Source organism: Kitasatospora aureofaciens (genome assembly GCF_019192735.1).
Classification (GTDB): Bacteria; Actinomycetota; Actinomycetes; order Streptomycetales; family Streptomycetaceae; genus Kitasatospora; species Kitasatospora aureofaciens_A.
In genome coordinates, this window is record NZ_JAHTKP010000033.1 from 1 (window position 1) to 56104 (window position 56104).

The window sequence follows — 56104 nt, forward strand, 5'->3', positions numbered from 1 at the left end:
CCACGCCGACCTGGTCGCCCGGCACCTCCTCCCCGCACCCGCCCCGACCGGCACCTGAACCGTCGCACCGGCAGGCACCCGCGACGCCTGACCGGGCGCGGGCGCGGATATTGCCGCCCCCGGCCCCCCCCCCCCCCCCCCCCCCCCGCCGCCGTGTCGCCGTGTCCGCCAGGGGGCGCGCTCAGCGCCGCCCGGAGCGCCGATCGTCGCGCCCGCCGGACCCGCCGCCGGCCAGGCCCGCCCGGCGCAGCGCGTCCGCCATGGCGCTGTTGCCCAGCGGGGCGCCGCCGCCGGAACCACCACCGGAGCCGCCCTGGCCCCGGCGGTCCTGCCCGCGCCGGTCCTGGCCCCGACGGTCGTCACCGCGCCGGTCCTGGCGCGGCGGGCGGGCCTGCCGGTCGCCGCCCCGTTCCCCGCCGCGCTCCCCGCCGCGGTCGCCACGGTCGCCGCCCCGGTCGCGGCCGGGCTCGTCGTCCAGCCGCAGCGTCAGCCCGATCCGCTTGCGCGGCACGTCCACCGAGGTGACCCGGACCGTCACGATGTCGCCGGGCTTGACCACCTCGCGCGGGTCCTTGACGAAGTTCTTCGACAGCGCCGAGACGTGCACCAGCCCGTCCTGGTGGACGCCCACGTCGACGAAGGCGCCGAACGCGGCGACGTTGGTGACCACGCCCTCCAGCACCATGCCCACCTCCAGGTCGCCGATCTTGTCGACGCCCTCCTTGAAGGTCGCGGTGCGGAACGCCGGGCGCGGGTCGCGGCCCGGCTTGTCCAGCTCGCCGAGGATGTCGGTGACGGTCGGGATGCCGAAGGTGTCGTCGGCGAAGTCGCCCGGCCTCAACGCCCGCAGCGCGGCGCCGTTGCCGATCAGCTCGCGCAGTTCCCCGCCGGTCGCGGCGAGGATCCGGCGCACCACCGGGTACGCCTCGGGGTGCACGCTGGAGGCGTCCAGCGGGTCGTCGCCGCCGGGGATGCGCAGGAAGCCCGCGCACTGCTCGAAGGCCTTCGGGCCGAGCCGGGCGACGCCCTTGAGCTGCTTGCGGGTGCGGAACGGCCCGTTGGCGTCGCGGTGGGCGACGATGTTGTCGGCGAGCGTGCCGGTGATGCCGGAGACCCGGGTGAGCAGCGGCGCGGAGGCGGTGTTGACGTCCACGCCGACGGCGTTCACGCAGTCCTCGACGACGGCGTCCAGCGAGCGGGAGAGCTTCACCTCGCTGAGGTCGTGCTGGTACTGGCCGACGCCGATCGACTTGGGGTCGATCTTGACGAGTTCGGCCAGCGGGTCCTGGAGGCGGCGGGCGATGGAGACCGCGCCGCGGATGGACACGTCCAGGTCCGGGAGTTCCTGCGAGGCGAACGCGGAGGCCGAGTAGACGGAGGCGCCGGCCTCGCTGACCATCGCCTTGGTGAGCTTCAGCTCCGGGTGGCGCGTAAGCAGGTCCTCGGCGAGCTTGTCGGTCTCGCGGGAGGCGGTGCCGTTGCCGATCGCGACCAGGTCGACATGGTGCTTCTTCGCGAGCGTGGCCAGGGTGTTGACAGCCGCGTCCCACTTGTTGGCGGGCTGGTGCGGGTAGATCGTGTCGTACGCGACGACCTTGCCGGTGCTGTCCACGACGGCCACCTTCACGCCGGTCCGGAAGCCCGGGTCCAGGCCCATGGTGGCGCGGGTCCCGGCCGGGGCGGCGAGCAGCAGGTCGCGCAGGTTGGCGGCGAACACGCGCACCGCCTCGTCCTCGGCCTCGGCGCGCAGCCGGGCGCGCAGGTCGATGCCGAGCCGGACCAGGATGCGGGTGCGCCAGGCCCAGCGGACCGTGTCGCCGAGCCACTTGTCGGCCGGGCGGCCGTGGTCGGCGATGCCGAAGCGGGCGGCGATGCGCTGCTCGTAGTCGGTGGCGCCGGGCAGGTCGGTGTCCTCGTCGCCGTCCAGCGGGGACAGTTCGAGGTCCAGCACCTCCTCCTTCTCGCCGCGCAGCATCGCCAGGATGCGGTGCGAGGGGAGCCTGGTGTAGGGCTCGGCGAAGTCGAAGTAGTCGGCGAACTTGGCGCCGTCCTGCTCCTTGCCGTCCCGGACCTTCGCGACCATCCGGCCGCGCGTCCACATCCGCTCGCGCAACGAGCCGACCAGGTCGGCGTCCTCGCCGAAGCGCTCGACCAGGATCGCCCGGGCGCCCTCCAGGGCCGCGTTCCGGTCTGCGACGGCCTCGTTGAGGTACTGCTCGGCCAGCGCCGCCGGGTCCTGGGCCGGGTCGGCGAGCAGGGTGTCCGCCAGCGGCTCCAGCCCGGCCTCGCGGGCGATCTGCGCCTTGGTGCGCCGCTTCGGCTTGTACGGCAGGTAGATGTCCTCCAGGCGGGCCTTGGAGTCGGCCGCCAGGATCTGCGCGCGCAGCGCGTCGTCCAGCTTGCCCTGGGCCTCGATCGACTCCAGGACGGCGGTGCGGCGCTCCTCCAACTCGCGCAGGTAGCGCAGCCGCTCCTCCAGGGCGCGCAGCTGGGCGTCGTCGAGGGAGCCGGTGACCTCCTTGCGGTAGCGGGCCACGAACGGGACGGTCGCGCCGCCGTCGAGCAGGTCGACGGCCGCCTTCACCTGCCCCTCGCGGACGCCCAGTTCCTCGGCGATCTTGCGCTCGATCGCCTGTTGGGCCTGCTGGGCCACCTGATCGACTGGCGTGGTCACGAAGCCGGTCACCTTCTCCTTCAGTGCGTTCGCCGTACGTCCTGCATTCTGGCAGGTGCCGGGGACGGCGCCCGGCCGCACCCGTGGCGGCCGGGCGTGGCGGCTGTGTCAGCCGAGGTCCACCGGGCTCAGCGGCCGTCCGTCGGCGGCGAGGTCGACCGACTGGGCCCACCCGTCGGCGGTCACCTCAAGGCGGTTCGGGCCGGCCCAGGCGGCCTCGACCGAGGCAACCGGCCGGCCGACGTAGGCGATCTCCCAGCGGCGGGCGGTCAGGCCGGAGCCCTCGTCGACGTACACCCACTCCACCGATTGCATCGACCAGCCCTGCTCCTGGATCACGAGCCGACGGTCCGGCCGGTCGGGCGCCGCTACCGTGCGGGTCGTCCGGGGGCTGTCCACGACGATCCAGAGCGGTACCGTCGCCACCGCTGCCAGCATCACGCAGATCCCCAGCACCACCCGGAGCCAGACCCACCAGCGGATGCAGAACAGTACGGCCAACAGGAACGGCAGCGCCAGCGTGAAGAAGAGCAGCGGCCGGTCGAACCACTCCCGCAGCACCAGCAGTCCGCCGGAGCGCGCGTTGTACCGTCCGACGGCGGCCAGGAGCGTCAGGACGGCCAGCGCGCCCAGTGCTGCGCGGAGTGTCCAGCGCTCGGCGACGGTCCGCTCGGCGACGGTCCGCTCGTCCGGTCTCTGCTCCGCCTTGCCGTTCGATTTCCCCCGTGTGATCGTCATCTGCACAGCTTAGTAGTCCGGTTAATAGTCGCGGGAGTTCGAAAATCCGGCTGATGGCCGCCCGGCGCGCGCTGTACGCTGCCGGGCATGTGCGCTGCCGCCCGGATGCACCCCGACGAACCGGACATCGACGCGGCCCTGGTGCGGCGGTTGCTCTCCGCCCAGTTCCCGCAGTGGGTCGGCCTGCCGGTCCGGCCGGTCACGTCCACCGGGACGGACAACGCGATGTTCCGCCTCGGCCCGGACCTCGCCGTCCGCCTCCCCAAGGTCGGCTGGGCCGCCGAGGGCGTCGGGCGCGAGCAGTTCTGGCTGCCGCGGCTCGCCCCGCAGGTGCCGCAACCGATCCCCGCGCCCATCGCGCTCGGCCGGCCCGCCGCCGGCTACCCGTGGGGGTGGTCGGTGGTCCGCTGGCTCGACGGCGTCAATCCGGCCGTCGGCGCCCTCGCCGCGCCCACCCAACTCGCCCGCGACCTCGCCGGGTTCATCACCGCCCTGCGCGCCGTCGACCCCGCCGGCGGCCCGTCCGCCGCCCGCGGTGTCCCGCTCGCCTCCCGTGACGGCGCCACCCGCGCGGCCCTCGGCCGGCTCGCCGGGACGATCGACACCGAGGCCGCAACGGAGGTGTGGGACAAGGCACTTCGCCTCCCCGACTACGCCGGCCCGCCCACCTGGATGCACGGCGATCTCTCCCCCGGCAACCTCCTCGTCACCGGCACCGGCCGCCTCGGCGCGGTCATCGACTTCGGCCTGATGGGCGTCGGCGACCCCACCGTCGACCTGATCGCCGCCTGGACCCTCCTCCCGGCCTCCGCCCGCCCCGCCTTCCGCACCGCTCTCGGCGCCGACGACGCCATGTGGTCCCGCGCCCGCGCCTGGGCCCTGTCCATCGCGCTCATCGTCATCCCGTACTACCGCCACACCAACCCACCCCTCGCCGCCAACGCCCGCCACGTCGTCCGCGAGGTCCTGGCCGACCGCAGCGCCTGACGCCCGTCGACCCCGCCGGCCGCTGGGCCCGCGCCGAACCCGGCACCCGGTCTCCGACTGCGCCACCGCCGGGCGGGAGCTCGAAGACCCCCGCGCCCGGCCTGACCTCCCGAGGTCCTCAAGTCAGCCGGGCGGCGCCAGGTAGGCCCAGAGCCGGCGGGTCATGAGGTCCTGCCCCCAATCCGTGGAGAGCTTCCGCACGATGCCCAGTCCAGGACTGTCCGGCCGGCAGAGGCCGGACAGCCCTGTGTCGGTGACCTCGATGAAGAGACCGGTGGCCGCGGAGTGCTCGAACAGCACGTTGATGAGGAGGTGTTCGGGGGTTCGCGGAGCCAGTACGGCACTGGCCACGAGCTCCGTGACGATCAACTCACCGTCGGCCGCGTAGTGTTCGCCGTCCTTGAGGTCGGACAGGAACCCCCTGAGCACGACGCGGGCTGCGGTTGCCGAGGAGAGGTGGCGCGGCAGGGCGCAGAGCTGGTCGGTGGGGGTTCTGTCAAGCGATTCGGGCATGGCTGTGCCACCTTTTGATGCATGGGGATCTCCGCGCGCGGGCAGGCCGCTTCGTGCACTCACTAGTGCGATTGCGCGATCGGTTTCATGATTAAGCATCGGTGATTCCAAGGCTGGTGACGAGCGATCAGCCGGTTCCAAGGAACGTCCTGACACAGGGGGCCTGCGCCTTGACTCGCAAGAAGTCCACGAATCCGAACCTGCGATCGAGCGCAGCCGCCGTGTTCGGCGCCGTGTTGAGCAGCCTGCGGGAGTCGAAGGGCATCTCCCAAGGTCAGCTGGCGATCCTCATCCCGTGCAGCCGCCCCCACCTCTCCCGCATCGAGGGTGGCACGCGCAACCCACAGGAGGACTTCGTCCTCGCTGTGGACCGGCTGCTGGAGACGGGCGGCCAGCTGATGGATCTCTGGAAGGAGATCGACTGGTACGCGCGGGTGGAACATCCGGACTGGTTCCGCCGCTACGCCGGCTACGAGGACACGGCCTCGACGATCGGCGAATTCCAGGTCGCTCACATCTCGGGACTTCTCCAGACGGAGGCGTATGCGCGCGTCCTGCTGGGATCAGGCGATGCGGCGGGGAATCCCGCCCTGATCGAGGAACGCGTGGCATCCCGACTCGCACGCCAGCACCGGCTCACAGCGCCGGACTGCCCACTTCTCATGGCCGTGCACTCCGAGGCCGCCATCCGATCGCTCATCGGCGGCCCGGAGGTGATGCACGAGCAGCTCGGCCACTTGCTGGAAATGGGCCAACTGCCCAATGTCGTCATCCAGATCGCGCCGTTCAGCCTCGGCGAACGCGTCCCGTTCGCCACCATCGTTTCACTGATCACGTCTCCTGAGGGCCGGACCAGGGTTTACTCCGAAAGCCTGGACCGGGGGCATTTCATCGAAGATCCCAGGGAAGTCCAAGGCAAGCAGCGGGCCTATGATCTGCTCCAGGCGGAGGCGCTGTCTCCCCGAGAGAGCGCCGATCTGATCCGCAGCGTCAGGGAAGGACTTCTCAACATGATGCCCACCAAAGCCGACGCCCCGTGGCGCAAGTCCAGCTACAGCGGCAACAACGGCGGGAACTGCATCGAGGTCACCGATGGCAGCCCTGGGCAGCTCGTCCGCGACTCCAAAGACCCCGAAGGGCCCATCCTCTCCTTCACTCCCACTGCCTGGCAGTCGTTCGTCGAAGCGGTCCGCACCGACCGGTTTCCCACTGCCTGACCGGAGAGCCGCTACCGGGTCAGAAATCTGCCCGAGTCAACATCCCCTGCTAGCCTGGCCCCATGAGCGGACTGCGGGAACGGAAGAAGGAGCGGACGCGCCGGGCGATCTCCGAGGCGGCGATCGCGCTGTTCCTGGAGCACGGGTTCGACCAAGTGTCCGTCGCGGACGTCGCTGCGGCGGCCGAAGTATCCAAGCCGACGCTGTTCAGCTACTTCCCGTCCAAGGAGGACCTGGTCGTCCACCGGTTCGCCGATCACCAGGACCAGGCCGCCGACGTCGTCCGGGGCCGGAAGCCCGGCGAGTCGGTGCTCGCCGCGCTGCACCGGGACTTCCTGGACGGGCTGGGGCGGCGCGACCCGGTCACCGGGCTCAACGACCACCCGGCCGTCCTGGCGTTCGGCACTCTCGTCTACTCGACCCCGAGCCTGGTCGCCCGCGCCGCCCAGTACACGGCCCGCGCCGAGGCGTCCCTGGCCGAGGCCCTGCGCGAGGCCCCGGACCTCCCCCCTCCGCGCGCCCTCACCGCCCCGCTCCTCGCCGCCCAGATCACCGCCACGCTACGCGTCCTCGCCGAATACAACCGCCACCGCATCGCCGAGGACGGCCGGACCGCCGACGACCTCCACTTCGAGGCCACCAACCACGCCGACCGCGCCTTCGAACTCCTGGAACTCGGCTACCGCGCCGAGGCGGCTGGTCACTCCGCGAGGGATGCCTTCCGCAGCTGATGCCATGCGTGGCTTCAGCCGCGGGCGCAGTGGCGCTCCCGGCGGCGCGTGTCCGCGAGGGCGAAGACCTGGATCAGCAGCCGGAACGTCTTGACGTGCGTGCCAAGGGATTTGAATATCCGTCCGTACGTGTGTGACTCCAATCAGCTTCACATCCGCGGGGCCCTGCCGACGACCGGATTTACCCGAACTGCCGCGCGCCACCAGCGACAGACGGCATCCTGGTGCTCCACCAGGCAGAGAGGGAGAGCGTCATGCGGCTCAAGTTCCTCGGCAGCACCAGCGAACAGGGCGACTGTCCGACGTTGTACGAGACGGAAACCGGCGACATCGTCGTCCAGGGAGACCAGCTGACCGACCCCGAGGCGCTTGCCCAGCTGAGGCATGTCAAGCCTGGCGAGACGTTCGTGGTTATTCCGCGTGCGCTGCTCACCCGGTTCGCACCGAAGGAATAGTCCATGCCCGAGATCGTCCCCTTCGCCGAAGCTGGTTACCTCTTCGCCGACTTCAAGCACACTGCTTTCCGCCTGGAGACGCGACGCGGCTACGCCAGCGACCGGGCCGGAGCCCGGTATCAGGCGTTCCTCTCGGGCCAGCTTCCGCAGTACGAGCCCGACGTCGCCTGGAACGTGAATGTCCGGGCGGCCGTCGCGGCGGGCCGCCGGTTCGAGCGAGTCCGCATCGTCGACGACCCGCCCACCGACGGCCAGCGCTTCCTCCTCGCGACTGGCCTCGGCAACGTCGAGGCCGGCGAGGACATCCGCAACATCTGGCGCGCGGACGCCGTCAGGCTCGGCCTGCCAGAGTTCGACTTCTGGCTGTTCGACAGCAAGATCCTCGCCCGATTTCACTTCGACGCCGACGATCGGACGCTCGGTGTCGAGCTGATCACCGATCCAGCCGAGGTACTGGCAGCATGCCAGGCACGCGACGCTGCTTGGCACTTCGCCGCTCCGACCCGGGACTTCGCTGCGCGGGTACCCTCCGGCGTGTGAGCACCGACTTCCAACAGGCCCGGCTGTCCCTCGGTGCGCGTCTCCGTGAGTTGCGCACCGAGGCGGGCGTGAACGGCCGCGACCTGGCCGCCCGGCTGGGCTGGCCGGCGTCGAAGGTCTCGAAGCTGGAGAACGGCAAGCAGACGGCCACTCCCGCCGACCTTCAAGCGTGGGCCGAGGCCGTTGGCCGGCCCGAGTCGGCCGGCGAGTTGAAGGGGCGGCTCCAGGGCTTGGAGTCCCGGTACCGGGCGTGGAAGCGAATCCTTGCGGGTGGGCACCGGGCGCGTCAGGCGGTGGGGGTCTCCCACAGCCAGGAGACCACGGTGACCACCGGCTACGAACCGGGCATCGTCCCGGGGATCTTCCAGATCGCCGAGTACACCCGCCACGTCCTCGCCCATGCGACCGACCTGCATGACGGCCCCCGGGACATCGAGGAGGGCGTCCGAGCCCGAATGCGCCGTCAGGAATCGTTGTATCAGCCCGGCAAGCGGTTCCGGTTCATCATGGCCGAGGCCGCGCTCTATGTGCAGATCTGCCCGCCCGACATCCTTGCGGCGCAACTCGACCGACTCGGTGGACTGCTGGGGCTCGACAACGTCGAGCTTGGGATCGTCCCGCTCGGCGCCCAGGTCTCTGTAGTCCCGAAACATGGATTCTGGATCTACGATGACCGACTTGCGATCGTCGAGACGTGGAACATCGAGATGTGGCTCGACGACCACGCCGACATCCAGCTGTACAAGAAGGTCTGGGGGAAGCTGCACATAGCGGCGGTATACGGTCCGACAGCTCATCGGCTGATCGCCCGCGCTCGGTCCTCTCTGACAGCTATGTGAGCAACTATCGGAACATCGACGGAGCGTAGGAGAAATCCCGAGCAATCCGCGCCATGTCGGGCAATCTCAGCTTCTACCTTGCTGGTCATGGCAGATCAACCGGCCTCCGCGAGGCTGCCGGGCGGCTATCCGTCGGCGGCAGGCCTCAACTCCGAGCAGCTGCACGGACGCAGGTGCCGAAGGTGCGGCGCCGAGGGGACACAGGACGCCCCGCTCGTCGCGGCCGGCCACGTCTACACGGCCACCTGCCGTGGCTCGGCGCCGCTCGGCTGGCCCGTCACCGCGCACCCGGGCGTTTGCCCCACCCCACACGAGGAGGTCAAGTGACCACCCTGGAGCAGCAGCCCGAACACGATGGGACCACGCCGGACCTGGACACCGGGACTGGCGGGTACTGCCAGGACTGCGGCGACTACGGCTTCGGCCTGTACGCCGGGATGCGAACCGCTCTCACGGACTGGATCACCAAGCACGTCGGGTGCCCCAGTCCCAGCGCGGCGGATACCCGGTGACCGACGACCTGGACGACTGCCGCGACATCGCCGGTCGACACCGTCACGGCCTCCGCGATCCCCGACGGCTCGTCGCGGCCTACGCCGTATCGCTGACCGGTATCTGTGCCTTCGTTTCGGCACTGCTGACGATCTGCCGCACGGGTTCGTAGGCCACACAGACTCCCGCCCCGGCCGTCATCCCTGGCAGGCAGCCGACCGGAGCGGGTTCCGCACCACCGAACGGCCCCAAGGCGTCATCCGGCGCCTGGGAACCCCACAGCGTGAGGAGGCACCAGTATGACCACTCCCGAACCGGCCCCGTCGCCGGCTCCCCCTGGGCCCGGGCCGATGCATCCGGTGACCGCGAAGACCACCACCACGACCAAGTAGGAGGCATCCATGGGATGGGGCACCGGTAAGGGCGGATCCAGCGGCGGCAGCAGCGGATCCAACGAGGGCGGCCAGGGCAAGCACGCGGGCGACAAGGACCCGAACCCGGACAGGTCGTCCGGCACGACCACGGGCAAGCACGGCAAGGGCAAGGACAAGTAGTGACGGAACAGCAGGACAACCCGGAGCAGGCCGCCATGCGCGGCCTGCTCCGGGCCGTATCGCGCACCCGTGGCCACGACGTGGCCCCCGAGTGGCAACAGGCCACCCTGTCGGTCCCGCGTCACCGATTCCTCCCCGGCCTGATCTGGCTCATCGACGGCGACGGCTACCGGTCCTGCGACCGTGGGTTCGATCCTCTGGGTTGGGCCGATGCCGCCTACACGGACGAGGCCGTCGTCACCCAGGTCAACGACGGCATCGAGCCGGAGGACCCGGACGACGTCTGGCCGTCGTGCTCGGCGTCGGCCCCCTCCATCGTCTTCAAGATGCTCGAAGCGATGGAACTCAGCCCCGGCATGCGTGTGCTGGAGATCGGCGCAGGCACCGGCTATACCGCTGCACTGCTCGCTCACCGGCTCGGTGATGCCAACGTGACGACGATCGAGGTCGACCCGGGGTTGGCCGACCGGGCCCGCGCCACACTCAAAGCCAACGGCTACGCGCCCACCGTCGTCTGCGGGGACGGACGCCTCGGATGGGGCCCGGAGGCGCCGTACGACCGGGTGGTGGCCACCTGTGCGGTGCGGCGAATCCCGGCCGCGTGGATCCGCCAGGTCAGGCCCGGCAGCGGGGTCCTGGCCCCGTGGGACAACCCGTGGATCTGCGGCGGCCTCCTGGATCTGACCGTCGGAAACGATGGTGCGGCCGTCGGTCGGTACGAGCCGGACAGCGCATTCATGCTGATGCGTACCCAGCGCCAGGCTCTGAGCGTGTATCGGGACGTCGTCAAGGACGACCACCACCCGGACGAGTCCACGACGGCCTTCGATCCGTGGTCGGTGGCCGACTCCCCGTTCGAGACCCAGTTCGCCCTCGGCCACCGCCTCGGCGACCTCTGGTACGCCTGGCACCACGATCCCGACGTGGACGGCGTCGAAACCCGCCTCTGGGTCGCCACCACCGATGCCACGTCGTGGGCTGCGGTCGACTGGGACGGCACCAAGGACGCCGAGCGGTACACGGTGTGGCAGCACGGGCCCCGACGCGTCTGGAACGAGGTCGAGGCCGCGTACCAGTGGTGGCTGGACAACGGCCGGCCGGGGCCGACAAGGCTCGGCCTGACCATCACACCCGGGGGTGACCACCGGGCCTGGCTCGACGATCCGGCGAACAGCTGGCCTCTCCGGTAGGCGATACGCTCGACCCCTCCGGGCAGAGGAGCACCGGGTGGACGAGGACCGTCACCCGCGGACCGCCGCACCGCCCTGCACGCCCGTCAGGGGCCCCGGCAGCGGGCGGGTGTGCAGGACGTCGAGACGGGAGACCGCCCGGGTGAGCACCACGTAGAGGCGGTGCAGGCCGCGCGGTTCGGCCTCGACGATCGCAGCGGGTTCGAGGACGATCACGTGGTCGTACTCAAGTCCCTTGACCAGCGAGGCCGGTAGCACGGTGACCCGCGCCGCGCCGCCCACCTCGTCGACGCCCGCGGCCGGCACCCCGGCCGCCGCCAGCGCTGCCGCCGTCCGCGGCGCCTCCGCGTCCGCCGTGATCACGGCGATCGAGCCCTCGCGCTCCAGCGCTGCTCGGACGGCTTCCACCACTTCCCCTTCGCTGCTGGTGATATGACGAACCGTCACCTCACCATCCCGCCGCAGCGACACCGCCGCCGACACGTCCACGTCGAGCGCCTCCAGCACCCGGTTGGCGAGCGCCGTCACCGCCGCCGGCACCCGGAAGCCCGTCGTCAGCGGCACCACCGCCGCCTCCGGCTTGCCGAGGTGGGCCAGTTGCTCGGGCCAACTGCGGGCCGCCCAGGGCACGGTGGCCTGCGCGAGGTCGCCGAGGACGGTGAGCGAGCCGAAGCCGCTGCGGCGGGCGATCGCGCGGCACTGCATCGGCGAGAGGTCCTGCGCCTCGTCGACGACGACGTGCCCGAACCCGGCCGGGCGCTCGATCAGGCCCGCGACCTCGTCGAGCAGGATCAGGTCGTGCACCGACCAGGCCGCGCTCCGCTCCGAGCGCGGTGCACGCCGCCGGCGGATCGCCGCCTGTTCGGCCTCGTCCAGCAGACCGTCCCCGGCCGCCTCCAACACCGCTGGGTCACCCAGGAGTTCGGCCACCACCGTCTCCGCGCGGACGGCCGGCCAGGCGGCGTCCAGGAAGGCCTTCACCGGCCGGCTGCGCCCGATCCGCGCCTGCCACGTCCCGCTCCTGACGCCCGTCCGCCGCTCGGCCCGGTCCTGGAGGGCCGCCACCACCCGGGTCCGCAGGTGCTCCCGCCCGATCGCGTACGGCACGCCCTGGCCACGCACCTCGGCGGTCAGCCGGTCCAGCTCCTCGCCCGGGACCCGCCAGCGGTACGAGCCCTCCGGGACCACCAGCGGCTCCGCGCCCGCCACCCGGATCCGGGCGCGCAGGGCGCGACTCAGGACGGCCGCCATCCGCGCGTCCTGTTTGACGGCGGCGGCTCGTTCGTCGTCCTCGGCCCGGACGGGGTGGGCGGCGACCAGGTCCTCGACGGTGCACTGGGCGACGTCGATCTCGCCCAGCGCGGGCAGGACTTCGGCGATGTAGCGCAGGAACGTCCGGTTCGGGCCGATGACCAGCAGGCCACCGCGCCGGATCCGCTGCGGGTGGGTGTAGAGCAGGTACGCGGCGCGGTGCAGGCCGACGGCGGTCTTGCCGCTGCCCGGCGCGCCCTGCACGCACACCGACTCGCCCAACCCGCCCCGCACCAGCGCGTCCTGGTCGGGCTGGATGGTGGCGACGATGTCGCGCATCGGGCCGGTGCGGGGGCGCTCGATCTCGGCGGCCAGGAGGCCACCGCCGGGGGCGCCCGCAGCGGGCTCGCCGAGCCGCTCGTCCTCCAGCCCGGTCAGGTCCTCGGGCACGCCCGGGCTCGACGGCGCCCAGCCGAACCGGCGCCGCCGGGCCAGGCCGAGCGGGTCGTGGGCGCCCGCCTGGTAGAACACCCGGGACACCGGGGCCCGCCAGTCGATCACCAAGGGCTGCGCGGCCGGGTCCTCGGAGATGCGGCGGCGGCCCACGTAGTAGCGCTGGCGGCGGTGGTCCCCGGCCTGCGGGGCGTCGTCGAAGTCGAGCCGGCCGAAGAACGCCGGGCTGTCCGGCAGGTCCGCCATGTGCCGGGCCCGGGTGCGGAGGTAGCGGCCGAGCGCCTCCGCACTGGCGCCGTCGCCGGACACGTCCTCCCCCGCGATCACCTGGTACCCCGCATCGTCGACCTGCCGCGCGAGCGCCTCCCGGCACCGGGCCACATATGCCCGCTCCCGCACGAGCTCGCCGTCGATCCCCTCGATCCCGTCCACCACGCTGCGCCTCCGCGTCCGTCGCTGCCGACTGCCGACTGCCGGCCGTACGGCGGCCAGCATAGCTGAACTCGGTTAAGAGTTTTCACGAGTAAAGATCATTCCTGAGTAGCGTGCAGGCCTGTCGACCTGGCTACAGTGCGGGGATGACAACGCGTCACATCACCTTCGACCAGCTCCACAACTTCCGCGACCTCGGCGGCTACCCCGCCACCGGCGGACGGTCCGTGCGCTGGGGTCTGCTCTACCGCTCCGACTCCCTCGGCAAGCTCACCTCGCCCGCCGACCTCGCCCGCCTGCGCGACGAGCTCGGCGTCCGGACCGTCATCGACCTGCGCTACCCCTGGGAGATCGAGGCCAAGGGCCGGGTGCCCGACCTCGACGGCCTCGCCTACCACAACCTCTCCATCGAGCACCGGCCCTACGACCAGGCCGAGATCGACCCCGGGCTCGACCCCTGGCGCTACCTCGCCGACCGCTTCGCCGAGGTCGCCGAGGACGGGGTGAAGGAGATCCGCCAGGTCCTCGACGTGATCACGGAGGCCGACGAACCGCTCGTCTTCCACTGCGCCTCCGGCAAGGACCGCACCGGCCTCATCGCCGCCCTCGTCCTCACCCTCCTCGGCGTCCCCGAGGACGACATCGCCGCCGACTTCGCCCTCACCGAGCTCGCCACCCCGCACTTCATCGCCGACTGGCATGCCGCGAACCCCGGCCGCACCCTCCGCTGGCCCGGCTACGGCCGCGCCCCCGAAACCGTCATCCGCCTCACCCTCGCCGACCTCGCCGCCCGCTACGGCTCCGTCGAGGGCTACATCACCGGCACCCTCGGCGTCGACCGCGACGGGATCGACGCCCTCCGGGCGCGGCTACTCACGGCCTGATCACGCCCGCGGCCGGCCACCGACACTGACGGCACGTCAACGTACGGGACCAGGGCTGGAGTTCACCCGAATTGAGGTTGACCTAAACATGTCACACCTCGTTGCCGTGCCCCTTCCGCGCTGCCAGGATCGGGTCACTGTCCACACGAACCAATGGGAGAAACCCATGCGGATGCGTAACGTTCTGCCCGTCGCCCTGCTGATCGCGGCCGGCCTGCTTGCCGGCGCGAACACCGCCTCGGCGGCCGGGTACCCCGGCTTCCAGTGCTTCAAGACCACCGACCGCGTCGAGTACTGCAGCGACGCCAAGGTCAAGAACCACGCCGTGGGCGCTGCCTGGATCAAGACCTGCCCGGCCGACGTCGTCGCGCACATCAGCAAGCCCTACGTCCTGGCGAGCCGCCCCTCCGGCGCACACAGCTGTTAACACCCGACCCTGAGCCCGCCCGGCAGACACCTGCCGGGCGGGCTCGGCCGTCGCACCAACCGGCCCGGACCGGGCGACGGGGAGCTACCGCCGACGCAGCTTGCCCGGGGCCTTCGGCCGGGCCAGGGCGGTGGCCGTCGCGGGCCGATGGACGGGGCGGACCGGGCCGGCCAGGAGGCGGCTGTGACTCAGGCCCGCCGCCGGCGCGGCCCGCCCGAACGCCCGCCACCACCCTGCGGCTTACCGCCCCCGCGCGGCTTGCCGGGGACCGCCGAGGCCGTCTCGGGCCAGTGGGTGGGGCGAACCAAGCCGGCCGGGAGGCGGGTGGTGGCGTCACCCCGAGCGGCGTTGAGCTGGGACTGGGTCAGGAAGAGCGCCTCGGTGAGGTCGGCGCCCGCCACGTTCGCGTCGCGGAGGTCGGCGCCGATCAGGTCGGCGAGGCGTAGATCCGCACCGCTCAGGTCGGCGGCGACGAGCAGCGCCCCGCGCAGGTTGGCGCCCCGCAGGTCGGCGCCGCGGAGGCGCGCGCCGAAGAGGTCGGCGCCACGGTGTTCGCGGCGGCGGGGGACGGCGGCGCGGACGAGTTCGCCGGCACGCAGCAGCAGGTCGCTGACGTGCTGCCGGTGGGCGGGGACGTCGACGGCGAGGATCTCCTCGGGGGTGCCGCCGGCGAGGCGGTCGGTGTCCTCCAGGGCCTGCCGGAGTTCGGCGTGGACGGGCGCCGCCGGCGCGAAGGTGAGCGCCTCGGTGAGGTAGGACAGCAGCTCGTGCAGCTGCCGGACCACCGGGAACACGTCGAACATCTGCCGCGCGCTCGCGGGCTCCTCGCGCCAGCTGCGTCCGCCGTACGTGATCTGCGAGACGCGCTGGCCGGCGCCGAAGCAGTCGTAGACGGTGCAGCCCTGGAAGCCCGTGTCCCGCAGCCGCTCGTGGATGCCACAGGTGAAGTCGGTCTGCAGGTTGCGGCAGGGGGTGCCGGCGGCCTTGTCGACGGCGAAGTCGGCGGTGGCGGCGAAGGGGAGGGCGACGCAGCAGAGCCCGAAGCAGTTGGTGCAGTCGGATCGGAGTTCGGTCGGCAGCGGGCCGCTCACGTGCTGTGGTCCTTCCGGCAGGAGGGCACCGTGGTCGTCCCGGTGCGTCGAACCCGCCAAGCCTACTGCGCCTCTGGCCACACCCAACCCTCCGGCCGTAAGGTACTCAGAGCACCTACGACTATTACGGGGGTAACCGATGCAGGACACAGACACCAGAGAGCTCGTCCGGATGTGGATCTCCGGCTGGGTCGTCTCGCGCGGCGCCGCCGATCCCGCCCCCGAGCCCTGGGGCTGGAGCATCGACGTCGGCGTGGCCGGCCAGGTCGCCCGGCACGTGCTGCCCGAGCCCACCGAGGCGGACGTCCGCAAGATCACCGAGGCAACGAGCGCGCCCGGCACCTGGCTGAAGCTGTTCGCCGAGGACGACACCGTCCGCCCCTGGCTGGGCCCCGAGTGGCGGCTGGACGCCCCCGGGTTCCTGATGAGCCTCCCACTCACCGCCCCCGAGCGCCCCGAAATGCCGCCCGGCTACACCGTGACCACCTGGACCCGCGGCGGAATCGTCCGCGCACTGGTCCGCACCGAGGCCGGACACCTCGCCGCCCGGGGCCAGGCGGGCCTGGCGGGCGCGGTCGCCGTGCCCGACCAGATCGTGACGGCCCCCGAGCACCGCCGCCGCGGCCTCGGCAGCGTGGTGATGCGGATACTGCAGTACGAAGCCCACCAGACGGGGGCCGAAACGGCCGTCCTGGTCGGCACCCCGGCCGGCCGGGAGCTGTACACCGCGCTCGGCTGGACGCTCCACGCCCCGATGGCGAGCCTCGTTCTCGAAGACCTCGAAGACCTCGAAGACCTCGAAGACAACGGCAACTGACCTCAGCGGTACGGCAGTAGCTCCGCCCGCTTCGGCGGCCGCCCGTCGCCCGACGAGCGGCCGGTGAGGCGGCGGCCGATCCACGGGCCGAGGTGGGTGCCGAGCCAACGGGCGTCGGAGCGGAGCCGTTCGGCAGCGCCGCGCGGGGCGGCGGGCGGCAGCGGGGCCCGCCAGTCGAAGGAAGCGGGGCGGCCGAGCGACTCCAGGACGGCGGCGGCGACCCGGCGGTGGCCCTCGGGCGAGAGGTGCAGGCGGTCCTCGGCCCAGAGCCGGCGGTCATCGAAGCAGGGGGCGGAGAAGAGGTCGACGACGGCCACGCCGTCGTCCTGGCCGAGCTCGTGCACGAAGGCCTTCATCCGCAGGATGGCGGGCAGCAGCCGGCTGCTGCCGCCGAGCCGGCGGGTGGGGTCGGTGCTGGTGAACAGGACGACGGTGGCACCGGCGGCGCGCAGTTCGCCGGCGCAGCGGCCGAGCAGCCGCTCGACCTGGGCGATGTCGCAGCCGGGGCGCAGCACGTCGTTGAGGCCGCCGGCGAGGGTGACGAGGTCGGCGCCCATGGCGCTGGCGGCGGCGAGCTGTTCATCGTGGATCTGGCCGATGAGCTTGCCGCGGACGGCGAGGTTGGCGTACCGGAACTCCTCGGCCGCGAGCTCCTCCGCGAGGGCGGAGGCGACCCGGTCGGCCCAGCCGCGGTACTGGCCGTCGGGCAGCAGGTCGTCGCACATGCCCTCGGTGAAGGAGTCCCCGACGGCGACGTAACTGCGGTACGTGGTGGGCACGGGCTCTCTCCGCTCTCCTCCGACTGCTCCGTGGCCCGATGATCGTACGCGCGCCCGTTCCGCGCCCGAGCCCGGGGACCCTAGCCCGCGACGACCACCGCGTCCTCCGGTCCCGCGACCACCGCGTTCTCCGGTTGCGAGGACGTGACGGGCGCGACGGGCGTGACGGGCGCGACGGGCGTGACGGGCATGACGGACGTGACCCAGTGCTCCCGCACGGCGTCCGTCGGCCGCTGCTCGCCGAGCGCGGGCAGCCCCCATTCCCCCAACGCCTCGATCACGCGGCGCAGTTCGCGCCCGCGCTCGGTGAGCTCGTAGACGGTGGCGTTGGCGGGCCGTTCGAGGCGCCGACGCAGGACGAGCCCCTCGCCCTCCAGCTGCTTGAGCCGGGCGGCGAGGATGTCGGTGGAGACGCCGGGCAGGTCGGCGTGCAGGTCGGTGTAGCGGCGTGGACCGCCGAGGAGTTCACGGACGATCAGGAGGCTCCAGCGCTCCCCCACCGCGTCCAGGGCGCGGGCGACGGCGCAGTACTGGTCGTAGCTTCGGCGTGACATGTGGATCAGCATAGCCAAAAGGTTGGACTTTCCAAGTGCCAACTTGGTAGAACAAAGCAACAGCAGTGATGCGGGTGGTGACGGTCGGGAGGCCACAGATGGAGTTTCGGCAGTCCAGCAAGCTGAATGACGTGTGCTACGAGATCCGCGGCCCGGTGGTCGACCAGGCCAACGCCCTGGAGGAGGCCGGGCACAGCGTGCTGCGGCTGAACACCGGCAACCCGGCGCCGTTCGGCTTCGAGGCGCCGGAGGAGATCATCCAGGACATCATCCGCAACCTGCCCAAGGCGCACGGCTACAGCGACTCGCGCGGCATCCTGCCCGCCCGCCGCGCCGTCGTGCAGTACTACCAGCAGCGCGGGGTCGAGGGTGTGGGCGTCAACGACGTGTTCCTCGGCAACGGCGCCTCCGAGCTGATCCAGATGGCCGTCACCGCGCTCGTCGACGACGGCGACGAGGTGCTCGTCCCGATGCCGGACTACCCGCTCTGGACGGCCGTGGTCCGGCTGGCCGGCGGCAAGGCCGTCCACTACCTCTGCGACGAGCAGGCGGACTGGTACCCGGACCTCGACGACATCGCCGCCAAGATCACCGCCCGCACCAAGGCGATCGTCGTCATCAACCCCAACAACCCAACCGGCGCGGTCTATCCGAAGGAACTGCTGGAGGGCATCCTCGACCTCGCCCGCCGGCACCACCTGATGGTCCTGGCCGACGAGATCTACGACAAGATCCTCTACGACGACACCGAGCACCACTGCCTGGCCGCGCTCGCCGACGACGTGCTCACCCTCACCTTCAACGGCCTCTCCAAGGCCTACCGGGTGGCCGGCTTCCGCAGCGGCTGGCTGGTCGTCTCCGGGCCCAAGCAGCACGCCACCGACTACCTGGAGGGGCTGACCATGCTCTCGGGCATGCGGCTGTGCCCCAACGTGCCCGCGCAGTACGCCGTCCAGGCCGCGCTCGGCGGCCACCAGTCCATCAACGACCTCGTACTGCCCGGCGGCCGGCTCACCGAGCAGCGGGACGTCGCGTTCAAGGCGCTCAACGAGATCCCCGGCGTCAGCTGCGTCAAGCCCAAGGGTGCCCTGTACGCCTTCGCCCGGCTCGACCCGACGGTGCACAAGATCGTCGACGACGAGCAGTTCGTGCTGGACCTGCTGCTCCGCGAGAAGATCCACGTCGTCCAGGGCACCGGCTTCAACTGGCCGCGCCCGGACCACTTCCGCTTCGTCACCCTCCCCCGGGCCGACGACCTGGAGACGGCGATCAACCGCATCGGGCGGTTCCTCGCGACTTACCGGCAGGTCTGAGCACTTAGGCTCACCAGCCATGACCGTCCTCCGCTCCATCGCCCTGTTCGCCGTCGCCGCGCTCGCCGAGATCGGCGGCTGCTGGCTGATCTGGCAGAGCGTGCGCGAGCAGCGGCCGTGGTGGCTGGCCGGGGTGGGTGTGGTCGTGCTCGGCGGGTACGGGTTCGTCGCCGCGCTCCAGCCGGAAAGCCACTTCGGCCGGGTGCTGGCCGCGTACGGCGGGGTGTTCGTGGCCGGCTCGCTGCTGTGGGGCATGGCCGTGGACGGCTTCCGGCCGACCCGCTACGACGTGGTGGGCGCGCTGATCTGCCTGGCCGGGGTCGCCGTGATCATGTACGGGCCCCGACGCTGAGCATGCACGAGCCCCGGCGCTGAGTAACGCCTCCCCCAAGGGAACGTTTCCTCAACGCCGGAGCCCGTCAGACCGTCCAGGACCTATCAGGCCATCCGGGACGGCACGCACCTACCAGCCCCAGCCGCCGCCCTGGCCGTCGTCGTCGACGTTGGAGTCCCAACCCTCGCCGACCGCCCGGACGATGGTGAAGTTGTCGACCTGCGCGCCGGTCTCGGACAGCGCGGTGACCTTCATGGACGACTTCTGGCCCAGGCGGGCCGGGGTCACGTCGACCTTGATGAAGGAGTAGTTCGTGTAGCGCACCCGGGACCACTCGACGGTCTCGGTGACCTTCGCGCCACCCTTGCCGTAGTAGTACGTCTTCACCTCGTCGAGGTGGTTCTCGTGCCCCTCGTAGGTGTCCGGCACGTCGAACTTGTACAGGCTGCGGCCCGCCGCACCCGCGGTCACGTACACGACGCCGTCCTTGGCCGGCTCGACGGTGGCGCCGCTCGGCACCTGCTTCGAGACCTTGTTGCCGAGGATCGCGTCGGTGCGCTCGTACACGTGGTTGTGGCCGTTGATGACCAGGTCCACCCGGTACTTCTCGAACAGCGGCACCCAGGCCTCGCGGACGCCGCCCTCGGAGGCGTGCGCGACGGTGGTGGAGAAGGCGCAGTGATGGAAGAAGACCACGATGAAGTCGACGGTCTCGTCGCTGCGCAGGTCCTTGAGGGTGCGGGCGAGCCACTTGGTCTGCTTGCCGGCCGAGATGCCCAGGTTGACCGGGATCTCGTAGGAGACGTCGTTGGCGTCCAGCGAGATCACGCCGACGTTCTTGTAGCGGAAGCTGTAGACGCCCGGGACGGTACGCGGGTCCGGGCCGTTGTCCGGCAGGAAGAAGCGGGTGTTCTCACCGCCGTAGCCGTTGGCCGAGTACCAGGCCTCCATGTCGTGGTTGCCGTACGAGACCATCCACGGCACCTTGGCGGCGACCGTCTCGGTCTGGGCCAGGAAGGCGTCCCACGTCTTGGCGTTGTACGCGTCCTTGTCCGAGTCCTGGCCGGAGCCCTTCGGGTCGGCGTAGCAGATGTCGCCCGCGTGCAGGTGGAACGACGGGTTCTGGGCCAGGATGACGTGGTCGTTGCCCTCGGCGTGCTTGCTGACACCCTGGTCGCCGAAGGCGGTGAAGGTGAACGGCTCGTACACCTTGCCCCAGCGGTGGTCGCGCGAGGGCGCGGTGCGGAAGGTGTTCAGCGTGGATATCTGCTGCTGCGAGGCCGGGTCGAAGCCCTGGTGGCCGACACCGTAGTAGTACGTGGTGTCGGGCTCCAGGTCCTCCAGCGCCACGTGCAGGTAGTACTGGTCCACCGGCTGGCTGCCCGGGATCAGGGCGGGGGTGTGGAGGGCCCGCACCTCGGCCTCTGTCCTGTGGCCCAGGTCCCACGGGTGCTTGCCGAAGCGCAGGAACGGCTTCTTGACCGGGACCGGCACCTGCCAGGAGATGCGGAACTGGGTGTCCGGCTCGGGGCCGAACTGGAGGTGACGCCCGGTCGGCGCGACCAGCGCACCGTCGATGCCGTCCGTCGTGGCGCCGGTCAGCAGTTGCGGGGTGGCCGGCGCCGCGAACGCGGTGCCGCTGCCCAGCGCACCGCCCACCGCGATCGCGCCGACCGTGACGGCACCGGCGCGCAGCATCCGGCGACGGGAGAAGCGGGCCCGAAGGTACTCGTGCTGCTCGGCCATGCTCATGCGCTCGGCGAGCTTGGCCGGTACGCCCATGTGTGGGATGTCCATGGGCGGGACTCTTCCAGCGCAGCGTTGACCGGGCACGGCCGTCAGGTGAACGACCTGCAGCGCGCCACCCATTCGAACATCAACGTTCGGTCAAGAGCGAGCAAAGAACATGTTCACGACCATCCCGACACCGGATCATGACTTCCTCCACAGAGGAAGCCTGACCATTCGTCGGCTATCAGCCTGACGGTTCGTCCCACGGGGTGGTCGCGCGGTTGCCGGTGCCGTCGCACGTGCGGCAGATCTCGTCGCGGTAGGCGTGCTTGGCGCCGGTCGCGTCCACGCGGTAGCGGACGTAGACGCCGGTGCCGTCACAGAGGAAGCAGTTGCCGCCGCCCCCGCCGACCTCGGTGGTGCCGGTGCCCTGGCAGGTGCGGCAGTTGAGGCCGGCGGTGCGGCCGGTGCCCGCGCAGATGCGACAGACCGTGGTCATCGTCTTCCTCCCTGGGCGGATCCGCTCGGAGCCACCGGTCATGGTAGTCGGGCCGGTTGACCCCTGGTGAGCCCCGCCGGCGAACGCACCGCCACCGGCGATGTCAGCCCGGCAGGCCCTCGCGGACGCGACGCGAGACGGAGATCTCCTGGAGGTCGAGCAGGCCCGGCGGGTCGGCGAGGCCGGGGCCGCCGGCGTGCACCCAGGCGGCGATCTCGTCGATCATGTCGTCGGCCAGCACCCAGCCCAGCCAGACCGGACGGCCCCCGGCCGCCCGGCCCTCGCCGGAGGGGCCGACCACGACAACGTTCGAATGCGTGCAGGCGTCCAGGCACTTGACCGCCCGCACCCGGCCCACCGTGCCGACCGCCGCGCGCAGCCGCTCGTACTGCCCGGCGTGGTCCACTCCCGGGTGCTTCTCCTCGGTGCCGCAGCAGCAGCCGCGGCAGACGGTGACGGTCACCGGGGAGGAGGCGGCGGCCTGCCGGCGGTCGCGGTCTTGGCGGCTCATGGGTTCGGCTTCTCCTCCTGGTCAGGGGCATGCTCGGCACCGGCAGCGTACCCGCCGGGTTCCGGGGCGAGTCCGGGCGGGTTCCAGGGCCACCGGCGGGTGCCGCCAGCCGGCAGGGGGGGTGGCGAACTGCTGGCGGTTGAGTGTCACCGAGTGCCCATAAGGTCTGTTTAGTGGGATTGTCGGATGTGCCGAAAATGCAGCTATTTGCCTGATTTTGTGGCGTTCTGATGGTGTGTGTAGGGTGCTCGTGTCTTGGTCCGGATCGGTCGTCGGGGAGGTGGTTGCCGTTGTCCGAGAAGAAGACGTTGCGGCAGATCGCCCGGCCGTTCGTGGCCGATCCTGTCAGCGGTGTGTGCATACGGGACCGGCTGAAGGGCCTCACGCCGGAGGATGAGAATGTCCTGCGGATGGTCGGCGGGCACATGGGCTCGCTGGCCTCCCGTGACCTCAAGGCGCGTTGCGCCGACGGTCTGGATCACTCCACGGATACGTGGGCGGCGCGCAAGCGGGAGCTGACGGCCGAGTCGTCGTCCCGGTGGGCGGGATCGGTGACCGGGGCGACGCATGCGCAGTGGGGGCTGTCCCGCCGGGCGCAGTTCGCCCACCTGCAGGGCCTGGAAGCCGGTGTCCGCACTGTCCGGCATCAGCTGTCCCTGCCGGTCGGCGAGAAGGGCGCCAGGAAGGCCCCGGGCGGCTACCGTTCGGCGCACGAGTGGTTCGTCAAGTCGCGTCGGTTGGCGGTGCTGGAGGACCGGGCCGCTCAGGTGCGGGCCGACCGGGAAGCCGGACGGGTACATGTGGTGCGGGGCGGAAGGAAGTTGGCCAACACCCGGCACAACCTCACCGCCGCCCAACTGACCGAGACCCAGTGGCGTGATCGCTGGGAAGCATCCCGCTGGTTCCTGTCCGCTGACGGGGAGTCCGGCAAGCGCTACGGCAACGAGACGATCCGGGTCACCCCCGACGGGGAAGTGTCGGTCAAGCTGCCCGCTCCGCTGGCGGAGTTGGCCAACAGCAGGCACGGCCGGTACACGCTGGCCGCCCGTGTGAGCTTCCCTCATCGTGGGGACGAATGGGCCGACCGCATCGAAGCGAACCGGGCCGTGGCCTACCGCATCCACCTGGACGTGGAACGCGACCGCTGGTACCTCGACGCGTCGTGGACCCGCAAAGACCTCCCCCTCGTTCCCCTGGACAGCCTGCGGACCGGCGGCGTCGTCGGCGTCGACACGAACGCCGACCACCTGGCGGCCTGGCACCTCGACGTACACGGCAACCCGGTCGGCGAACCCCGCCGATTCGACTACGACCTGACCGGCAGCACGAACCACCGCGACGCGCAGCTGCGCCACGCCCTCACCCGCCTGTTGCACTGGGCCGCCGGCACCGGCGCGCGCGCAATCGCGGTCGAAGACCTCGACTTCACCGACTCCAAGACCCGCGAGAAGCACGGCCGAAGGAAACGCTTGCGGCAGCTGATCTCCGGCATCCCCACCGGCCGCCTCCGCTCCCGCCTCCTCGCCATGTGTGCCGAGTACGGCCTCTCGGTGATCGCCGTCGATCCCGCCTACACCAGCTTGTGGGGGGACCGGCACTGGAGGAAGCCCCTCACCACGAAGACCCGTGCCACCAGCCGCCACCAGGCGGCAGCGGTGGCGATCGGACGACGCGCCCTCGGACACCCGATCCGGCGACGGACGGCACCGCCCCGCGCACACCAGAGCGATGTGCACGGGCATCGGACCGCCCAGGCCGGACCAGGTGACCGGGGGCGTGAGGAAACCCGCCGCCCCGTCACGGACCGCAGCCAAGAGCCGCACGCCCGGACAGGGAAGCAGAGAACGCGGGCGACCAGCGCATCCAAAACCGTTCGGGATGTGCGCAGTGACAGAGTCGATCTTCACGGTCACTCCTGATCACTGTTCAGGAACGGTCCGTAAAATGCCCCCCATGGGACATGCGACCGCCGACAGCGCCGTACCGCGGATGCGCCTGGACGCCTCCAACGCGGCCAAGGTGGCGACCACCCTGCAGGCGCTGGCCACGCCCTCCCGGCTGCTGATCCTCGCCCAGCTGCGCGAGGGCCCGCGGGCCGCCACCGAACTCGCCGACGCCGTCGGCCTGGAGCAGTCCGCCTGCTCGCACCAGCTCCGGCTGCTGCGCAACCTCGGCCTGGTCGTCGGCGAACGCCGTGGCCGGTCGGTCGTCTACTCGCTGCACGACGACCACGTCGCCGCGCTCCTCGACCAGGCGGTCTACCACGTCGACCACCTGCGGCTGGGGCTCACCGGCTGAGGAAACGATCCGCGGAAACGATCCTCCCGGGATTCTCTTGGGACGCGGAGTCCCTTGGGACGCGGAGTCATGACGCAACTCCGCCGCCGGACGGGACGCCCAACTCACCACCGGCCGGCCCCGGTTACGCCGTCGCCTCCGCCGCCGCCCGGCCGGCCGTACGTCCGGAGAAGAGGCAGCCGCCCAGGAACGTCCCCTCCAGCGAGCGGTACCCGTGCACCCCGCCGCCGCCGAAGCCGGACGCCTCGCCCGCCGCGTAGACGCCCGGCAGCACCTCGCCGTCCGGTCGCAGCACCCGCGCCGCAAGGTCCGTCTCCAGCCCGCCCAGCGACTTGCGGGTGAGGATGTTGAGCCGGACGGCGATCAGCGGGGCGGCGCCGGGGTCGAGGATGCGGTGCGGGGTGGCGGTGCGGATCAGCTTGTCGCCGAGGTAGCGGCGGGCGCCGTGGATGGCGGTGACCTGGAGGTCCTTGGCGAAGGGGTTGGCCATCTGCCGGTCCCTGGCCTCGACGGTGCGGCGCAGCTCGTCCGGGTCGATGAGCGCCTCGCGGGTCTTGGCGTTCATGCCGCGGGCGAGGTCGGCGAGGTTGCTCGCGACGACGAAGTCGGGCCCGTGCCGCAGGTGGCCCTTGACCGGGCCGGGGGCGCCGGGGAGCGCCCGGCCGAGGACTCCGCGGACGGACTTGCCGGTGAGGTCGGGGTTCTGTTCGGAGCCGGAGAGGGTGAACTCCTTCTCGATGATGCGCTGGTTGAGGACGAACCAGGTGTGGCCGTGCCCGGTGGCCATGATGTGGTCGAGTGTGCCGAGGGTGTCGAAGCCGGGGAACAGCGGGACGGGCAGCCGGCGGCCGGTCGCGTCCAGCCAGAGCGAGGACGGGCCGGGCAGGATGCGGATGCCGTGCCGGGCCCAGATCGGGTCCCAGTTCTCGATGCCCTCGGTGTAGTGCCACATCCGGTCGCCGTTGATGAGGCTGGCGCCGGCCGCGCCGGCGACGTCCAGCATCAGGCCGTCGACGTGCGCGGGCACGCCGGAGAGCAGTTTGGCGGGCGGGGTGCCGAGCCGGGCGGGCCAGGCCTTGCGCACGAGGTCGTGGTTGCCTCCGATGCCGCCGGAGGTCACGATCACGGCCTGGGCGCGCAGTTCGAAGCGGCCGGCGACCTCGCGCGAGCTGGCCTCGCCGCGGGCCGCCGCGCTGGGCACCAGCACCTCGCCGATGACGGTGTCGGTGACGCCCGCGGTGGCGGCCAGTCCGGTGACCCGGTGCCGGAACCGCAGGTCGACGAGCCCACGCGCGGCGGCGGCCCGGACCCGGCGGACGAAGGGTTCGAGCAGCCCGGGCCCGGTGCCCCAGGTGATGTGGAAGCGCGGCACCGAGTTGCCGGGCCCGTCGGCGAGCAGGCCACCGCGCTCGGCCCAGCCGACGACGGGGAAGAAGCGCACGCCCATCCCGCGCAGCCAGGACCGCTTCTCGCCGGCCGCGAAGTCGACGTACGCCTCGGCCCAGCGACGCGGCCAGGCGTCCTCGGGCCGGTCGAAGCCGGCGGTGCCGAGCCAGTCCTGCCGGGCGAGGGCGTGCGAGTCGCGGATCCGCATCCGGCGCTGCTCGGGCGAGTCGACGAGGAAGAGGCCGCCGAAGGACCAGTGCGCCTGGCCGCCGAGCGAGGCCGCCGGCTCCTGGTCGAGCAGGATCACCTTCCGTCCGGCGTCGGCGAGTTCGGCGGTGGCGGTGAGGCCGGCGAGCCCCGCTCCGATGACGATGACGTCGGCGTCCAGGGCCATGCGCAGTCCTCCGTCGCGGCGGGCGGGCGGCGCACGGGTGGGCGCCGTCGCTGTGCGCCCGATACTGCGGCCTGCGGTGACGTCCGGTCAACCGGCGAGTAACAAGCAGTCGCGCCAATTCCGCTCCACGACGTTGCGGAAATACCTTCGATACGGCGTGGAGCGTAATTCGAAATATCGTCAGCCGGCACCTGACGGAATTTCGGGAATTTCCGCGCAAAGGATGGACGGGCACGAAACCTGGCAGTAACTTACCTGCGAGTAGCTGTGGCCCGGCTAGGCACGACCCCCACCCGTCGTTTCTCTCCCCCAGGAGGAACCGTGCTCCGCCCTGCCCGGAAAGCCAGCCCTGCCCGAAAATCCCGGCACCTCCGGAATTCCACCGCGCTCGCCGCCGTCGCCCTGGGCGCCGCCCTCGCGCTCACCTCCACCACCGCCCAGGCCGCCACTGCCGCCCCGCGGCACTACGTGGCGCTCGGCGACTCGTACGCCGCCGGCGCCGGCGTCCTCGTCCCGTCGGCCGGCCTCTGCCTGCGCTCCGACCACAACTACGGCCACCTGGTCGCCGCCGCCCTCAAGGCCGGCGCGTACACCGACGTGACCTGCGCCGCCGCCAAGGTCAAGGCGATGACGCAGCCCCAGTACGACGCCTTCATCCGGGTCAACGACCCGCAGCTGGACGCGGTGAGCACCGACACCGACCTGGTCACGCTCGGGATCGGCGGCAACGACCTCGCGGCCAGCGACCTCGGCCTCGGCGAACTGGTCGCCACCTGCATCGCCGGGGCGCTGGTCAACCCGACCGGAACGCCCTGCAAGGACGTCTACCACCACGGCTACTGGGACTGGAGCACGTGGTCCTGGCAGTACGGCAACGACGACCTGGCCGAACGGATCACCACCACCATCGCGCCGCAGATCGCCGACACCCTCCAGCGCATCCACGCGAAGGCGCCCAAGGCCAAGGTGCTGCTGGTCGGTTACCCGTCCGTGCTGCCGGCCGACGGATCCAGCTGCGTCCTGCGCCAGCCCGTGACCCCGGGCGACGTCGAGTACATGCACGGCGTCCTCGGCAAGCTGAACGCCATGCTGAAGTCGACCGCGGCCGCCGGCGGCGCGACGTACGTCGACACCGCGACCCCGACCCTCGGGCACGACGTCTGCTCGGACGACCGCTGGATCGAGGGCGCGCTGCCCGGCTCGCCCGCCGTGCCGTTCCACCCGAACGCGACCGGCGAGAAGGTGATGGCGGACGCGGTGCTCGCCGCGATGCGCTGAGCGTCCCATGAACCCCGAGGGGGCGGTGACCAGACCCCGGTCACCGCCCCTTCGGCTCTGCGTCGCTGCTCCGACTTGGTTCCGCGTCGCTACTCGGACTTGGCGGCGGAGGCAGTGGCCAGCCCCGCCGACCACTTCTCCTCGACCTTGCCGAACTTCCAGAACGCGATCGCCGCCGCCCAGGTGAGCACGAACAGGCCGACGATCGCATAGCCGACGAAGTTCAGGTCCAGCCCGCCGATCCAGGCGATCGGGCCGCTGGTGATGTCCAGCTTCTCGCCGAGCAGCCCGATCAGCTCGATCAGGCCGATCACCAGCGCGACCAGCACCGACAGGCCGGTGACGGTCAGGTTGTAGTAGATCTTGCGGACCGGCCGGGAGAACGCCCACTCGTAGGCGAAGTTCATGAACGAGCCGTCGATCGTGTCCAGCAGGCTCATCCCCGCCGCGAACAGGATCGGCAGCGTGAGCAGCGCGTACCAGGGCAGCGAGAAGGCCGCCGCGCCGCCCGCCAGCACCAGCAGCGACACCTCGGTGGCGGTGTCGAAGCCCAGCCCGAACAGCAGGCCCACCGGGTACATGTGCCAGGGCTTGGTGACCGCCCTGGTCACCCGGCCGAGGATGCGGTTCATCAGCCCGCGCTTCTCCAGCTGGCGCTCCAGCTCCGCCTCGTCGTACTCGCCCTCGCGCATCCGGCGGAACACCTTGAGGATGCCGTTGAAGGCGCCCAGGTTGATCAGGCCGAGCAGGAGCAGGAACGTCCCGGAGACGGTGGTGCCGATCAGGCCCGTCATCCTGTGCAGCGTCGAGTCGTCGGCCTGGACCTGCCCGGCCAGCGACTTGATCCCGAAGGCCAGCAGGGCGCAGAGGCCGAAGACGATCGACGAGTGGCCGAGCGAGAACCAGAACCCGACCGACAGCGGCCGCTTGCCCTGGCCCATCAGCTTGCGGGTGGTGTTGTCGATCGCCGCGATGTGGTCCGCGTCGAAGGCGTGCCGCATGCCGAGGGTGTAGGCGGTCAGGCCCATGCCCGCGCCGAACACCTGGCCGCCCACGTCGTAGTGCTCGGGGGCGACGAGCGCGAGCAGGGTGAACCAGCCGACCACGTGCAGCGCGAGGATGAAGCCGCCCATGCCGGCCAGGCGGATCCACTCCTCACGGGTGAGCCGGTCGCGCCATCTGACGGGTGAGGCACCTGCGGCGGGGCTGGCCATCTCTGGTCCTTTCGGGTGGTCGAAGCGAAGCCGGGCCATCTTTCCCCCTGGCGGCGAGTACTTGCAAGTCATGCGCAAATGCTGGATGGCGGCGACGTGGCCGCTTGTCGCGTCACCGCCCCGTCCGCTCCATCAGGGCGTCCGCTTCATCGGGTCCATCAGGTTCATCAGCAAGTCCGCTTCATCAGGAAATCGGACGACTCCTCCCCTAGGGTCGGAATGTCGACCCCAGGGGTCGGCATGTCGACCGACGCCCGCGCCGCGGACCCCGTCGGCACTCACCGGCCCGGGACCCGATGGGAGCGGCCATGCCGTCGTACCCCTTCCACACCACCCGCGAGGACGTCCGCATCCCGCTGCCCGACGGCACCGAGCTGGCCGCCCGGCTGTGGCGCCCGGTCAGCGACGAACCCGTCCCCGCCCTGCTGGAGTACTCGGCCGGGCGGCACACCGACTGGACCGCCGCCGACGACGCCCGCCGCCACCCCTGGTACGCGGGCCACGGCTACGCCGCCGTCCGGATCGACACCCGCGGCCACGGCAACTCCGGCGGCCTGCCCGCCGAACCCGGCAGCGAGCAGGAACTCGCCGACGGCACCGCCGTCCTCGCCTGGCTCGCCGCGCGCCCGTGGTGCAGCGGCCGGATCGGCCTGCTCGGCGCCGGCGCGGCCGGCACCACCGCCCTGCTACTGGCCGCCCGCGCCCCCGAGACCGTCCGCGCCGTCGTCACCGCCTGCCCCGAAGGCGGCCACCGCCTCGGCGGCGCCGTCCTCGCCGCCGACCTGCACGTCCGGCTCACCGCCCTCGTCGCGGGCGCCGCCCGGCCGCCCGACCCGCGCTACGTCGGCGACGCCTGGCGTACGCAGTGGTTCGCCCGCCTCGAATCCCTCGAACCCCCCGTCGACACCTGGCTCGCCGCCGGCGAGCCGACCGTCCCCGTCTCCGTCCCCACCCTCGCGATCGCCGGCTGGGGCGACCCGTCCTGCTCCTTCGTCCTGCGCCTGCTCGCCACCTCCGAACCCGCCCGCGCCCTGCTCGGCCCCTGGCCGCACGGTCTGCCCGAGGACGCCCTCCCCGAGACCCTCCGCTGGTGGGACCACTGGCTTCGCGACATCGACACCGGCGTCCTCAAGGAACCCGCCCTGCGCAGCCGGCTCGGCACCCGCTGGGCCGGCGACACGGTCTGGCCCTCCCCCGACGTCCGCGACATCCACTACGGCCTCGACGGGCCGCTGCGCACCGCCGGCACCGCCTCCGACGACCGCTACGTCCACGTCCGCTCGCCCCAGCACACCGGCCTCAACGCGGGCGCCTACGTCCTGCTCGGCCGCCCCGCCGACCGGGCGCCCGACCAGCGCGAGGAGGACGGGCGCTCGGTCTGCTTCGACTCCCAGCCGCTGCCCGAACCCGTCGAACTGCTCGGCATCCCGTCCGTCCGGCTCCGGCTGCGCGAGGAGGGGCGGCCCGCCCTGGTCGTCGCCCGGCTCTGCGCCGTCGGGGCGGACGGGACGTCGGAGCTGGTCACGCGCGGGGTCCTGGTCGCCTCCGACGCGGATGCGACCGTCGAGCTGGCCGCGTGCGCCGCGTCCGTCCCCGCCGGACACCGGCTGCGGCTCGCGCTCTCGTCCGTCTACTGGCCGTGGGTGTGGCCCGCCGCCGACGCCGCCGGGTACGCCGTCGACCCCTCCCGCAGCACCCTCACCCTGCCCGTCCGCCACCTCGCTGCCGACCTGGGCGCCGATGCCGTGGTGTTCGAGTCCCCGGTCCTGCCCGACCCGCTCGCCGTCCACCTCACCGAGCCGCTCACCGCCCGGCCCGAACGCGTCACCGTCCACGACATCGGCCGCCACGAGTGGCGCACCGAACTCTCGCTCGCCTCCGACGGCACCCGCACCCAGCCCGACGGCCTCGTCCGCGACGAACACACCGTCACCGCCTACCGCGTCCTCACCGACACCCCACTCAGCGCCCAGGCCCGCACCGACCACACCGCCCGCCTGGAACGCCCCGACATCGGGTGGGACGTCACCCTCCAGACCCGCGCCCAACTCCGCTGCGACGCCACGCACTTCATCAGCATCATCCAACTCCGCGCCCTGGAGGCGGGGTCGGTGGTCTTCACGAGGGAATGGCAGCACCGCGTGCCGCGCTAGTTTCCCCATCTCAAAGCCACCCTAATATATTTGCATCGACCACTCAGATCGACTTATAACTGGCTCCATGAAGACCACACAGACCATGCGGACCATTGGCCTGATCGGCGGCATGAGCTGGGAATCCACCGCCGAGTACTACCGCCTCCTCAACGAGCTCACCCGGGACCGTCTCGGCGGCCTCCACTCGGCCCAACTCGTCCTCTACTCAGTCGACTTCGCCACCATCGAACGCCTCCAGTCCGAAGGCCGCTGGACCGAGGCCGGCGACATCCTGGCCGCTGCGGCACGCTCCCTGGAGGCCGCCGGCGCCGAGCTGCTGCTGATCTGCACCAACACCATGCACAAGGTCGCCGACCAGGTCGCGGCCGCCGTGTCCGTCCCCCTCCTGCACCTCGCCGACGCCACCGCGAGCGCCGTCCGCGCGGCGGGCCTGCGCCGGGTCGGGCTCCTCGGGACGGCGTTCACGATGGAACAGGACTTCTACCGCGGCCGGTTGGCGTCGGGCGGCCTGGACGTCCTCGTCCCCGGAGCGGAGAGCCGCGCGCTGGTGCACCGGGTGATCTACGAGGAACTGTGTGTCGGCGTGGTCCGCGAGGAGTCCCGGGCGGCGTACCGCCGGGTGATCGAGGAACTGGTGGCCGCGGGTGCGGAGGGCATCGTCCTCGGCTGCACGGAGATCGAGCTGCTCGTCCGCCCCGAGGACAGCCCCGTCCCCGTCTTCCCCACCGCCCGCCTCCACGCCGAAGCCACCCTCGACGCCGCCCTCCACGCCGAAGCCGCCCTCGACGCCGCCCTCGACGCCGGGGTCACGCGGCGAGAGGCGTGAGGAAGATCCAGACGTGGCCGAACGGGTCCCGGAGGGTGGACTGACGGTAGCCGTAGGACATGTCGGCGGGCGGGGTGAGGAGTTCGGCGCCGGCGGTGACGGCCTGGGCGGTAACGGCGTCCACGTCGGGGACGTAGACGTGCAGGGCCACCGAGGCCGCGCCCGCGGTGGGCGGTGCGAAGGGAGCCAGGTGGGCGTCGCCGAGCATCAGAGTGGCCCCGTGGACGACGATCTCGGCGTGGTGGATCCGGCCGTCGTCGCCCTCCAGCCGGAACAGCTCGGTCGCGCCGAACGCGGCCCCATAGAAGCGGATCGCCTCGGCGGCTCCGTCGACGATGATGTGCGGGATGACAGTGCGCTGGTGGTGCTCGGGAATCTCCATGCGCATCACGGTAGGCCGAGATGATCACCCGGACATCGGACAAGAGGCCCGTCCCGCCTAGGTCCAGGGATGCAGGACCCGCCCGCCGGACGTGACAATGGCGCGATGGGACAACCCGACCCGAAGCCGTACTGGAACACCAATGTCGCCCGCCACCCGGGCATCCTCCGCGCCGTCCCCGCCGCGTGCCGCAAGGCGCTGGACGTCGGTTGCGGGGACGGACTGCTGGCGTGGAAGCTCGCCGGGCGGGCGCAGCACGTCCTCGGAGTCGACAAATCGCCTCAGATGATCGCCGCCGCGCGGGAGCGCGCCGCCGGACGCTCCGACCTCGCCTTCGCCACCGGGGACTTCCTCGCCCTCGATCTCCCCGCCGCCGACTACGACTTCATCTGCTCGGTGAGCGCGATCCACCACATGGACTTCGAGTCGGCGCTCGTCCGCATGCGCGAACTACTGCGCCCCGGTGGCGTCCTGGTGGTGGTCGGCCTGGCGCGCGAGGAGAGCGCGGCGGACTGGGCGACGCTCGTCGCGGCGGCACCACTCGTCCGGACGGTCAAGGTGCTGCGCCGGGCGAGCGAGCCGGAGGGCATGCCGATGGCCGACCCGCCGCTGAGCTACGCCGAAGTCCGGTCGGCCGCGCGACGGCTCCTGCCCGGCGTGCGCTACCGCCGGCACGTCCTCCGCCGCTACTCGCTGACCTGGACCAAGCCCGCCGGGTCACGGTAGGCGCCGACGGCGGTGGTAGGCCACGGTGACCGCAGCAAGCAGCGGACCCCACGCGACGAGCGGCGCGTAGCACACGATGAGCGCGAGCAGGGGCAGGCCGTGCGGCAGGGCCACGGTGTCCTGACCACCGACGGTCGGGCCGAAGTGGGTATGGAGGACAAGGGCGTTGAGCGGGTAATACACACAGAACGCCATCACCAGGGCGGCGCCCACCCCCGCCGTCACGACCGCGAAGCGCGCCGGGACGCGCCGGCCACCCAGGACCGGCACCCAGCGCGGCAACACCTCCCCCCAGGGACGGACCAGTCCGAGGGTGAGAAACGCGAGCCCTTCCGCGACGGCGCTGATCCCCAGGATGTAGAGCTTCTCCGCCACCCCCATGGCCTCGACCTCCCCCCACCCGGCCAGCCCGGCCACCAGCGCGACCCGCCACAGCCCGGACGGCAACGTCACCAGCGGAACCACATGCGCCGCCCGAACCGCCCACCGCGGCGTCCCCGCCACAACCATCGACGCCATCACACCGCCCCCTCGTTCACCGTCCCGCAGTTGCCACACCCATCCTGGCGAGCAGACGAACCAACCCCATCGTCACCGCCGACGACCCCCCTCCCCCACACGGGGGATCTCCGCACCTGCACACGCAAGGACACCCACGGACGTTCCCGCAGGAAATCGACCCGGCCGACTTCCTGCGCAAACGAAAGCCGCACCAGTCCCCTCGCGCCGCCCACGGGAGAAAATCTATAGACCGGTCTAGAGAGCGCCCCCCTCCCCGAGCTATGCACCAGAAGTCGGCCATGCCGACTTCCTCAGCGGCACACCAACGACAAGCGGCCGGCGCCGGGGAAGAATCAGTAGACTGGTCTTCATAATCTCTGGGCGGGCACACCAGAAGTCGAGGAGCGGTCGGCGGACGTGAGGGCGGCGGTGTCACCGCCGAAGACGGCCTGATCGTAGTGCCGTCCGGCTTGGTCGATGCGTGCGTCCGCGTGTCGCGTTCAGTGGATGCCCTGGACGCTACGCGAACAGCGTCGCCCATTGGTCGACCGTTCGGTAAAACCTGCGTGGCCCGGCCTCCCGTAGCCTCTGGGCATGACACACGGGGTGGGCGCGCGGGCGCTGTACGAGGCGCTGATGGACTACGAGGGGGCGGCGCTGTACGAGGCGGTCGTCGCGCCGTGGCTAGACCGGGCCGTACGGGAGGGGTACGGCGAGCAGTTGGCCACGGCCGCTCGGTACCGCTCCTGGTGGGACGAGCCCGGCGGGACCGAACTCCACTGGGAGCTCTACGCGTTGAGCCGGGTCAGCGACTACCTCCTGCCCGACGGTTCCCCGCCACACGAGTACCTCCGCCTCTTCACGGCGCTCGGCATGACCCCCGTCGCATACGACGATGCCTTCGACCCGTTCCACCACGAGATCGCCGAAGTCGAGCAGGCCGAGGACCCGCACACGCCGATCGAGCTGGCCGAGGTCCGCTGGCCCGGCCTGATGCTCGGCGAGTTGCTCTTCAGCCGGGCGGGCGTGCGGGTCCGTGCCGGCGCCGCGCACGCCGAGCGCGGGGTCGCGGACTGCTCGCCGCTGTTCTGGACGTTCCGCCGCCGGCACCGCCCGACCGTCGACCTCTCGCACGGCTGGGGCTCCAACTCCCAGTGGCGCACCGAACTCCGTCTCGACTACCGCACCCCGACCGGCGACCACCTCAACGTCGCCGACACCGGCGCGATCGACGGCCGCCCCGACCTCAGCCCGGAGCACCCGGAGAACCTCGGCTCCGACGAACGCCTGCTCACCCCCGCCGAGCGCCGCGAACTCCTGTGCCACCGCTGCCTGTTGCGCACCCCCGAGGCCGCCGATGCACTGGCCGGGTCCCCGGGATGGGAGCGGAACCTGTTCCCCTTCGAGTGGCGGCTCCCCACTGCCGAACATTGAGCCCGTGCACGCGCCCAAAACCGGGCATCCCGTCTACGCGCCCCGAGCCTGGTCGGCCAGGACCTCGCTGATCACGTGCCGGGCGATGGCCGCCATGACCGGGTTGGTGTCCCGGTAGTAGTCCAGCTCCATCAGTGCCACCGACAGCGCCCAGCCGCGCCCGCGCGCCCAGGCCGCGTCGTCGGCGCCGACAGCGGAGTGGAACACGCCCCGCACATCGGCGGGCAGGACGTACCAGGCGGCGATCAGGTCGACGGCCGGATCCCCCAGCCCCACGCAGCCGAAGTCGATGACCGCGCTGAGCCGCCCCTCGGACACCAGGAGGTTCCCGGGCTGGAGGTCCGAGTGGATCCAGACCGCCGGTCCGGGGCGGCCGGGAGCGCGCAGGGCCGTGTCCCAGGCCGCGGTGACGTGCCCGGCATCGATGACGCCCCGGAGTGCGGCGATCGCCGCCCGCGTGGCACCGTCCCGCGCTGCCAGGGGTTCGCTGCGGTAAGCCGCCGGTCCGCCCGCCGGGTCGACACGGTTCAGAGCGTTCACGAAGGACGCCAAGTCGCAGGCGAGCAGCACCGGTTCGTCGATCCGCCCGACGGCCGGGTTCGCGCCGTCGAGCCACTCGAAGACCGACCAGGGCCACGGGTAGCCCTCAACCGGCTTCCCCAGGCCCAACGGTGTGGGGACGGCGACAGGGAGCGACGGCGCAAGGCGCGGCAGCCACACATGCTCCTTCGTGATGTCCTCGGCCGCCGCCGCCATGCGCGGAAGACGGACCACCATGTCGCCACCCAGCCGGTACATGGCGTTACTGGTGCCCGCAGAGTCGACCAACTCAACGGACAGCCCCGCCCATTGGGGGAACTGTGCCGCGATCAGCCGACGGACGAGCCCACCGTCGATGTCCACCTCACCGACGTGCATCTTGGCCACACCCATCAAATCCCCCCGCTCAGGAACGCCCCGACCACCGCCACGAACCGCTCGGCATCGTCGAGCCACGGAAAGTGCCCGGCCCCCGCCTGGACCGCGAACTCGGCCCGCGGGAACAGCTCGGCCAGTTCCGCCATCGCCGGCACCGGCGAGTTCAGGTCGAACTCGCCTGCCAGGACCAGCACTTCACCGTCCAGCCGCGCCAGCCCCGCCCGCGTCGCCGCCGGGTCGTACGCACCCTCCGCGCCGTACGCCGCCGCGGCCTCACCGTTGCGCTGCGTGCTCTCCGCCGCCTTGTGGGAGCGCGCCGCATCGCCCCAACGGCCGTACACGAACGGTGTGATGGCCGACCAGTCCGCCGCGGTCGCACGGCCGGCGACGATCGACTCCAGCGCCGCGAACGCCTCCGCGAACCACGGCTCGTCCTTGCGCAGCAGCGCCGCCTCACGCCGCACCTCCCCGGGCACGGCAATGCCGACGCCCAGCGGGCTCGGCGTGATCAGCACGAGCCGGCCAATCCGGTCCGAGTACCGCTCGGCGTACCGGAGGGCGAGGTTGGCACCGGCGCAGTGCGCGAGGAGGTCGAGCCGCTCCAGGCCCAGCACCAGCCGCAGCGCCTCGACGTCGTCCACCTGCCGGTCGCAGCGGTACGAACCGGGGTCGGCCGGGACGGCCGAGCTGCCGGTGCCGCGCAGGTCCAGCCGCACGACCTGCCGATATTGAGCAAGGCCCCCGAGATCACCCAGGTAGGCGGAATCCTGCATCGGGCCGCCGGCCAGGCACACCAGAGGAGCGCCGTCGCCGGAGAGGTGGTAGGTCAGTCGGGTGCTGTCGTGCGCGGGGAACGTAGGCATGGGGGACGACCCTGCCAGCGCGCCCCGGCCCCCGCAACCGAAAAACACAGGCCCACAGCCGAAGACACGGGCCCTCAGCCGAAGAGCCGACCGCGTCACTCCCGGACGGCCAGGTCCTGACTCCCCACCACCTTCAGCAGCCGCAGCGCCGAGTGCGAGGGCGTGCCGGGCGCCGCCGTGTACAGGATGATCCACTGATCGCGCTGCGGGTCGTGCAGCGCCTCGCAGTCGAGGTCGAGCGGGCCCACCACCGGGTGGAGGATGCGCTTGTGGTTCGAGCGGCGCACCGCGACGTCCTGCTGCGCCCAGAGCTCGCGGAACTCGGCGCTGGCCGCCAGCAGGCGGTCGACCAAGCCGCGCACGCCGCTGTCGGCGGGGTACCGGGCCGCCGCCGCCCGCAGGTCCGCGACCGCCCCGCGGGCGAAGCGCCGGAGGCCGGCGGGGTCGTGCCGCGCTCGGGCGTCCGGGTCGGTGAAGAACCGCTCCACCCGGAGGGCGGCACCTACCCCTGGTGACCGCCCCCCTGGTATCCGACGATGAGCTCGGGCAGCCGCCGCATGTCGTCGAAGACGACGGTGCCCGGCCCCGCCAGCCGCTCCGCCGGGGTGAGCCCGCCCGCGTAGCCGAGCGCGCGCATCCCGGCGGCGCGGGCAGCCTGAACTCCGGGCAGGCTGTCCTCGACGACGACGCACGCGGACGGGTCGACGCCCATCGTGCGGGCGGCGTGCAGGAAGAGGTCGGGCGCGGGCTTGCCGCGCCCGACCTCGGTGGCGCTGAAGATCCGGCCGGCGAAGTGGTCGTAGAGGCCGGTACGGCCGAGCGTGTGGCGCATCTTCTCGTGCGAGCCGCTGGACGCGACGCAGGTAGGCAGGGTGATCGCGGCAAGCGCCTCGGGCAGCCCATCGACCGGCGTCAACTCGGCGTCAACGGCCTCGGCATGGAGCTCGACGAAGCGCTTGCCCCACAGGTCGGCGGTCGCGGCGCCCAGCCGCTCGGCGACCGCGGCGTGGTTGGACGCCTCGGAGCGGCCGATGAACCGCTCGACCACCTCGGCCTCCGTCAGCGGCCAGCCCAGCTCCGCGCCCAGCCGCACCTGGATGCGGGCGGCGATGACCTCGCTGTCCACGAGGACGCCGTCGCAGTCGAATATCACCAGCTCAATCGGCTTGATCATCCGGGCAGCTTAGCCGAATCCGCTTCCGGTACAGGCCGCAACAGGATCCGGCGCCGTTCGAGGTCCAACTCCTCCAGGAAGACCGCGAGTTCGTCGCCCACGACGACCGGAAGCCCGGGCAGCTCCGCGAGGTCGTCGGCGTGGACGAGACCGCTCAGCTCCGCCCCGACGCTGTTCGGGAGGTCCACGAACACGCCGAACGGCACCACCATCGACACAACTCCCGTGAATGTCCGCCCGATTGGCCCGGTGGCGGCGAAGAGCCGCCACGGGTCGGGGTGCAGGGCCTTCATCGACAGGTTGACCTGCTCCCAGCCGAATTCGACGCTCAGCACCTCCGCCTCGATCTCCCGGCCGACCGGCGCGACGTCGTCCGCCGAATCGGAGCGACTCCAGGACATCTCGGGAAGACGCAGGAAGCCGACGTGCCGCCCGATGTCGCCGTCCAGCCCCGGGCCCAGGCGCACGTCCACGTCCAGATCCACGTACACGCCGACGTCGTGCAGGCCCGTCGCGACCACGCCGCGCACCCGGTCGCCGTCCCGCAACGAGCCCAGCAGCGTGCGCAGTTGCTCGGCCCGGGTCGGCTGGACCCGCCAGCGGGTGCGCAACACTCCGTCACCGTCCGGGACTTCGGCGGCGAGCAGCGGTCGACGGTCGGCAGGCTCCACCGGGATCAGGGCAGCCCGCCCCTTCCGTACCTCCGTGCGGCGTTCGACGATCTTCGCCGGGAAGGCGTCGGCGAGCTGCGGCTCCTCGACCAGCAGCGCGACCCGCTCCCGCCGCTCGATCGCGGCCCGGACGGCGTCGGTGTCCGCCGAGAGGTCCGGCCACACGGCGAGCCGCGCCCGAGGCGTCAGCTTCGCGCGCACGGCGGGAACGTCCCCGGCGGAGGCCAGGGCGTACCAGCGGTAGCCGTTGCGGACGTACTGCTCCTCCAGCAGCACCCCGCCCCGCTCCGCCGCCCCCTCGCCGACCTCCGCCCAGAACGCGTCATCGGCGGGACGGGCGACGGCCGTCTCGTCCAACTCCGGTGCGTACGGGGAGGATTCGACGTCCGCGACGACGAGCCCCAGGGCCCGCGCCCGCTCGGCGGCGACGGCGGTGTCCACAGGAGCCCCACCGACGTAGATCTCCCCTTCGTCGCCGACGTGCAGGAAGAACCCGCCGCCGCCGCTCAGCCGACACCACGCCCCGTGCCGCAGCACCATCGCCCGCAGCAGCCCAAGCCCGGTGCCCAGTGACACCTCGGCGCCGTCGTGGAAGCCGCGGTGACGGTGGTCGAACAGGCCGTGCAGGCCGTTCCCGGTCACGCAGACCCGGTGAGAGAAGGAGAAGAAGCCGTTCAGCGCAGGATTGTCGATCATCAGCCGCTCGACCCCGGCGTCGAGCGCGAAACCCGCGACGGCCGCCACGCAGGCTTCCGCATGGCTCTCGCGGGAGTTGTGGTCGAACGACCCGCTCAGCCGGTAGACGGGACGGCGGCGCGCCATGTCAGCGCCCGGCGCGGCTCGAAGGCGCCCCAAGGGCCGGTCGCGGGTGGACAGATGATGTCAGCATGCCGCGCAGTCTAGCCCCCGGACTCAACAGGGCCAGACTGCGCGGCAAGCAGCAGCAAGCAGCCGAAGGTCAGCCGGTCTGGATCGAGGTGTCGTCGATCACGAAGCTCGTCTGCAGCGAGGCGTCCTCGGTGCCGGTGAACTTCAGCGTGACGCTCTGGCCCGCGTAGGCCGAGAGATCGAAGGTCCGCTGCTGGTAACCGGCCGCGGCGTCCACGTTGGAGTACGTCTTCAGCGTGGTCCCGTTCACCGACACGGTCAGCTTGTCGTACGGCGTCGTGCCCGTCTCGGCCGTGTCGACGTGCAGCCAGAAGCTCAGCGTCGCCTTGCAGCCCGCCGGGATCGTCACCGTCTGCGACAGCGTGTCCGTGTGCGCCGACCCGTACCCGTCCAGCCACGCCTTCCAGCTACCGCTGTGCGCCGCCTGCGACGCACTGTTGTCGATCACACCCGACGACGCCGTCCACGGCGCCGCCGAACCCGTCTCGAAACCCGGGTTGCCCAGCAGCTGCGCCGGCGTGCACGAGCCACCCGCGCCCTGCACCGCCCAGTTGAAGCTGACAGTGGCCGTCCTGCCCGCCGCGTCGGTGACCGTCACCGTCACGGGGTACGTCCCGACGGCGCTCGCCGAGCCCGAGATCAGGCCGGTCGAGGAGTTGATCGACAGCCCGGCCGGCAGGCCGGTGGCGGCGTACGACAGCGGCGCGGTGCCGCCCGACGCCTGGATCTGCAGGTTCACCGAGCCGCCCGCCGGGGTGGACTGGTCACCCGGGCTGCTCACCGACACGGCGCCGCTGCCGGCCGGCTTGGTGAGCAGGCAGCCACTGACGTTGAGGTCGATGACCCGCCCGTTGCCGAGGCAGGTGGTGAACCAGTAGGTCTCCTCACCGTAACTCTGGCCCTTGGTGGCCGTGGTGGTGCCGTCGGCGGCGACCTCGCACGGGTTGTTGAGGGTGCACATCTGGCCGTCGTCGTTGCCGGTGTTGTTGATGCCGACGATCCGCCCGCTCGCGGAGTCGACGATCGGCGAGCCGGAGGTCCCGTGCGTGGTGTTGCAGCCGGCGCTGTAGCGCAACGAGTCGTGCCAGGTCCACTGGTCCTCGCGCAGGGTGGGCACGAAGCCGTTGACCGAGCAGTTCCAGACCTGCTTCCAGTACGACGAGGGTATGTACATCGCCGCGCCGTCGGTCGGATGTCCGTCGTTGATCGTCAGCGCGGTGACGCCGTAACGGCTGCTGATCGAGCCGTAGGTGTCGGTGAGTCGGTAGAGCGCGACGTCGGTGCCGGTCATCGTCGCGTAGAGCACCTGGTCGGCCTGGACGGTGCCGAGGCTGTTCCCGGCGCCGTCGAGCAGGGTGCCGCTGCGGCCGGCGGCGACGTTCTGGATGACCTCGCCGGCGTTCGGCATGGTGGGCAGGCAGTGGCCGTTGGTGAGCATGAGGGCCCGGTCGCCGTCCACGGAGGTGGGGTAACGGACCAGCGAGGCCGAGCAGTTGCTGAGGGCGATGGTGGCCGTGAGGTCACTGGCCTGGACCGCGTGCGCGGGGGCCGCGGCGAGGGTCAGCCCGCCTGCGACGACCGCGCCCGCACCTGCCACCGCGACAAGTCTCCTGAACATGGCTCTCCTTGTGGGGGATCGCGGGCTCCCCGACCGGTCGCCGAGACCCGCGCCGCACGAAAGTGCCATGGCCACTTCAAGCGGTCAACCGTCCTGACCGAAACCGGTACTGAAACCGGCCAAACGATCGATCAATGATCGACCAAAAGACCGGTCGAAAGATTCGGACGAGAGATCGGTCGAAAGATCGGCCAATGATCGATCAAAACCGCTACGGCTGCGGGAAGTTCTTCGCGTCCACGTCGTCCGTCTTCGCATTGCCGCCGACGGTGGGCTGCAGGGTGATCGACCACGAGGTGTAGGTGCGGCCGGTCTCGAACGCGAGCGTGTCCTGGAACTTGCTGAACCGGCAGCTCTGGGTGAACGCCTTCGCGCCCCCGTCCCAGTCCACCCCGCCGGAGAAGAACACGTCGTACGTGCCGTCCTCGACGCCCTCGATGCTGGCCTTCTGCCCCTTGGCGACGAACACCGAGTGCACGGACTTGCCGTCCATCGCGAGCGAGACCACCGCGTCGGAACTGCCTCCGTTGTCGACCTTGAACACGCCGTGCCCGTGCAGCCGGCCCTCGCGGACCATGGTGCCGTTCTCCAGCGAGCGGGTCTGCAGCGGCGGGATCTGCGGGACGGCGAAGGTGGTCGGGTAGCCGGCCGCCGTCAGCTTCGACAGGGCGGCGGAGGCCGCCTTGAGGCCCTGGGTCTGGCCGAACTCCGAGAGGGCGGAGCTCAGCGCGCAAACGTTCTTCCGCTTGATGTCGCTGCGGACCTTCGTCATATCGGTGGAGACCTGGCCGAGCGCCGTCACCAGCTCGGTCTGCGCGGCCGTGACCTCGGCCGGCTGGTCGGCCCGGCGCAGGCCGGTGCCGGCGCTGGTCGCGCTGGTGCCGATCTCGCCGAGCACGGTGTCGAAGTCGGTCAGGTTGTTGACCACGGTGACCTTCGCGAGCGCGGTGTTGACCGGGCCCACGTACCGGGTGAGCACCGGGCCGTACGGCGACGGGGTCGGCGTCGGGGTGGCCGTGCGGGCCGGCGCGGGCAGCGCGGTGAGCGTGCCGGCCGGCTCCGACGAAGCGGTGCCGCCCCCGCCGCCGCTGGAACAGGCCGCGAGAAGCAGCGCGGTGCCGACGGCCAGACCGGCCTTGGTGATGAACCTCATGAACCCCGCCCCCGTGACTTCCCCGGCACACAGCGTGCCCCTGCCCCGCCTGACATGGTCCCGAGCACGCGCCCCATGGTCAACAGGGCGCACAGCAGGCGCACGGAATCACAGAAGGGGCGCGTAGGTAGCGCGGAAGGGGCGCACGGAGAGCCCGCGCCGGTCACCTAAGATCGGGCTCGTGCTCAGTCTCACCGGCCTCCCCCTCCAGATCGTCACGTCGGTCGTCGCGATCGCCGTCTTCGCCGCCACCATGTGGCTCTGGCCGCGATTCGGCGGTAAGGGCTGGAAGTCCTGGCTCGGCCGGGTCGGCGCCTTCCTCGCCACCCAGATCGCCGTGCTGGTCGCCATGGGCCTGATCGCCAACGGCTACTTCGGCTTCTACAGCTCCTGGAGCGACCTGCTCGGCACCAACGGCAAGCCCGGCACGGTCGTCGACCGCATGCCGAACGCCGCCGTCGCCGTCACCGGCGAGCAGAAGATGTACTCCGCCCAGGGCTCCGAGCCGGAGCGCTCCGGGCTGATCCAGCAGGTCGCCGTCAAAGGAGCCGCCAGCGGCCTGACCAGCGACGCCTACGTCTACCTGCCCCCGCAGTACTTCCAGCCGGACTACGCCAAGCAGCAGTTTCCGATGGCCCTGGTGCTGGCCGGCTACCCGGGCTCGTCCGAGAAGCTGATCTCGCTCATGCAGTACCCGGCCTCCACCCTCGCCGCGATCGAGCAGAAGAAGCTGCCGCCGACCGTCCTGGTCCTGATGCGCCCGACGCTGTCCGGTAACCGCGACACCGAGTGCATGGACATCCCGAACGGCCCGCAGGTCGAGACCTTCTTCACCAGCGACCTGCCCAAGGCCCTCGCCACCACCTACCGGATCGGCTCCGACCCGGCCAGCCGCGCCGTGATCGGCAACTCCACCGGCGGCTACTGCGCGCTCAAGTTCGCCCTGCGCAAGCCCGACGCCTACCGCGCCGCGGTCTCCCTCTCCGGCTACTACACCGCGCCGATCGACGAGACCACCGGCGACCTCTTCAGCAGCAACGCCCAGCTCAAGCAGGAGAACGACCTGGTCTGGCGGCTGAAGAACAAGCCGGCCGCACCCGTCTCCCTCCTGCTCGCCACCAGCTACGACGAGAACAACTACGACGGCACCCAGGCCATGGTGGGCGCGTTCAAGGCCCCGACCAAGCTCTCCACCATCACCCTCGACACCGGCGGCCACAACTTCCACACCTGGACCCGGGAGATCCCCCCGGCCCTGGAGTGGCTGGGCAAGCACCTGGTCATGCCGCCGTCCGCCTGAACCCGTCCCAGAAGACCAGATCACACCCACCTCACAGCCCCGTCTCACGGTTCTCTCAGGCGCGCCACGCAGCGTATGGCGCATGACCACGACCAGCTACTCCCCTCCGGCCGGCGAACCGTGGCCGGAGGCCGCGAACTTCCCGCCGCCGGAGGTGCCGCAGCCGGCCCCCGCCCCGGACCCGGCGCCGCTCTTCCCCGAGCAGCCCCTGCCGCCGGCCGGACCCAAAGGCTTGGCCTCCTGGTCCGGCCGGCTGCGCACCCTCCCGGCCCGCGCCTGGCGCGGCCGGGCCGATGACCCTCGCTGGGTGCGCCCGGCCCTGCTCGGCCTGCTGGCCGCCACGGCCGTCCTCTACCTCTGGGGCCTCAGCGCCTCCGGCTGGGCCAACGCCTTCTACTCGGCGGCCGTCCAGGCGGGCACCCAGAGCTGGAAGGCCTTCTTCTTCGGCTCCTCGGACGCCGGGAACTTCATCACGGTCGACAAGCCCCCGATGTCGCTGTGGCCGATGGCCCTCTCGGCGCGGATCTTCGGCCTCTCGTCGTGGTCCCTCCTCGCCCCGCAGGCCCTCATGGGCGCCGCCACCGTCGGCGTCCTGTACGCGACGGTGCGCCGCCGGTTCTCCCCGCTCGGCGGACTGCTGGCCGGCGCCGCGCTGGCGCTCACCCCGGTGGCGGCGCTGATGTTCCGCTTCAACAACCCGGACGCGCTGCTGGTGCTGCTGCTCACCCTGACCGTGTACGGGCTGGTGCGCGCGATCGAGACGGCGAGCACCCGGTGGCTGCTGTTCACCGGCGCGATGTTCGGGTTCGCCTTTCTCACCAAGACCCTGGCGGCCTTCCTGATCCTGCCCGCCTTCGCCGTGGTCTACCTCGTCGTGGCGCCCACCGGCTTCTGGCGGCGGGTGCGGCAGGTGCTGCTCGCGGGCGTGGCCGTGGTGGTCGCGGGCGGCTGGTGGGTGGCGGTCGTCGAACTGCTGCCCGCCTCGGCCCGCCCGTACGTCGGCGGCTCGCAGGACGACAGCTTCCTCTCGCTCACCTTCGGCTACAACGGCCTCGGCCGGGTCAACGGCAACGAGCGCGGCAGCGTGGGCGGCGGCGGCCGGCTCCCGGCCGGGCTCGACCTGCCGGCCGGCGCGATGCACAACCGGGGCTGGGGCCAGACCGGCATCACCCGGCTGTTCGGCAGCGACATCGGCGGGCAGATCGCCTGGCTGATGCCGGCCGCGCTGATCCTGCTGCTGGTCGGCCTCTGGGCGACCCGCCGCTACGCCCGCACCGACACCGCCCGCGCGGCGTTCCTGGTCTGGGGCGGGTGGCTGATCTCCACCGCGCTGATCTTCAGCTTCATGTCCGGGATCTTCCACCAGTACTACACGGTGGCGCTCGCGCCGGCCGTCGCGGCGCTGGTCGGCATGGGCGTGGACGGGCTGTGGCGGGCGCGGCACCGGCTGCCGTACGCGCTGGTGCTGGCGGGCACGCTCGCGGTGACGGCGGTGTGGGCGTTCGTCCTGCTCGGGCGCAGCTCGGACTTCCTGCCGTGGCTGCGCTGGGCGGTGCTGGCCGGCGGACTGGCGGCGGCGGCCGCGCTGGTGGCCGGGCAGTTCGCGGGGAAGGTCTCCGGACGGGTCGGCGCGCGGATCGCCTCGGTGGCGGGCCTGCTGGGACTCGCGGCGGCGTTCGGCGGTCCGGCGGCGTACGCGGTGGACACCGTGAACACCGCGCACAACGGCTCGATCATCACGGCCGGGCCGTCGGTCAAGGGCGCGTTCGGCCCGGGCGGCGGACGGCACGGCGCGCAGGGGTTCGCGGACAACGGCCGGGTCTTCACGCCGGGGGGCAAGGGCGGCCAGGGCTTCCCCGGCGGCTTCCCCGGCGGCCAGGCCCCGCACGGGCAGAACGGCGGCCAGGGCCGGCCCGGCGGCTTCAACGGCGGTTTCCCGGGTGGGTTCCCGGGCGGCGGCTCCGACGGGACGAACGGGCGCCACGAGCGCGGCACCACCGCCGGCCCCGGCGCGATGGACCCCGAGGGCATGGGCCCCGGTGGCATGGGCGGCCTGCTCGGCGGCACCAAGGTGAGCGACGAGGCCGCGGCCCTGCTCAAGGAGAACGCCGACCACTACACCTGGGCCGCCGCGACCACCGGCTCGCAGAACGCCGCGAGCTACCAACTCGCCACCGGCAAGCCGGTGATGGCCCTCGGCGGCTTCAACGGCACCGACCCATCGCTGAGCCTGAGCGGCTTCCAGCAGGACGTGCAGGAGGGCAAGGTGCACTGGTACATCGCCGGCGGCGCCCACCGCGCCTTCGGCGGCGGCGCGGGCGGCGCGGGCAGCGCGGGCGGCAACAGCGCCGACGACAAGCAGCAGTCCGAGACCGCCCAGATCGAGGCGTGGGTGACCAGCCACTTCACCGCGAAGACGGTCGGCTCGGCCACGTTCTACGACCTGACGGCCCCGACGTCCTGACCCCGACGCCGAGGGGGCGTACCGCGATCGCGCGGTACGCCCCCTCGGCGTTGCCGGTACGCCCGCTCAGTCGGACGGGCAGTGCGTCCCGGCCCCGGGCAGCTTGCCGTCCACAAGAAACGCCGTGACCGCAGACCGCACGCAGCCGCTCTTGTCGTACGCCGTGTGCCCGTCCCCCTCCCGGGTGAGCAGCACGCCGTGCTCCAGGCCGGCAGCCATCCGCTGCGCCCACGGGTACGGCGTGACCGGGTCGCCGGTCGAGCCGACGACCAGGATCGGGGCGCTGCCCGGGGCCTTCACCGTGTGCGGCTGCTCGGGCGAACGGAACGGCCAGGGGCGGCAGTCCGGGTCGAGCAGGGTGGCCCGGGTGTCGTGCCTGCCGACCAGCGGGGCCCGGACCGCGAGGTCGGCGAGAGCCGCGCGCAGGTCCGCGTCGGTGGGCGCCAGCGGGGCGTCCGCGCAGTGGATGGCGGCGTACGCGTCGGCGGGCGTCTCGAAGTGGCCTTCCTCGTCGCGGCCGTTGGCGGCGTCGGCGAGCTTGAGCAGTTCGTCGGCGTCGCCGCGCGTCATCGCCGGTTCGAGCGCCGTCCGCAGCCGCTCCCACGAACGGTGGCCGTCGTAGAGGACGTTGAGCGCGCCGTTCCAGCCGAGGGTCGCGGTGAGCAGCCGTCCGCCGGAGGCCCGCAGGGGGTGGTCCTTGAGCCCGTCGAGGAAGTCGGCGAGCCGCTGCGGGGCAGCGGCCGGGTCGGTGCCGAGCGGGCAGCCGTCCTCGGCGCCGGCGCAGTCGGCGGCGAACGCCCGGAACTCGGTCTCGGTGGCGGCGGCCTGTTCGCCGTTGAGGTGGAGCAGGTCGGTGCTGCGCTCGACGGCGCCGTCGAGGACGAGCCGCCCGGTGCGGTCGGGAAACTCCTCGGCGTAGAGGGCGCCGAGGTAGGTGCCGTAGGAGAGGCCGAGGAAGGCGAGTTTGCGGTCGCCGAGGGCGCCGCGCAGCACGTCGAGGTCGCGCGCGGTGTTGCGGGTGCCGACGTACGGCAGCAGCCGGGCGGCCTTGGCCCGGCAGGCGTCGGCGAGGATCCGGCCGTGGTCGTAGGCCGGGTCGTCGGTGCTGGTCCACTCGTCGCGGGTGCGGTCGTCGAGGCAGCTGACGGGCGTGGTGCGGCCGGCGCCGCGCGGGTCGAAGCCGACCAGGTCGTAGCGGTCGTGCAGCGGGCCCTCGTAGTTCTTCCAGCCCCACTGGACCATGCCGACACCGGAGTTGCCGGGCCCGCCGGGGTTGAGCAGGAGGGAGCCGATCCGGCGCCCGGGGTCGGCGGCGGGCATCCGGGCGAGGGCGACGTCGACGGTCTCGCCGCCGGGGTCGGCGTAGTCCAGCGGGACCTTGAGGGTGGCGCACCGGACGGCCGGTTCGTCCGGGTCGGCGTTGCCGTCGTCCGCGCAGGGCGTCCAGTTGATCCGCTGGTCGTAGAGGGCGCGCAAGGCCGGGGAGGCGGTGGCGGAGACCCGGTCCGCGATCGGCGGGCGCGAGGCGTCGCCGTCGGCCCCGGCCGCGCCGCCCGCGCCGCTCGGGCCGGTGCAGCCGGCCGGCAGCGCGACGGCGAGGGCAGCGGCGAGGACGGGCAGGGCACGCCGCGGGAACCGGGGGATCATGGAGTCCACCGCCCACGAATACCACCCGCGACCGGTCCTGGTCACACCAGGAGAAGGCCGGCCAAGGGAGCGGGTGGAACGATTCGTCAGCCGCCGCACTGCTGGAGCACGGCCTTCTCGCCAAGACCATGTCGAAGCTCACACCCGCTCACACCGTGAGAACCCGCTACCCCCCGATCGCCGACATCGGACGGTCGGGCCGGACGAAATCCGCGGAGTCGATGGCGTGCCCGGGGCCCTTGCGCGCGATCGTCGCCCGCCACGCGGCCTCGATCCGGTCGTCGTCGGCCTCGCCGCGCAGCAGGGCGCGCAGGTCGGACTCCTCCGTGGCGAACAGGCAGTTGCGCAACTGACCGTCGGCGGTGAGGCGGACCCGGTCGCAGCCACCGCAGAACGGGCGGGTGACGGAGGCGATCACGCCGATCACGGTGTCGGTGCCGGCGATCCGCCACTCCTCGGCCGGGGCGTTGCCGTGCCGCCCCACCGGGACGAGGGCGAAACGCTCGCCGAGCACGGCGAGGATCTCGGCCGCGGTGACCATCGTCGAGCGGTCCCAGGCGCCCTGCGCGTCCAGCGGCATGGACTCGATGTACCGCATCCGGTACCCGTGCGCGGCGGCGAACTCGGCCAGCTCGACGATCTCGTCGTCGTTGACCCCGCGCACCGGGACGGCGTTGACCTTCACCGGCGCGAGCCCGGCGGCCTGCGCGGCGGCGAGGCCCGCGAACACGTCGGCGATCCGGTCCCGGCGGGTGAGTGCGGCGTACCGCTCCGGCCGCAGGGTGTCCAGGCTGACGTTCACCCGGTGCAGGCCCGCCTCGCGCAGCGCGACGGCGGTGCGGGCCAGCCCGATGCCGTTGGTGGTGAGCGAGACCTCCGGGCCGAGCGCGGTGATCCGTCCGACCAGGTCCGTCAGCCCGCGGCGCAGCAGCGGCTCGCCGCCGGTCAGCCGGACCGAGGCGATGCCCAGCCGCTCGACGGCGATCCGCACCAGCCGGACCACCTCGTCGTCGCCCAGCACCTCGGCCTTGGGCAGCCAGTTGAGGCCCTCGGCCGGCATGCAGTAGGTGCAGCGCAGGTTGCAGCGGTCGGTGAGCGAGACCCGCAGGTCGGTGTGGACCCTGCCGAAGCGGTCCGACAGCGGGCGCGGTGCGGTGTTCATCTGCCAAGTACAGGGGCAAGCGGGCCGGACCACCAGCGGCCGAACCGCCGGGGAGCTGCTGCCACCTGCATGTTCGCCTTGTGCATTCGTACAACTGTTGGTTCCCACGGTGCGCGCCGGCGCGGTGGGCGGGCAGGCTGGGCCCATGCAGAACACCTCGCATCCGGCCGCAGGCCCGCCTGTCGCCGCCCTGGTGCTCGCCGCCGGGGGCGGCCGGCGGCTCGGCGGGCGGCCCAAGGCGCTGATCCGGTACGAGGGCCGGCCGCTGGTCGAGCACGCGGTGGCCGTCGTCCGGGCCGGCGGCTGCCCGGACGTGACGGTGGTGCTGGGCGCCGAGGCCGAGCGGGTCCGGTCCACCGCGCACCTGCCGGGCTGCCGGCTGGTCACCAACCCGGACTGGGCGGGCGGCATGGGCTCCTCGCTGCAGGCCGGGCTGGCCGCGCTGCCGTCGGGGGTGTCCGCGGTGCTGGTGATGCTCGTGGACACCCCGGGCGTCACCCCGGCCGCGGTGGCCCGGCTGGTGGCCGCGCACCGGGCGGGCGCCGAGCTCGCCGCGGCCGCGTACGGCGGGCGGCGCGGGCACCCGGTGCTGATCGGCGCCCGGCACTTCGCGGAGGCCGCGGCGGGCGCGACGGGCGACGCGGGCGCGCGCGCCCTGCTGACGGCGCACGCCGACGAGATCGCGCTGGTCGAGTGCGCCGATGTCGCCATCCCGGACGACCTCGACACCCCCGCCGACCTGGCCCGCTGGTCGGCGAATTGACCCACCGCCGACCGCCCGGACGTTCGTGCGGGTGTCCGGATCGTCCCGTGCGGGCACCGACCGGGTGCATACCCCTGATCTGTCCCTGAGGATTGCCCCATTCCGCGCCAAGCGCCCGAGGTTTCGTGGAGCATGGGAGGCGTCCTTCCACCCGACTCGAACGGACGGAGCCCGCGATGGCCGGACTGCCCGACGACTTCACCGGACACGACCCCGCGCGTCACGGGCCGGGGACGGGCGGTGGCGCCCGGGCGATCCGCTGCCCCGCCTGCCGCCGCGAGCACCTGTACGAACCGCCGTCGCTGCCCTGCCCCTGCGGCGCCTCGCTGAAGGTGCCGCTGCTGCGCGGCGGGGTGCCGGTGCAGGTGCGGTTCCGCTCCTGGGAGGACTCCTGGCTGAGCATGCGATGCCCGCACTGCGGCCGCTCCGACCAGTGGCCGCAGCCCGAGTTCACCTGCAACTGCGGCGCCACCGTCCGCCTCCCGGTCGACCGCACCACCCGCCTCGGCAGCGGCACCGCAGGACCGCTCGGCACCGCAGGCCCGCAGCCCACCCGCCCCCACCCGGCCCACCCGATGGGCGCGCCGGTGCCCGCCCCGCCCGGCGGCAGCGGCAGCCAGGCCAAGCCCTTCCGCCACCGCGCGCCGTTCCGCCCGCACCCGGTGCGCACCTCGCAGGACGCGGTGTTCACCGCCGCCCGCTACCTGGAGTGGCTGGGCTTCGACGACCTGGAGCTGACGGAGGCCCAGGAGCGCGACGGCGTCACCCTGCTGGGCAGCCGGATGGTCGCCCAGGTGGACACCTGGACCGAGCCTGCCGACGTGAAGTCGGTGGAGTGCCTGTGGCTGCAGACCCTGCACGCCGAGGAGATGGCCGCCGCGATGTTCACCCTGGCCGGCTACTCCCACCAGGCCACCGTGCGCGGCGAGCAGCTGCTGGTCGCCCTGTTCAGCCTGGACCTGGCGGGCGTCCCGCAGCCCGCGAACGGCGCCGCCGAGGCGCTGATGGAGACCGGCTGGACGTCCTGACCGCTCGTGCCCCACTAGATCAATTCCTCCGCGAACGCAACAACCTGCGCTCGTGATCTGGTGCACAAGCTCACCCCCGTGTTGAATTGCCGCCACAGCGCGGGCTTTTGCTCTGCCGTCGGCATGCATGCGGGTACCGACGGCCGCTAGTCCGTGCCCTTGCTGGATGGCGCACACAAGGAGGTGGCGTTGTCAGAGCACGGATGGGGCCCGAGCAGCCCCGACGCGCGGGGGCGGGCGGCGCCGGAGGAGCCGGGGGACACCGTGTGGCGGCTGCGGTCCCGGGCCTGCTGGCAGGAGGCCGCCGAACTGCTGCGCCCGGCCGCCGAGCACGACCCGACGGTGGCCCTCGGCCGGGCCGAACTCCTCATCGAGCAGTGCCTGTTCACCGCCGCGCACTGGACCCAGGCGGAGCAGGCGCTGCGGTTCGCCGAGGCCGTGGTGGCCAGCACCGAGCAGCGTGCCTCCGCCGCCTGCGCCCGCGGCTTCCTGGCCTACCTGGCCAGCGTGATCGGCCCGCGGGACCGGCTGGACGAGGCGCAGGCGGCGTTCGGCCGCACCTCGGCGCTGCTGCCGCCGGACGCCCCCGGCCGTCCGCTGCTGGACTTCCGGCGCGGGCTGGTCGCGGAGAACCTGCTGCGGGACCGCAGCGCCGCCTGGATCGCCTACCGCCGGGCGCACGACGGCGCCGGCGAGCGCGGGGACGAGCTGCTGCGCTCGTACACCTGGCGGCACTTGGCCGCGCTGGCGCTGTCGCACGGGGACCGCGGCCACGCGCGCGAGGGCTTCGACGCCTCGCTGCGGCTGCGCGAGCAACTCGGCTTCACGGTGGGGGTGGCACCGGCGCTGGCCGCGCTGGCGGAGGTGTCCGAGCCGGCCGAGGCGGCGCGGCTGCGTGCGGAGGCGGCCCGGCTCGTGCAGGCTCTGGGAGGCGTGCCGGTGTGGCTCGCGCGCCAGCTGGGCGCGGTCCGCGCTCCGGCGCCTCCCCCGGACGGACGCATCGGACGCGAGACCCGGGGAATCATCAGCTAAGGTGAGCCTAACCTGGCCGGGGTGAGCAGCGCCCCGGCCGGGTCGCCTTGCCGTTCCCGGGCTCCGCCACGCCCAGGTCCGGCCGGGCCTCGCCGGACTCCGCCCCGGCCGGGCGCGGCCGGGCTGCCCGCCGGCGGCCCCCGGTCGACCCGATGGGGCCCCATGACCGGAAGCAGCGTCACCGCGAGCGGCACGACCGCGAGCAGCACCCGGACCGGCCCCGCGCCGCGCTCCCCGCGCACCGCCGAGGCGTGCACCACCGAGGCGCACGCCGTCAGCCCCGCGCCGGACGCCACCACCCCCTGCGCTGCCCCCTGCACCACCTCGTACCACCGGCTCGACACCCTCGCCCCGGTCCTGCGGGTGCGCTGCGCCCCACCCCGGCGCGGCCGCGGCTGGATCCCCGCCGCCGACCTGGCCGCCCGGCCCGAGGCGGTGCGCGACCTGATCGCCCACGACGCCCGGCAGGGCCTGGCCCGCTACGGGCGGCCGCTGCGCCCGGACGTGGCGGCCGGCTTCGGCCTGCACCGCTTCGTCTGGCCGGTCGCCCTGCTGTTCACGGTGCCGTGGTTCCTGGAGCGGCGCGTCCCGCTGCTCTCTGCCGAGGACGTCGCGCTGCGCCGCCGCACCGGCGAGGTGACGGTCCGTCCGGGCGCGTTCGCCTGCCTGCCGGACGACCCGGCCGCGAGGCTGCCGCAGGCCCGGACGGTGCCGGACGAGGCCGCGCTGGCCGCCGAACTCCGGTCCGCGCTGAGCGAGTTCCTGGCCCCGGCGCTGGCCGCGTTCCGCCCGGAGGTGCGGCGCGGGCCGCGAGTGCTGTGGGCGATGGCCACCGACGCGGCGGTCGAAGGGCTCTGGTACGTCGGCGGGCTGCTCGGCGAGGAGGAGCGGGTGCAGGCCGAGCTGTCCGCCCTGCTGGAGCCCGCCGCACCGGCGTACGCGCCGGGCGTGGCCGACGCGCCCGCCCCCGCTCCGGCCCCCTTCACGCCGGGTGCCGGTTTCACCGCGACGGCGGTCGGCCGCGGTGGTGCTTCGGGTACCGACCGGGCCCGGGCCAGCTGTTGCCTCGTCTACACCGCGGAGCCCGCGGACATGTGCGGCGGCTGCCCCCGCGTCACGCGAAGTTGACGAAAGCACGTGCGAGAAAGAATCCGGAAAGCCCGGAATTCCGGGAATAGTCCGCTTCGAATTCATACGACGATGCGATTTGCAAGGGGGAAGAAATCCCTCTACTCAGCGCATTGACGGCGAATCAGCCATTCCCCCGCCGAGCATCCGTCATGATGGTCCCCGCCATCACGACGCAGGAACGCGACGCAGGAAAGCGAGGCTGGTTCCGGCGATGAAATTGTCCGACATACCGCTCGGCTGGGCCGTCACCGGAGGTTTAGGGCTGCTGGTCAGCGCACTCCTGGTGGCCCTGGCCCGGAGCCGGGGATCCGCCGCCGGCGGCACGGATTCCTGGGAGCGTTCCGAGGAACGGCGCCGCAACAAGGAATCCCTGTACGGCGGCGCCTCGTACGTGCTGCTGTTCTGCTGCGCCGCCGTCGCCGCCGCGCTCTCCTTCCACGGGCTGGTCGGCTTCGGGGTGCAGAACCTCAACCTCTCCGGCGGCTGGGAGTACCTGGTGCCGTTCGGGCTCGACGGCGCGGCGATGTTCTGCTCGGTGCTCGCCGTCCGCGAGGCCAGCCACGGCGACGCCGCCCTCGGCTCGCGGCTGCTGGTCTGGCTGTTCGCCGGGGCCTCTGCCTGGTTCAACTGGGTACACGCCCCGCGCGGCTTCGGCCACGCCGGCGCCCCGCAGTTCTTCGCCGGGATGTCCCTCTCCGCGGCCGTGTTGTTCGACCGCGCGCTCAAGCAGACCCGCCGGGCCGCCCTGCGCGAGCAGGGACTCGTCCCCCGGCCGCTGCCGCAGATCCGCATCGTCCGCTGGCTTCGCGCGCCGCGCGAGACCTATGCGGCCTGGTCGCTGATGCTCCTGGAGGGCGTGCGCAGCCTCGACGAGGCGGTGGACGAGGTCCGCGAGGACAAACGGGAGAAGACCGCGGAGAGGGAGCGCCGCAGGCTGGCCGGGCGGCGCGAGCGGGCGGAGATCCGGGCGATCAGCCGCAGCAACGGCACCTGGCGCCAACGAGGCGGCAGCGCCCGTCAGTTGGAGTCCGGATCGGAGCCCGCCATAGCCGGCGGGCCCGGGGCGGAGCGGCCCGCCGGAGCGCGCGGGGTCGAGGGCGTCGCCGCCGAGGGCGCCGTGGTCCAGCCGGGCCTCCCGGCCCGTCCGGAGCGGCGCACCATCGACCTGACGCTCGACGACGACACCGTGACACTGCCCCGGCTGGACTCGCTGGAGCGCAAACTGAAGGACCTGGAGCAGCAGTTCGGCTGAGCCCTTCGGCCGCTCAGGCCGCGGCCGTCCCGCTGAGCTCGAACCACATCCGCTTGCCGGAACCGCGCGGCTCCACCCCCCAGGCGTCCGCCAGCGCCTCCACCAGCATCAGCCCGCGCCCGGAGGAGGCCTGCTCCCCCGGCGTCCGGCGGGTCGGCCAGAGGTCCGACTCGTCCTCCACCTCGACCCGCAGCCGGGCCCGGCCACCGTCGGAGGCCGGCTCCCGGTAGAGCCGGGCGGTGAACATGGCGTCCCGGTCGGTGTGCCGGATGGCGTTGGTGACCAGCTCCGAGGAGAGCAGTTCGGCGGTGTCGATGAACTCGGCGACGCCCCAGCGGCGCAGCGCGTCGCGCAGCTCGGCCCGCACCTCGGAGATGCGGGCCAGGTCGGCCTGGCCGATCCGGCGGCGCAGCTGCTGGGCGGCCAGGCCGCCGGCCGGGCCGTCCCAGCGCAGGAGCAGCAGCGCTATGTCGTCCTCGCGCTCGCTGGAGTCGGCGGCCTGGGAGGCGATCCGGTCGGCCAGGTCCTCCAGCGGGTCGCGGGCGGCCTCGTCGGCGGGCGGCAGCGGCTCGGCGAGCGCCCGGGTCAGCCGGGCGATGCCGTCGTCCAGGTCCATGCCGCGGGCCTCGACCAGCCCGTCCGTACAGAGCAGGACCGTCTCGCCCGGGTCCAGGCTGAACCGGGTGACCCGGTACTCCTGGTCCGGGTCGATGCCGAGCGGCAGGCCGCCGGCCACCGGCACGGTGGTGGCGGTGCCGTCCGAGCGGCGGACCACCGGGTCGAGGTGGCCGGCCCGGACCGCGTAGACCACGCCGTAGTCCACGTTGACCTCGGCGTAGGCGCAGGTCGCGAAGTGGTCGGTGTCCAGGTCGGCGAGGAAACGGGAGGCGCGGGCCATCACGGCGGCCGGCGGGTGTCCCTCGGCCGCGTAGGCGCGCAGCGCGATCCGCAGCTGGCCCATGATCCCGGCGGCGTGCACGTCGTGGCCCTGGACGTCGCCGATCACCAGGCCGACGTGCCCGCCGGGCAGCGGCACCACGTCGTACCAGTCGCCGCCGATCTGCAGGCCGGAGCCGGCCGCCAGGTAGCGGACGGCCGTGGTGACGCCCGGCACGGACGGCACCGTGCGCGGCAGCATCACCCGCTGCAGCCCGGCCGCCAGCTCGTGCTCGGCGTCGTGCAGCCGGGCCCGGGCCAGCGACTGGGCGACCAGGCCGCCCAGGGTCGTCAGCAGGGTGCGCTCGTCGGCGTCCAGCTCGCGCTCGTCGTCGAAGCTGACCACGCAGACGCCGATCGCCCGGCCGCTGGCCACCAGCGGCAGGTACGCCCAGGAGCCGCGGCCGTTGCGGCTGGTCGGCTCCCACACGTCGGGGTAGCCGGCGCGGTACTCGTCGCGGGTGGAGATGAAGACCGGCGCCCGGTGCTTCAGCGCCTCGGCGGCGGGGTGGCCGGCCGGCAGCAGCGTGCGGTCCCAGATGGAGAGCGCGCCGGGACGGTAGCCGGAGGCGCCGAGGATCCGCGCCCGGCCGGCCTCGAAGGCGGCCAGCACCAGGCCGTCCGGCGGCAGGCCGGGCAGCGGCAGCTCGGTGAAGACCCGGGCGACGTCACGGACGGTGACCGCCTCGGAGAGGGCGCGGGCGGCCTCCTTGATGAACCGGGAGCGCTCCTCGCGCAGCAGGGCGAGCCGGTCGGCGCGGTCGCGCTTGTGCAGCTCGACGGTGGCGTCCCAGACGAAGCCGACCATCCGGGAGGCGCGCCCGAACGCGTCCGCGAGCACCCGGCCGCGGAAGCGCACGGCGCGCATGGTGCCGTTCGGCCCGACCGTGCGGTAGTACGCGCCGCACTGGCCCAGCTCGGCCACCGCCCGCTCGACCCGGCGGCGCACCACCGGCGCGTCCTCGGGATGCAGCAGGGCCAGGAAGGAGGCGGCGGTGCGGTCGAAGCGGCCCTTGTCCATGACGTCCAGGCCGATGATCGTGCAGGCCCGCCGGTCGCCCTCCAGCACGTCGCGGCGGATGTCCCAGTCGAAGGAGCCGATGCCGTTGGCGGCCATCGCGGGCTCCAGCCAGTCCGGCACGGAGTCCCCGGAGGCGGCCGGGAGCCCGCCGGACAGCACCGGCGCCAGCCGGCCCGCGGCCAGCCCGGGCGCGGTCCGCAGTGAGTGGCGGCGCGCCGCCTGCGCGGGCGGCTTCGGCCGGCCCGTCCCCGCGGCCGTGGAACCGGCGGGGGCTGTCACGGGGGGCTGTTCGGTCGTGGACGCACCGGCAGGAAGCGCCGGCCCCGGCGACTCGGACTCAGTGGGCATGCTGCTCCTGCCGCTGCCGTGGCGGACCGCGCCGACCGACCGGCCGGACCGCGTGGCGATGTGATGGGTGGTGCTGGATCGGGCGGTGCCGACCTGCGGCGGTCAGTCGAGGTACCGTCTCCCCGCTGCTCTCC

52 protein-coding genes and 3 pseudogenes are annotated in these 56104 nt (G+C 72.4%); 30 read left to right on the plus strand and 25 right to left on the minus strand.

The features are described 5' to 3' along the window. Positions 1-181: 181 nt before the first annotated feature. On the minus strand, positions 182-2674 hold the full coding sequence (locus KV557_RS26635; RefSeq protein ID WP_218204032.1) for a Tex family protein: 2493 nt from the start codon (positions 2672-2674) through the stop codon (positions 182-184). Between the two features lie 108 nt (positions 2675-2782). Beyond that, positions 2783-3412 carry a hypothetical protein gene (locus KV557_RS26640; protein ID WP_218204033.1) on the minus strand — a complete coding sequence of 210 codons (630 nt, stop codon included), beginning with the start codon at positions 3410-3412 and terminating at the stop codon, positions 2783-2785. A gap of 87 nt (positions 3413-3499) precedes the next feature. Between KV557_RS26640 and KV557_RS26645 the strand changes: the two genes are divergently transcribed. Further along, the gene (locus KV557_RS26645; protein ID WP_256177987.1) at positions 3500-4399 is read left to right on the plus strand and encodes an aminoglycoside phosphotransferase family protein; all 900 of its coding nucleotides are present in this window, start codon (positions 3500-3502) and stop codon (positions 4397-4399) included. A 123-nt stretch (positions 4400-4522) separates the two neighbouring features. Here KV557_RS26645 and KV557_RS26650 read toward each other — a convergent pair whose 3' ends face one another. After that, positions 4523-4912: an ATP-binding protein gene (locus tag KV557_RS26650; RefSeq protein WP_218204034.1), complete on the minus strand. Its 390-nt coding sequence runs from the start codon at positions 4910-4912 to the stop codon at positions 4523-4525. Between the two features lie 170 nt (positions 4913-5082). On the opposite strand from KV557_RS26650, the gene KV557_RS26655 reads away from it, so the two are divergent. From KV557_RS26655 to KV557_RS26700, 10 genes are all read left to right on the plus strand, one after another. After that, entirely contained in the window at positions 5083-6129 is a 1047-nt protein-coding gene (locus KV557_RS26655) for a Scr1 family TA system antitoxin-like transcriptional regulator (protein WP_218204035.1), read from the plus strand. A gap of 62 nt (positions 6130-6191) precedes the next feature. Next, positions 6192-6860 (plus strand): TetR family transcriptional regulator, encoded by a 669-nt coding sequence (locus KV557_RS26660; RefSeq protein WP_218204036.1) that lies wholly within the window; start codon positions 6192-6194, stop codon positions 6858-6860. Positions 6861-7114: 254 nt separating this feature from the next. Continuing rightward, entirely contained in the window at positions 7115-7315 is a 201-nt protein-coding gene (locus tag KV557_RS26665) for a hypothetical protein (RefSeq protein WP_218204037.1), read from the plus strand. A 3-nt stretch (positions 7316-7318) separates the two neighbouring features. Further along, the gene (locus tag KV557_RS26670) at positions 7319-7855 is read left to right on the plus strand and encodes a DUF6879 family protein (RefSeq protein WP_218204038.1); all 537 of its coding nucleotides are present in this window, start codon (positions 7319-7321) and stop codon (positions 7853-7855) included. Beyond that, positions 7852-8694, plus strand: a complete 843-nt coding sequence (locus KV557_RS26675; RefSeq protein ID WP_218204039.1) for a helix-turn-helix domain-containing protein — start codon at positions 7852-7854, stop codon at positions 8692-8694. The genes KV557_RS26670 and KV557_RS26675 overlap by 4 nt, the downstream gene beginning before the upstream one ends. Positions 8695-8781: 87 nt before the next feature. Beyond that, positions 8782-9021: a hypothetical protein gene (locus KV557_RS26680; protein ID WP_218204040.1), complete on the plus strand. Its 240-nt coding sequence runs from the start codon at positions 8782-8784 to the stop codon at positions 9019-9021. After that, a complete protein-coding gene (locus KV557_RS26685; protein WP_218204041.1) occupies positions 9018-9206 on the plus strand; it encodes a hypothetical protein in 189 nt (62 codons plus the stop codon). Before KV557_RS26680 ends, KV557_RS26685 begins: the two co-directional genes overlap by 4 nt. Beyond that, the gene (locus KV557_RS26690) at positions 9203-9358 is read left to right on the plus strand and encodes a hypothetical protein (protein ID WP_218204042.1); all 156 of its coding nucleotides are present in this window, start codon (positions 9203-9205) and stop codon (positions 9356-9358) included. The genes KV557_RS26685 and KV557_RS26690 overlap by 4 nt, the downstream gene beginning before the upstream one ends. A gap of 229 nt (positions 9359-9587) precedes the next feature. Beyond that, entirely contained in the window at positions 9588-9740 is a 153-nt protein-coding gene (locus KV557_RS26695; protein WP_218204043.1) for a hypothetical protein, read from the plus strand. Further along, positions 9740-10930, plus strand: coding sequence for a methyltransferase domain-containing protein (locus tag KV557_RS26700; RefSeq protein ID WP_308130083.1), 1191 nt, complete (start codon positions 9740-9742; stop codon positions 10928-10930). The genes KV557_RS26695 and KV557_RS26700 overlap by 1 nt, the downstream gene beginning before the upstream one ends. Positions 10931-10981: 51 nt before the next feature. Here the strand turns inward: KV557_RS26700 and KV557_RS26705 are convergent, their stop codons facing one another. Beyond that, a complete protein-coding gene (locus KV557_RS26705; protein WP_308130084.1) occupies positions 10982-13069 on the minus strand; it encodes a HelD family protein in 2088 nt (695 codons plus the stop codon). Between the two features lie 143 nt (positions 13070-13212). Between KV557_RS26705 and KV557_RS26710 the strand changes: the two genes are divergently transcribed. Together KV557_RS26710 and KV557_RS26715 are read left to right on the plus strand one after the other, a co-directional pair. Further along, on the plus strand, positions 13213-13950 hold the full coding sequence (locus KV557_RS26710) for a tyrosine-protein phosphatase (protein ID WP_218204044.1): 738 nt from the start codon (positions 13213-13215) through the stop codon (positions 13948-13950). 166 nt (positions 13951-14116) lie between these two features. After that, on the plus strand, positions 14117-14377 hold the full coding sequence (locus tag KV557_RS26715; RefSeq protein WP_218204045.1) for a hypothetical protein: 261 nt from the start codon (positions 14117-14119) through the stop codon (positions 14375-14377). Between the two features lie 188 nt (positions 14378-14565). Here the strand turns inward: KV557_RS26715 and KV557_RS26720 are convergent, their stop codons facing one another. Next, complete coding sequence (locus KV557_RS26720) at positions 14566-15468, minus strand: pentapeptide repeat-containing protein (RefSeq protein WP_308130085.1); 903 nt, start codon at positions 15466-15468, stop codon at positions 14566-14568. A gap of 139 nt (positions 15469-15607) precedes the next feature. On the opposite strand from KV557_RS26720, the gene KV557_RS26725 reads away from it, so the two are divergent. Continuing rightward, positions 15608-16285 (plus strand): GNAT family N-acetyltransferase, encoded by a 678-nt coding sequence (locus tag KV557_RS26725; protein ID WP_218204047.1) that lies wholly within the window; start codon positions 15608-15610, stop codon positions 16283-16285. 2 nt (positions 16286-16287) lie between these two features. Here the strand turns inward: KV557_RS26725 and KV557_RS26730 are convergent, their stop codons facing one another. Then, complete coding sequence (locus tag KV557_RS26730; protein WP_218204108.1) at positions 16288-17064, minus strand: SGNH/GDSL hydrolase family protein; 777 nt, start codon at positions 17062-17064, stop codon at positions 16288-16290. A gap of 203 nt (positions 17065-17267) precedes the next feature. Further along, positions 17268-17618: pseudogene (locus KV557_RS26735) on the minus strand (winged helix-turn-helix transcriptional regulator); the annotation flags it as partial. Positions 17619-17716: 98 nt separating this feature from the next. Here KV557_RS26735 and KV557_RS26740 point away from each other — a divergent pair. Next, positions 17717-18931, plus strand: a complete 1215-nt coding sequence (locus KV557_RS26740) for a pyridoxal phosphate-dependent aminotransferase (protein WP_218204049.1) — start codon at positions 17717-17719, stop codon at positions 18929-18931. A gap of 19 nt (positions 18932-18950) precedes the next feature. Further along, the gene (locus KV557_RS26745; protein ID WP_218204050.1) at positions 18951-19283 is read left to right on the plus strand and encodes a YnfA family protein; all 333 of its coding nucleotides are present in this window, start codon (positions 18951-18953) and stop codon (positions 19281-19283) included. A gap of 111 nt (positions 19284-19394) precedes the next feature. On the opposite strand, the gene KV557_RS26750 is transcribed toward KV557_RS26745, so the two are convergent. The 3 genes from KV557_RS26750 to KV557_RS26760 all read right to left on the minus strand — a co-directional run bounded on the left by KV557_RS26750 (position 19395) and on the right by KV557_RS26760 (position 22006). Beyond that, positions 19395-21062, minus strand: a complete 1668-nt coding sequence (locus KV557_RS26750; RefSeq protein WP_218204051.1) for a purple acid phosphatase family protein — start codon at positions 21060-21062, stop codon at positions 19395-19397. A 178-nt stretch (positions 21063-21240) separates the two neighbouring features. Then, complete coding sequence (locus KV557_RS44170) at positions 21241-21495, minus strand: hypothetical protein (protein WP_218204052.1); 255 nt, start codon at positions 21493-21495, stop codon at positions 21241-21243. A 103-nt stretch (positions 21496-21598) separates the two neighbouring features. After that, positions 21599-22006 (minus strand): (2Fe-2S) ferredoxin domain-containing protein, encoded by a 408-nt coding sequence (locus tag KV557_RS26760; protein ID WP_218204053.1) that lies wholly within the window; start codon positions 22004-22006, stop codon positions 21599-21601. Between the two features lie 290 nt (positions 22007-22296). Between KV557_RS26760 and KV557_RS26765 the strand changes: the two genes are divergently transcribed. Next, positions 22297-23925 (plus strand): IS200/IS605 family accessory protein TnpB-related protein, encoded by a 1629-nt coding sequence (locus KV557_RS26765; protein WP_218204054.1) that lies wholly within the window; start codon positions 22297-22299, stop codon positions 23923-23925. Between the two features lie 34 nt (positions 23926-23959). Further along, positions 23960-24304, plus strand: coding sequence for an ArsR/SmtB family transcription factor (locus KV557_RS26770; protein ID WP_218204055.1), 345 nt, complete (start codon positions 23960-23962; stop codon positions 24302-24304). 124 nt (positions 24305-24428) lie between these two features. Here KV557_RS26770 and KV557_RS26775 read toward each other — a convergent pair whose 3' ends face one another. Then, positions 24429-26084: an FAD-binding dehydrogenase gene (locus tag KV557_RS26775; protein ID WP_218204056.1), complete on the minus strand. Its 1656-nt coding sequence runs from the start codon at positions 26082-26084 to the stop codon at positions 24429-24431. 321 nt (positions 26085-26405) lie between these two features. Here KV557_RS26775 and KV557_RS26780 point away from each other — a divergent pair, with 321 nt between their 5' ends. Continuing rightward, a complete protein-coding gene (locus tag KV557_RS26780; RefSeq protein ID WP_218204057.1) occupies positions 26406-27362 on the plus strand; it encodes an SGNH/GDSL hydrolase family protein in 957 nt (318 codons plus the stop codon). A gap of 89 nt (positions 27363-27451) precedes the next feature. Here KV557_RS26780 and KV557_RS26785 read toward each other — a convergent pair whose 3' ends face one another. Beyond that, positions 27452-28576 carry a HoxN/HupN/NixA family nickel/cobalt transporter gene (locus KV557_RS26785; RefSeq protein ID WP_218204058.1) on the minus strand — a complete coding sequence of 375 codons (1125 nt, stop codon included), beginning with the start codon at positions 28574-28576 and terminating at the stop codon, positions 27452-27454. A gap of 308 nt (positions 28577-28884) precedes the next feature. Between KV557_RS26785 and KV557_RS26790 the strand changes: the two genes are divergently transcribed. Next, positions 28885-30729, plus strand: a complete 1845-nt coding sequence (locus KV557_RS26790; RefSeq protein WP_218204059.1) for a CocE/NonD family hydrolase — start codon at positions 28885-28887, stop codon at positions 30727-30729. Between the two features lie 85 nt (positions 30730-30814). Next, on the plus strand, positions 30815-31558 hold the full coding sequence (locus tag KV557_RS26795; protein ID WP_218204101.1) for an aspartate/glutamate racemase family protein: 744 nt from the start codon (positions 30815-30817) through the stop codon (positions 31556-31558). Here KV557_RS26795 and KV557_RS26800 read toward each other — a convergent pair. Continuing rightward, positions 31539-31940, minus strand: coding sequence for a VOC family protein (locus KV557_RS26800; RefSeq protein WP_256177989.1), 402 nt, complete (start codon positions 31938-31940; stop codon positions 31539-31541). The two genes, KV557_RS26795 and KV557_RS26800, sit on opposite strands and share 20 nt — an antisense overlap. A 105-nt stretch (positions 31941-32045) precedes the next feature. On the opposite strand from KV557_RS26800, the gene KV557_RS26805 reads away from it, so the two are divergent. Then, a complete protein-coding gene (locus KV557_RS26805) occupies positions 32046-32666 on the plus strand; it encodes a class I SAM-dependent methyltransferase (RefSeq protein WP_218204061.1) in 621 nt (206 codons plus the stop codon). On the opposite strand, the gene KV557_RS26810 is transcribed toward KV557_RS26805, so the two are convergent. Further along, positions 32658-33185: a hypothetical protein gene (locus KV557_RS26810; protein WP_256177990.1), complete on the minus strand. Its 528-nt coding sequence runs from the start codon at positions 33183-33185 to the stop codon at positions 32658-32660. The genes KV557_RS26805 and KV557_RS26810 overlap by 9 nt on opposite strands. A 576-nt stretch (positions 33186-33761) precedes the next feature. On the opposite strand from KV557_RS26810, the gene KV557_RS26815 reads away from it, so the two are divergent. After that, positions 33762-34601, plus strand: coding sequence for a hypothetical protein (locus tag KV557_RS26815; protein ID WP_218204062.1), 840 nt, complete (start codon positions 33762-33764; stop codon positions 34599-34601). Between the two features lie 33 nt (positions 34602-34634). On the opposite strand, the gene KV557_RS26820 is transcribed toward KV557_RS26815, so the two are convergent. The 8 genes and pseudogenes from KV557_RS26820 to KV557_RS26850 all read right to left on the minus strand — a co-directional run bounded on the left by KV557_RS26820 (position 34635) and on the right by KV557_RS26850 (position 41886). Next, the gene (locus KV557_RS26820) at positions 34635-35534 is read right to left on the minus strand and encodes an aminoglycoside phosphotransferase family protein (RefSeq protein ID WP_218204063.1); all 900 of its coding nucleotides are present in this window, start codon (positions 35532-35534) and stop codon (positions 34635-34637) included. Beyond that, positions 35534-36382 (minus strand): alpha/beta fold hydrolase, encoded by an 849-nt coding sequence (locus tag KV557_RS26825; protein ID WP_218204064.1) that lies wholly within the window; start codon positions 36380-36382, stop codon positions 35534-35536. The genes KV557_RS26820 and KV557_RS26825 overlap by 1 nt, the downstream gene beginning before the upstream one ends. A gap of 95 nt (positions 36383-36477) precedes the next feature. After that, positions 36478-36870, minus strand: coding sequence for an MmyB family transcriptional regulator (locus KV557_RS26830; protein WP_218204065.1), 393 nt, complete (start codon positions 36868-36870; stop codon positions 36478-36480). A 14-nt stretch (positions 36871-36884) separates the two neighbouring features. After that, on the minus strand, positions 36885-37556 hold the full coding sequence (locus KV557_RS26835; RefSeq protein ID WP_218204066.1) for an HAD family hydrolase: 672 nt from the start codon (positions 37554-37556) through the stop codon (positions 36885-36887). Next, positions 37553-39049, minus strand: a complete 1497-nt coding sequence (locus KV557_RS26840) for a S1 RNA-binding domain-containing protein (protein WP_218204067.1) — start codon at positions 39047-39049, stop codon at positions 37553-37555. Before KV557_RS26840 ends, KV557_RS26835 begins: the two co-directional genes overlap by 4 nt. Positions 39050-39185: 136 nt before the next feature. Further along, positions 39186-39902, minus strand: a pseudogene (locus KV557_RS45135) (putative Ig domain-containing protein); the annotation flags it as partial. A 213-nt stretch (positions 39903-40115) separates the two neighbouring features. Further along, a pseudogene (locus tag KV557_RS45140) lies at positions 40116-40802 on the minus strand (S1 family peptidase); the annotation flags it as partial. Positions 40803-40944: 142 nt separating this feature from the next. After that, positions 40945-41886 carry a hypothetical protein gene (locus KV557_RS26850; protein ID WP_218204069.1) on the minus strand — a complete coding sequence of 314 codons (942 nt, stop codon included), beginning with the start codon at positions 41884-41886 and terminating at the stop codon, positions 40945-40947. 181 nt (positions 41887-42067) lie between these two features. Here KV557_RS26850 and KV557_RS26855 point away from each other — a divergent pair, with 181 nt between their 5' ends. Beyond that, entirely contained in the window at positions 42068-43186 is a 1119-nt protein-coding gene (locus KV557_RS26855) for an alpha/beta hydrolase (protein WP_308130086.1), read from the plus strand. Between the two features lie 82 nt (positions 43187-43268). Continuing rightward, entirely contained in the window at positions 43269-45650 is a 2382-nt protein-coding gene (locus KV557_RS26860; RefSeq protein ID WP_218204070.1) for a glycosyltransferase family 39 protein, read from the plus strand. A gap of 66 nt (positions 45651-45716) precedes the next feature. Here KV557_RS26860 and KV557_RS26865 read toward each other — a convergent pair whose 3' ends face one another. Beyond that, a complete protein-coding gene (locus KV557_RS26865) occupies positions 45717-47297 on the minus strand; it encodes an alpha/beta hydrolase (RefSeq protein WP_218204071.1) in 1581 nt (526 codons plus the stop codon). Between the two features lie 166 nt (positions 47298-47463). Beyond that, the gene (gene moaA / locus KV557_RS26870) at positions 47464-48459 is read right to left on the minus strand and encodes a GTP 3',8-cyclase MoaA (protein WP_218204072.1); all 996 of its coding nucleotides are present in this window, start codon (positions 48457-48459) and stop codon (positions 47464-47466) included. Positions 48460-48604: 145 nt separating this feature from the next. Here moaA and KV557_RS26875 point away from each other — a divergent pair, with 145 nt between their 5' ends. From KV557_RS26875 to KV557_RS26895, 5 genes are all read left to right on the plus strand, one after another. Continuing rightward, complete coding sequence (locus KV557_RS26875) at positions 48605-49222, plus strand: nucleotidyltransferase family protein (RefSeq protein ID WP_218204073.1); 618 nt, start codon at positions 48605-48607, stop codon at positions 49220-49222. A gap of 176 nt (positions 49223-49398) precedes the next feature. Beyond that, on the plus strand, positions 49399-50250 hold the full coding sequence (locus KV557_RS26880; RefSeq protein WP_256177991.1) for a hypothetical protein: 852 nt from the start codon (positions 49399-49401) through the stop codon (positions 50248-50250). 189 nt (positions 50251-50439) lie between these two features. After that, positions 50440-51282: a hypothetical protein gene (locus KV557_RS26885; protein ID WP_256177992.1), complete on the plus strand. Its 843-nt coding sequence runs from the start codon at positions 50440-50442 to the stop codon at positions 51280-51282. A gap of 162 nt (positions 51283-51444) precedes the next feature. Further along, a complete protein-coding gene (locus KV557_RS26890; RefSeq protein ID WP_218204074.1) occupies positions 51445-52410 on the plus strand; it encodes a (2Fe-2S)-binding protein in 966 nt (321 codons plus the stop codon). Positions 52411-52624: 214 nt separating this feature from the next. Next, a complete protein-coding gene (locus KV557_RS26895) occupies positions 52625-53665 on the plus strand; it encodes a DUF2637 domain-containing protein (RefSeq protein ID WP_218204075.1) in 1041 nt (346 codons plus the stop codon). A gap of 13 nt (positions 53666-53678) precedes the next feature. Here KV557_RS26895 and KV557_RS26900 read toward each other — a convergent pair whose 3' ends face one another. Continuing rightward, positions 53679-55901 (minus strand): SpoIIE family protein phosphatase, encoded by a 2223-nt coding sequence (locus tag KV557_RS26900; protein WP_218204076.1) that lies wholly within the window; start codon positions 55899-55901, stop codon positions 53679-53681. Positions 55902-56104: the final 203 nt, after the last annotated feature.

Excerpts from the sequence above, each read along its gene's own strand:
- KV557_RS26895 (WP_218204075.1), top strand. The coding sequence starts at position 52,625 with ATGAAATTGTCCGACATACCGCTCGGCTGGGCCGTCACCGGAGGTTTA.
- KV557_RS26745 (WP_218204050.1), top strand. The coding sequence starts at position 18,951 with ATGACCGTCCTCCGCTCCATCGCCCTGTTCGCCGTCGCCGCGCTCGCC.
- KV557_RS26695 (WP_218204043.1), top strand. The coding sequence starts at position 9,588 with ATGGGATGGGGCACCGGTAAGGGCGGATCCAGCGGCGGCAGCAGCGGA.
- KV557_RS26785 (WP_218204058.1), bottom strand. The coding sequence starts at position 28,576 with ATGGCCAGCCCCGCCGCAGGTGCCTCACCCGTCAGATGGCGCGACCGG.
- KV557_RS26815 (WP_218204062.1), top strand. The coding sequence starts at position 33,762 with ATGACACACGGGGTGGGCGCGCGGGCGCTGTACGAGGCGCTGATGGAC.
- KV557_RS26890 (WP_218204074.1), top strand. The coding sequence starts at position 51,445 with ATGACCGGAAGCAGCGTCACCGCGAGCGGCACGACCGCGAGCAGCACC.
- KV557_RS26665 (WP_218204037.1), top strand. The coding sequence starts at position 7,115 with ATGCGGCTCAAGTTCCTCGGCAGCACCAGCGAACAGGGCGACTGTCCG.
- KV557_RS26835 (WP_218204066.1), bottom strand. The coding sequence starts at position 37,556 with ATGATCAAGCCGATTGAGCTGGTGATATTCGACTGCGACGGCGTCCTC.
- KV557_RS26670 (WP_218204038.1), top strand. The coding sequence starts at position 7,319 with ATGCCCGAGATCGTCCCCTTCGCCGAAGCTGGTTACCTCTTCGCCGAC.
- KV557_RS26865 (WP_218204071.1), bottom strand. The coding sequence starts at position 47,297 with ATGATCCCCCGGTTCCCGCGGCGTGCCCTGCCCGTCCTCGCCGCTGCC.
- KV557_RS26825 (WP_218204064.1), bottom strand. The coding sequence starts at position 36,382 with ATGCCTACGTTCCCCGCGCACGACAGCACCCGACTGACCTACCACCTC.
- KV557_RS26770 (WP_218204055.1), top strand. The coding sequence starts at position 23,960 with ATGGGACATGCGACCGCCGACAGCGCCGTACCGCGGATGCGCCTGGAC.
- moaA (WP_218204072.1), bottom strand. The coding sequence starts at position 48,459 with ATGAACACCGCACCGCGCCCGCTGTCGGACCGCTTCGGCAGGGTCCAC.
- KV557_RS26680 (WP_218204040.1), top strand. The coding sequence starts at position 8,782 with ATGGCAGATCAACCGGCCTCCGCGAGGCTGCCGGGCGGCTATCCGTCG.
- KV557_RS26660 (WP_218204036.1), top strand. The coding sequence starts at position 6,192 with ATGAGCGGACTGCGGGAACGGAAGAAGGAGCGGACGCGCCGGGCGATC.
- KV557_RS26740 (WP_218204049.1), top strand. The coding sequence starts at position 17,717 with ATGGAGTTTCGGCAGTCCAGCAAGCTGAATGACGTGTGCTACGAGATC.
- KV557_RS26840 (WP_218204067.1), bottom strand. The coding sequence starts at position 39,049 with ATGGCGCGCCGCCGTCCCGTCTACCGGCTGAGCGGGTCGTTCGACCAC.
- KV557_RS26800 (WP_256177989.1), bottom strand. The coding sequence starts at position 31,940 with ATGGAGATTCCCGAGCACCACCAGCGCACTGTCATCCCGCACATCATC.
- KV557_RS26820 (WP_218204063.1), bottom strand. The coding sequence starts at position 35,534 with ATGGGTGTGGCCAAGATGCACGTCGGTGAGGTGGACATCGACGGTGGG.
- KV557_RS26805 (WP_218204061.1), top strand. The coding sequence starts at position 32,046 with ATGGGACAACCCGACCCGAAGCCGTACTGGAACACCAATGTCGCCCGC.
- KV557_RS26640 (WP_218204033.1), bottom strand. The coding sequence starts at position 3,412 with ATGACGATCACACGGGGGAAATCGAACGGCAAGGCGGAGCAGAGACCG.
- KV557_RS26880 (WP_256177991.1), top strand. The coding sequence starts at position 49,399 with ATGGCCGGACTGCCCGACGACTTCACCGGACACGACCCCGCGCGTCAC.
- KV557_RS26650 (WP_218204034.1), bottom strand. The coding sequence starts at position 4,912 with ATGCCCGAATCGCTTGACAGAACCCCCACCGACCAGCTCTGCGCCCTG.
- KV557_RS44170 (WP_218204052.1), bottom strand. The coding sequence starts at position 21,495 with ATGACCACGGTCTGTCGCATCTGCGCGGGCACCGGCCGCACCGCCGGC.
- KV557_RS26850 (WP_218204069.1), bottom strand. The coding sequence starts at position 41,886 with ATGAGGTTCATCACCAAGGCCGGTCTGGCCGTCGGCACCGCGCTGCTT.
- KV557_RS26775 (WP_218204056.1), bottom strand. The coding sequence starts at position 26,084 with ATGGCCCTGGACGCCGACGTCATCGTCATCGGAGCGGGGCTCGCCGGC.
- KV557_RS26645 (WP_256177987.1), top strand. The coding sequence starts at position 3,500 with ATGTGCGCTGCCGCCCGGATGCACCCCGACGAACCGGACATCGACGCG.
- KV557_RS26760 (WP_218204053.1), bottom strand. The coding sequence starts at position 22,006 with ATGAGCCGCCAAGACCGCGACCGCCGGCAGGCCGCCGCCTCCTCCCCG.
- KV557_RS26860 (WP_218204070.1), top strand. The coding sequence starts at position 43,269 with ATGACCACGACCAGCTACTCCCCTCCGGCCGGCGAACCGTGGCCGGAG.
- KV557_RS26790 (WP_218204059.1), top strand. The coding sequence starts at position 28,885 with ATGCCGTCGTACCCCTTCCACACCACCCGCGAGGACGTCCGCATCCCG.
- KV557_RS26810 (WP_256177990.1), bottom strand. The coding sequence starts at position 33,185 with ATGGCGTCGATGGTTGTGGCGGGGACGCCGCGGTGGGCGGTTCGGGCG.
- KV557_RS26710 (WP_218204044.1), top strand. The coding sequence starts at position 13,213 with ATGACAACGCGTCACATCACCTTCGACCAGCTCCACAACTTCCGCGAC.
- KV557_RS26750 (WP_218204051.1), bottom strand. The coding sequence starts at position 21,062 with ATGGACATCCCACACATGGGCGTACCGGCCAAGCTCGCCGAGCGCATG.
- KV557_RS26715 (WP_218204045.1), top strand. The coding sequence starts at position 14,117 with ATGCGGATGCGTAACGTTCTGCCCGTCGCCCTGCTGATCGCGGCCGGC.
- KV557_RS26875 (WP_218204073.1), top strand. The coding sequence starts at position 48,605 with ATGCAGAACACCTCGCATCCGGCCGCAGGCCCGCCTGTCGCCGCCCTG.
- KV557_RS26795 (WP_218204101.1), top strand. The coding sequence starts at position 30,815 with ATGCGGACCATTGGCCTGATCGGCGGCATGAGCTGGGAATCCACCGCC.
- KV557_RS26725 (WP_218204047.1), top strand. The coding sequence starts at position 15,608 with ATGCAGGACACAGACACCAGAGAGCTCGTCCGGATGTGGATCTCCGGC.